47 protein-coding genes and 2 pseudogenes (1 of these 49 running past the window's edge) are annotated in these 57,671 nt (G+C 71.0%); 24 read left to right on the top strand and 25 right to left on the bottom strand.

All coding sequences use genetic code 11. From position 1 onward, the window contains the following. On the bottom strand, positions 1 to 54 hold the beginning of the coding sequence (locus G472_RS39075) for a hypothetical protein (RefSeq protein WP_156927220.1). 99 nt of this gene lie to the left of the window's left edge; the window shows 54 of its 153 coding nt (coding positions 1–54); the start codon lies at positions 52 to 54; its stop codon lies off the left edge, out of view. A 608-nt stretch (positions 55 to 662) separates the two neighbouring features. Further along, positions 663 to 990 (bottom strand): annotated as a pseudogene (locus G472_RS38330) (IS110 family transposase); the annotation flags it as partial. 448 nt (positions 991 to 1,438) lie between these two features. Here G472_RS38330 and dusA point away from each other — a divergent pair. Both dusA and G472_RS0122440 read left to right on the top strand, forming a co-directional pair. Further along, positions 1,439 to 2,389 (top strand): tRNA dihydrouridine(20/20a) synthase DusA, encoded by a 951-nt coding sequence (gene dusA / locus G472_RS0122445; RefSeq protein WP_084536848.1) that lies wholly within the window; start codon positions 1,439 to 1,441, stop codon positions 2,387 to 2,389. A 98-nt stretch (positions 2,390 to 2,487) separates the two neighbouring features. Beyond that, complete coding sequence (locus G472_RS0122440; RefSeq protein WP_029010164.1) at positions 2,488 to 4,779, top strand: nitric-oxide reductase large subunit; 2,292 nt, start codon at positions 2,488 to 2,490, stop codon at positions 4,777 to 4,779. Between the two features lie 66 nt (positions 4,780 to 4,845). Here G472_RS0122440 and G472_RS0122435 read toward each other — a convergent pair whose 3' ends face one another. The 6 genes from G472_RS0122435 to dctP form a co-directional block, all read right to left on the bottom strand. After that, positions 4,846 to 5,892, bottom strand: coding sequence for a serine hydrolase domain-containing protein (locus G472_RS0122435; RefSeq protein WP_029010163.1), 1,047 nt, complete (start codon positions 5,890 to 5,892; stop codon positions 4,846 to 4,848). Between the two features lie 6 nt (positions 5,893 to 5,898). Continuing rightward, entirely contained in the window at positions 5,899 to 7,731 is a 1,833-nt protein-coding gene (locus G472_RS39865; protein WP_051341151.1) for an ABC transporter ATP-binding protein, read from the bottom strand. 147 nt (positions 7,732 to 7,878) lie between these two features. After that, positions 7,879 to 9,153, bottom strand: a complete 1,275-nt coding sequence (locus tag G472_RS0122425; RefSeq protein ID WP_029010162.1) for a hydroxymethylglutaryl-CoA reductase, degradative — start codon at positions 9,151 to 9,153, stop codon at positions 7,879 to 7,881. Between the two features lie 30 nt (positions 9,154 to 9,183). Beyond that, on the bottom strand, positions 9,184 to 10,497 hold the full coding sequence (locus tag G472_RS0122420; RefSeq protein WP_029010161.1) for a TRAP transporter large permease: 1,314 nt from the start codon (positions 10,495 to 10,497) through the stop codon (positions 9,184 to 9,186). Next, positions 10,494 to 11,033: a TRAP transporter small permease subunit gene (locus G472_RS0122415; protein WP_029010160.1), complete on the bottom strand. Its 540-nt coding sequence runs from the start codon at positions 11,031 to 11,033 to the stop codon at positions 10,494 to 10,496. The genes G472_RS0122420 and G472_RS0122415 overlap by 4 nt, the downstream gene beginning before the upstream one ends. Before the next feature lie 75 nt (positions 11,034 to 11,108). Next, complete coding sequence (gene dctP / locus G472_RS0122410) at positions 11,109 to 12,155, bottom strand: TRAP transporter substrate-binding protein DctP (RefSeq protein ID WP_029010159.1); 1,047 nt, start codon at positions 12,153 to 12,155, stop codon at positions 11,109 to 11,111. 194 nt (positions 12,156 to 12,349) lie between these two features. On the opposite strand from dctP, the gene G472_RS35015 reads away from it, so the two are divergent. From G472_RS35015 to G472_RS35010, 4 genes are all read left to right on the top strand, one after another. Beyond that, positions 12,350 to 13,777: an aminotransferase-like domain-containing protein gene (locus G472_RS35015; RefSeq protein ID WP_051341150.1), complete on the top strand. Its 1,428-nt coding sequence runs from the start codon at positions 12,350 to 12,352 to the stop codon at positions 13,775 to 13,777. Beyond that, entirely contained in the window at positions 13,774 to 13,986 is a 213-nt protein-coding gene (locus tag G472_RS0122400) for a SlyX family protein (protein ID WP_029010158.1), read from the top strand. Before G472_RS35015 ends, G472_RS0122400 begins: the two co-directional genes overlap by 4 nt. A 256-nt stretch (positions 13,987 to 14,242) precedes the next feature. After that, positions 14,243 to 16,384, top strand: coding sequence for an elongation factor G (fusA, locus tag G472_RS0122395; protein ID WP_029010157.1), 2,142 nt, complete (start codon positions 14,243 to 14,245; stop codon positions 16,382 to 16,384). A gap of 265 nt (positions 16,385 to 16,649) precedes the next feature. Further along, positions 16,650 to 18,302: a PQQ-dependent sugar dehydrogenase gene (locus G472_RS35010; RefSeq protein ID WP_051341149.1), complete on the top strand. Its 1,653-nt coding sequence runs from the start codon at positions 16,650 to 16,652 to the stop codon at positions 18,300 to 18,302. A gap of 84 nt (positions 18,303 to 18,386) precedes the next feature. On the opposite strand, the gene G472_RS0122385 is transcribed toward G472_RS35010, so the two are convergent. The 4 genes from G472_RS0122385 to G472_RS35005 all read right to left on the bottom strand — a co-directional run bounded on the left by G472_RS0122385 (position 18,387) and on the right by G472_RS35005 (position 21,811). Beyond that, complete coding sequence (locus G472_RS0122385) at positions 18,387 to 19,199, bottom strand: DUF2189 domain-containing protein (RefSeq protein WP_029010156.1); 813 nt, start codon at positions 19,197 to 19,199, stop codon at positions 18,387 to 18,389. Between the two features lie 104 nt (positions 19,200 to 19,303). After that, positions 19,304 to 19,498 carry a DUF2783 domain-containing protein gene (locus tag G472_RS0122380; RefSeq protein ID WP_029010155.1) on the bottom strand — a complete coding sequence of 65 codons (195 nt, stop codon included), beginning with the start codon at positions 19,496 to 19,498 and terminating at the stop codon, positions 19,304 to 19,306. 32 nt (positions 19,499 to 19,530) lie between these two features. Continuing rightward, entirely contained in the window at positions 19,531 to 21,192 is a 1,662-nt protein-coding gene (locus G472_RS0122375; protein WP_029010154.1) for an FAD-dependent oxidoreductase, read from the bottom strand. Positions 21,193 to 21,310: 118 nt separating this feature from the next. After that, entirely contained in the window at positions 21,311 to 21,811 is a 501-nt protein-coding gene (locus G472_RS35005; protein ID WP_035693439.1) for a MarR family winged helix-turn-helix transcriptional regulator, read from the bottom strand. A 335-nt stretch (positions 21,812 to 22,146) separates the two neighbouring features. On the opposite strand from G472_RS35005, the gene G472_RS0122365 reads away from it, so the two are divergent. After that, a complete protein-coding gene (locus G472_RS0122365) occupies positions 22,147 to 23,835 on the top strand; it encodes a methyl-accepting chemotaxis protein (protein WP_029010153.1) in 1,689 nt (562 codons plus the stop codon). Between the two features lie 21 nt (positions 23,836 to 23,856). Here G472_RS0122365 and G472_RS0122360 read toward each other — a convergent pair whose 3' ends face one another. Then, a complete protein-coding gene (locus G472_RS0122360) occupies positions 23,857 to 25,593 on the bottom strand; it encodes an ABC transporter ATP-binding protein (protein WP_029010152.1) in 1,737 nt (578 codons plus the stop codon). Positions 25,594 to 25,682: 89 nt separating this feature from the next. After that, positions 25,683 to 26,198, bottom strand: coding sequence for an RNA polymerase sigma factor (locus G472_RS0122355; RefSeq protein WP_029010151.1), 516 nt, complete (start codon positions 26,196 to 26,198; stop codon positions 25,683 to 25,685). 211 nt (positions 26,199 to 26,409) lie between these two features. On the opposite strand from G472_RS0122355, the gene G472_RS0122350 reads away from it, so the two are divergent. The 12 genes from G472_RS0122350 (at position 26,410) to G472_RS0122295 (ending at position 40,709) form a co-directional block, all read left to right on the top strand. Next, a complete protein-coding gene (locus G472_RS0122350; protein WP_029010150.1) occupies positions 26,410 to 27,423 on the top strand; it encodes a FecR family protein in 1,014 nt (337 codons plus the stop codon). A gap of 190 nt (positions 27,424 to 27,613) precedes the next feature. Beyond that, positions 27,614 to 29,851 carry a TonB-dependent receptor gene (locus G472_RS0122345; protein WP_245593558.1) on the top strand — a complete coding sequence of 746 codons (2,238 nt, stop codon included), beginning with the start codon at positions 27,614 to 27,616 and terminating at the stop codon, positions 29,849 to 29,851. 65 nt (positions 29,852 to 29,916) lie between these two features. Continuing rightward, positions 29,917 to 30,198 carry a DUF2218 domain-containing protein gene (locus G472_RS0122340; RefSeq protein ID WP_029010148.1) on the top strand — a complete coding sequence of 94 codons (282 nt, stop codon included), beginning with the start codon at positions 29,917 to 29,919 and terminating at the stop codon, positions 30,196 to 30,198. A gap of 48 nt (positions 30,199 to 30,246) precedes the next feature. Next, a complete protein-coding gene (locus G472_RS0122335; protein ID WP_029010147.1) occupies positions 30,247 to 32,016 on the top strand; it encodes an IucA/IucC family protein in 1,770 nt (589 codons plus the stop codon). Beyond that, complete coding sequence (locus G472_RS0122330; protein ID WP_029010146.1) at positions 32,000 to 33,718, top strand: IucA/IucC family protein; 1,719 nt, start codon at positions 32,000 to 32,002, stop codon at positions 33,716 to 33,718. The genes G472_RS0122335 and G472_RS0122330 overlap by 17 nt, the downstream gene beginning before the upstream one ends. Continuing rightward, entirely contained in the window at positions 33,613 to 34,989 is a 1,377-nt protein-coding gene (locus G472_RS0122325) for an AMP-binding protein (protein ID WP_425387999.1), read from the top strand. Before G472_RS0122330 ends, G472_RS0122325 begins: the two co-directional genes overlap by 106 nt. Continuing rightward, entirely contained in the window at positions 34,986 to 36,254 is a 1,269-nt protein-coding gene (locus tag G472_RS0122320) for a DUF6005 family protein (RefSeq protein ID WP_029010144.1), read from the top strand. Before G472_RS0122325 ends, G472_RS0122320 begins: the two co-directional genes overlap by 4 nt. Next, on the top strand, positions 36,254 to 37,129 hold the full coding sequence (locus tag G472_RS35000) for a sugar phosphate isomerase/epimerase family protein (protein WP_035693437.1): 876 nt from the start codon (positions 36,254 to 36,256) through the stop codon (positions 37,127 to 37,129). The genes G472_RS0122320 and G472_RS35000 overlap by 1 nt, the downstream gene beginning before the upstream one ends. Then, entirely contained in the window at positions 37,126 to 38,049 is a 924-nt protein-coding gene (locus G472_RS0122310; RefSeq protein WP_156927219.1) for a siderophore ABC transporter substrate-binding protein, read from the top strand. The genes G472_RS35000 and G472_RS0122310 overlap by 4 nt, the downstream gene beginning before the upstream one ends. Then, a complete protein-coding gene (locus tag G472_RS0122305) occupies positions 38,046 to 39,020 on the top strand; it encodes an ABC transporter permease (RefSeq protein ID WP_029010142.1) in 975 nt (324 codons plus the stop codon). The genes G472_RS0122310 and G472_RS0122305 overlap by 4 nt, the downstream gene beginning before the upstream one ends. Continuing rightward, on the top strand, positions 39,013 to 39,954 hold the full coding sequence (locus G472_RS0122300; protein WP_029010141.1) for an iron chelate uptake ABC transporter family permease subunit: 942 nt from the start codon (positions 39,013 to 39,015) through the stop codon (positions 39,952 to 39,954). Before G472_RS0122305 ends, G472_RS0122300 begins: the two co-directional genes overlap by 8 nt. Then, entirely contained in the window at positions 39,951 to 40,709 is a 759-nt protein-coding gene (locus G472_RS0122295; protein ID WP_029010140.1) for an iron ABC transporter ATP-binding protein, read from the top strand. The genes G472_RS0122300 and G472_RS0122295 overlap by 4 nt, the downstream gene beginning before the upstream one ends. 21 nt (positions 40,710 to 40,730) lie before the next feature. Here G472_RS0122295 and G472_RS0122290 read toward each other — a convergent pair whose 3' ends face one another. Continuing rightward, positions 40,731 to 41,510 carry an SDR family oxidoreductase gene (locus G472_RS0122290; protein ID WP_029010139.1) on the bottom strand — a complete coding sequence of 260 codons (780 nt, stop codon included), beginning with the start codon at positions 41,508 to 41,510 and terminating at the stop codon, positions 40,731 to 40,733. Next, positions 41,510 to 41,833, bottom strand: coding sequence for a nuclear transport factor 2 family protein (locus tag G472_RS0122285; RefSeq protein WP_156927218.1), 324 nt, complete (start codon positions 41,831 to 41,833; stop codon positions 41,510 to 41,512). The genes G472_RS0122290 and G472_RS0122285 overlap by 1 nt, the downstream gene beginning before the upstream one ends. Positions 41,834 to 41,941: 108 nt before the next feature. Here G472_RS0122285 and G472_RS0122280 point away from each other — a divergent pair, with 108 nt between their 5' ends. Further along, positions 41,942 to 42,853 carry a LysR family transcriptional regulator gene (locus G472_RS0122280; RefSeq protein ID WP_035693436.1) on the top strand — a complete coding sequence of 304 codons (912 nt, stop codon included), beginning with the start codon at positions 41,942 to 41,944 and terminating at the stop codon, positions 42,851 to 42,853. 58 nt (positions 42,854 to 42,911) lie between these two features. On the opposite strand, the gene G472_RS34995 is transcribed toward G472_RS0122280, so the two are convergent. Further along, a complete protein-coding gene (locus G472_RS34995) occupies positions 42,912 to 44,585 on the bottom strand; it encodes an EAL domain-containing protein (protein ID WP_051341148.1) in 1,674 nt (557 codons plus the stop codon). A gap of 374 nt (positions 44,586 to 44,959) precedes the next feature. Between G472_RS34995 and G472_RS37515 the strand changes: the two genes are divergently transcribed. From G472_RS37515 to G472_RS38320, 4 genes are all read left to right on the top strand, one after another. Continuing rightward, positions 44,960 to 47,056, top strand: coding sequence for a sensor histidine kinase (locus G472_RS37515; protein ID WP_051341147.1), 2,097 nt, complete (start codon positions 44,960 to 44,962; stop codon positions 47,054 to 47,056). 71 nt (positions 47,057 to 47,127) lie between these two features. Beyond that, positions 47,128 to 47,562, top strand: coding sequence for an aspartate 1-decarboxylase (panD, locus tag G472_RS0122265; protein ID WP_029010136.1), 435 nt, complete (start codon positions 47,128 to 47,130; stop codon positions 47,560 to 47,562). Then, positions 47,550 to 48,527 (top strand): zinc-dependent alcohol dehydrogenase family protein, encoded by a 978-nt coding sequence (locus G472_RS0122260; protein ID WP_029010135.1) that lies wholly within the window; start codon positions 47,550 to 47,552, stop codon positions 48,525 to 48,527. Before panD ends, G472_RS0122260 begins: the two co-directional genes overlap by 13 nt. After that, positions 48,527 to 49,195: an energy-coupling factor ABC transporter ATP-binding protein gene (locus G472_RS38320; RefSeq protein ID WP_084536847.1), complete on the top strand. Its 669-nt coding sequence runs from the start codon at positions 48,527 to 48,529 to the stop codon at positions 49,193 to 49,195. The genes G472_RS0122260 and G472_RS38320 overlap by 1 nt, the downstream gene beginning before the upstream one ends. Here the strand turns inward: G472_RS38320 and G472_RS34985 are convergent. From G472_RS34985 to G472_RS0122215, 8 genes and pseudogenes are all read right to left on the bottom strand, one after another. Continuing rightward, positions 49,135 to 50,100 (bottom strand): annotated as a pseudogene (locus G472_RS34985) (ribulose-bisphosphate carboxylase); the annotation flags it as partial. The gene G472_RS38320 and the pseudogene G472_RS34985 sit on opposite strands and share 61 nt — an antisense overlap. A gap of 198 nt (positions 50,101 to 50,298) precedes the next feature. Further along, a complete protein-coding gene (gene fba, locus G472_RS0122245) occupies positions 50,299 to 51,363 on the bottom strand; it encodes a class II fructose-bisphosphate aldolase (RefSeq protein ID WP_029010133.1) in 1,065 nt (354 codons plus the stop codon). A gap of 31 nt (positions 51,364 to 51,394) precedes the next feature. Further along, positions 51,395 to 53,410 (bottom strand): transketolase, encoded by a 2,016-nt coding sequence (gene tkt, locus G472_RS0122240; protein ID WP_051341146.1) that lies wholly within the window; start codon positions 53,408 to 53,410, stop codon positions 51,395 to 51,397. A 21-nt stretch (positions 53,411 to 53,431) separates the two neighbouring features. Then, positions 53,432 to 54,370 carry a phosphoribulokinase gene (locus tag G472_RS0122235; protein WP_029010131.1) on the bottom strand — a complete coding sequence of 313 codons (939 nt, stop codon included), beginning with the start codon at positions 54,368 to 54,370 and terminating at the stop codon, positions 53,432 to 53,434. 305 nt (positions 54,371 to 54,675) lie between these two features. Next, entirely contained in the window at positions 54,676 to 55,446 is a 771-nt protein-coding gene (gene lexA / locus G472_RS0122230; protein WP_029010130.1) for a transcriptional repressor LexA, read from the bottom strand. 138 nt (positions 55,447 to 55,584) lie between these two features. Next, on the bottom strand, positions 55,585 to 56,817 hold the full coding sequence (locus G472_RS0122225) for a molybdopterin molybdotransferase MoeA (protein ID WP_029010129.1): 1,233 nt from the start codon (positions 56,815 to 56,817) through the stop codon (positions 55,585 to 55,587). Continuing rightward, complete coding sequence (gene moaC, locus G472_RS0122220; protein WP_029010128.1) at positions 56,814 to 57,299, bottom strand: cyclic pyranopterin monophosphate synthase MoaC; 486 nt, start codon at positions 57,297 to 57,299, stop codon at positions 56,814 to 56,816. Before moaC ends, G472_RS0122225 begins: the two co-directional genes overlap by 4 nt. Next, positions 57,296 to 57,671, bottom strand: a 376-nt coding sequence (locus tag G472_RS0122215; RefSeq protein ID WP_029010127.1) for a GNAT family N-acetyltransferase, incomplete at its 5' end; no start/stop codon positions are given. The genes moaC and G472_RS0122215, both read right to left, overlap by 4 nt.

The following is a 57,671-nucleotide window of genomic DNA, read 5'->3' as shown; positions in this document are numbered from 1 at the left end:
GTGTGCCGCGCGGACCGTCTCCCGCGGCGAGGCGTGCTGAGGTGCGTTGGCCATAGATATTCCCTCCGGACATGGGGTGTGATTCGTTGCGGGTCGAAGGTTGGTGGCAGCAACCAACGGCTTCTCTGTCTGAGGTGATGTGGTGGACGGCCCTTTCACCAAGTGTCGGTGAAAAGCGTTAACCGTCGAAGAAACCATGTGTGGACGGCCCTTCCGGTGCAAGAGGGGGATCGGTTCTGACGGCTGGTCGGGTGCATCCATGTGTCCGGCCTGTTGTCGCGGCCCTTGGCCGCTGGCCTTGATGAATTCCGCGGATCGAATCCCAAATCACCTCAACGCGCTCCAGGGCGCTTGGACCCCATGGGTTTGATCGATCCCCGGCCTGACCGGTTCGTCATCACGTCTGACCACCCTTGCCCCTCTCCCCCGTCGACCGACTTGTCGGCTGACAGGGTCGATCCTGTCGGTTGATCCCCATCCTTTTTGTTCAGCCGCAATTTTCCTTACATCCGATGGTGGAACAAAGGCTTGGGATGGGAGACGCCGTCAAGCCCAAAGCCGCCGAAGGCGATGGCCCGAAGGGGCAGGCTTTACGGGGTCTTTCAGCCCAAGGCATCCTCGAAATCGGATGGCCGCGCCACGCGGGGAGAGCCGGCGAGCGGTTACATCGCCGGCGCCACGTAACTCTCCCCGCGCGTCAACACCGCCCAGGCGATGCGCGCCGTCTTGTTGGCCAAGGCGACGGCGGCCAGCTTGGCCCGGCTTGCGCTCCAACAGCTTCGTTGCCCAGTTGCGGCTGGCGTTGTCCTGACGGGCGAAGCGCAGGACCGCCGTCGCGCCGACAACCAGCAGGCGCCGGATGTAACCGTCGCCCTGCTTGCTGATGCCGACCTGGCGCTCCTCCTCAGTCAATGCCAACCTTACAGGACCGGCTCCTTGCGCCGCCCGATCGCGTCCGAACCTGATCAGTCGCTCCCGATCGAGGGAGGCTGTGTTACATTTACCGAGCTGTTTCTTCAGCATGTCCAGCGTCGCTGCTTTGGAGCGAAGGGGTGCCTTGCCGACCGCACACATATCCTCGATGTGGAGATCGATCAGCTCGCCGAACGTCTTCAGGCGTGCAATGCGCGATTCAGTGGGAGCTTCTCCGCGGTCGATCTGGCGCTCCGCATCCACCGCCCAGATCCGCGCATCGTCGCGCCGCAGGAAGGTCTCGCTCACGTAGCGCCCTTTGCGTCGGATCTGGACCCGCCAAGACCCGGAAGGAAGCTTCGTGAAGGTGGCCATTTTCGTGTGCGCTCCGTGTGCGCTCAGCCATCGAACCAGGGCGAAAAACGTCGTAAAGGAGCGTGCTTCCGTGTGCACTCCCCACCCTCCAACTGCCTGAGACTACAGGAAAACCGTGAATTATCAATGGCCTAGCATAGCCGTTGCGCCGATGATGGACTGGACGGACCGGCACTGCCGGACCTTCCATCGTCTGCTCAGCCGGGGCACGCTGCTCTACACCGAGATGGTCACCTCCGCGGCCGTGCTGCACGGGCCGCGCGACCGATTGCTCGGCTTCGGCGCCCATGAGCACCCGGTCGCCCTGCAACTGGGCGGGTCGGACCCGGCGGAGCTGGCGACGGCGGCCCGCATCGCGGCGGAATGGGGCTACGACGAGATCAACCTCAACGTCGGCTGCCCCAGCGACCGGGTGCAGGCCGGCCGCTTCGGCGCCTGCCTGATGGCGGAACCGGAGCTGGTGGCGCGCTGCGTCGGCGCCATGCGCGACGCCGTGGCCGTCCCCGTCACCGTCAAGTCGCGCATCGCCATCGACGCGATGGAGGAATGGCCGACCCTGGAGCGCTTCGTGCGCACCGTGTCGGCGGCCGGCGTCGGACACTTCATCGTGCACGCCCGCAAAGCCTGGCTCAAGGGGTTGAGCCCGAAGGAGAACCGCGACGTGCCGCCGCTGCGCTACGACCTGGTGCACCGGCTGAAGCGTGAATACCCCCATCTGGCGATCGTCATCAACGGCGGCATCCGCACCCTGGACGCGGCGGCGGAGCATCTGGGGCCGGTGGACGGCGTGATGATCGGCCGCGCCGCGTACGAGACGCCTTACATCCTGGCCGACGCCGACCGCCGCTTCTTCGGCGGCCCGCCCGGCCCCGACCGCCACGCGGTGGTGGAGGCCATGCTGCCCTACGCGGAGGCGCAGGTGACCGCCGGCACGCCGCTGGCCTGCATCACCCGCCACATGCTGGGCCTGTTCCAGGGCCTGCCCGGTGCCCGCGCCTGGCGCCGCCACCTCAGCGAGAACGCCCACCGACCGGGGGCCGGGCCGGACCTGCTGCGCCAGGCCGCCGCGCTGGTCCCGCGGGAGGTGGTGCCGGCCGTCTGACCGCCGCCGATCGCCCGCGTGTTTGCGCCGGCGCAAAAAGCGGGATCCGCAATCGTGCTTTTCTCCCCGGCAACCGAAGTTCAGGGGAGAAACCCACCGTGTTCAGCACCAGGAAACTGTGGCTGGCCCTCGGCCTCGTGATGATGGCGTCGTTCGCCGTCCTCGGGCTGATGGGCCGCCAGATGCACCGCGAAGCGCCGCCGCTGCCCGACCGGGTGGTGAGCGAGGACGGCGGCGTCCTCTACACCCTTCAGGACATCCAGCAGGGCCGTCTGGCCTGGCAATCCATGGGCGGCATGCAGGTCGGCTCCATCTGGGGGCACGGCGCCTACGTGGCGCCGGACTGGTCGGCCGACTGGCTGCACCGCGAGGCGGTGGCGCTTCTCGACCTGTGGGCGCAGCGGCGCTACGCCCGGCCGTACGCGGCGCTGGGCACCGAGGAACAGGCGGCCCTGCGCGAGCGCCTGACGCGGGAGCTGCGCACCAACACCCACGATCCGGCAACCAACACCATCACCGTGTCGGCCGACCGGGCCACCGCCATCCGCGCCGTCGCCGCCCATTACGAGGCGCTGCTGGGCAATGATCCGGCGCTCGCCGCCCTGCGCGAGCAGTACGCCATCGCCAACAACGCCGTGCCCGACCCCGGGCGGCGCGCCGGCATCGCCTCCTTCTTCTTCTGGACCGCCTGGGCCGCCGGCACGGAACGGCCGGGCGACACCGTCACCTACACCTCCAACTGGCCGCACGAGCCGCTGATCGGCAACGTGCCGTCCGGCCCCAACATCATGTGGTCGGTCGCCAGCGTCGTGCTGCTCGTTGCCGGCATCGGCGCCCTGGTCTGGTACCACGCCGCCAACCGACACGAGGACCACGTGGTCCCGCCCACCGCCGACCCGCTGCGGTCCCTGAAGCCGACCCCCTCCATGCGGGCGACCGCCAAGTATTTCTGGACGGTGATCGGCCTGTTCCTGCTGCAGATCACGCTGGGCGCCGTCACCGCCCACTACGCGGTGGAAGGGCAGGACTTCTACGGCATCCCGCTGGCCGACATCCTGCCCTACGCGGTGACGCGCACCTGGCACACGCAGCTTGCCGTCTTCTGGATCGCCACGGCGTGGCTGGCCACCGGCCTGTACATCGCGCCGGCCATCTCCGGCCATGAGCCGCGGTTCCAGACGCTGGGCGTCAACGTGCTGTGGGGCGCCCTGGTGTTCGTCGTGCTGGGCTCGCTGACCGGCGAGTGGCTGGGCGTTCAGCAGGTGCTGGACCTGGACACCAACTGGTGGTTCGGCCATCAGGGCTGGGAGTACGTGGACCTCGGCCGCTTCTGGCAGATCCTGCTGTTCGTCGGGCTGATGCTGTGGCTGGTGCTGGTCGGCCGCGCCCTGTGGCCGGCGCTGACCCGCGGCGACGAGAGCAAGCCCGTGCTGCTGGTGATGTTCCTGTCCACCATCGCCATCGGCCTGTTCTACGCCGCCGGCTTCATGTGGGGCAAGCACACGCACATCACCATGGTCGAGTACTGGCGTTGGTGGGTGGTCCACCTGTGGGTGGAAGGTTTCTTCGAGGTCTTCGCCACCGCCGTCATCAGCCTGCTGTTCGTCCGCCTGGGCCTGGTGCGCCCGATGACCGCCAACGTCGCCGTGCTGGCCAGCACCGTGGTCTTCCTGTTCGGCGGCGTGCTGGGCACCGCCCACCACTGGTACTTCTCCGGCACGCCGGTCTCGGTGATCGCCATCGGCGCCGTCTTCTCGGCGCTGGAGGTGGTGCCCCTGGCCCTGGTCGGCGCCGAGGCGTTCGAGACCTACCGCCACACCCGGGCGGCGCCCTGGGTGTCCACCTACCGGTGGCCGATCCTGTTCTTCGTGTCGGTGTCGTTCTGGAACCTGCTGGGGGCCGGCGTCTTCGGCTTCCTCATCAACCCGCCGCTGTCGCTCTACTACGTGCAGGGACTCAATCTGACGGCCAACCACGCCCACACCGCCCTGTTCGGGGTGTACGGGATGCTGGGCATCGGGCTGATGCTGTTCTGCCTGCGCGGGCTGGTGCCGGCGCACCTGTGGAACGACGGGCTGCTGAAGAAGAGCTTCTGGCTGCTCAACGGCGGGCTGGCGATGATGGCCTTCCTGTCCCTGTTCCCGGCCGGCGTCTACCAGGCGTGGGCCAGCGTGACCGAAGGGCTGTGGTACGCCCGGTCGCCGGAGATCATCCGCTCGCCGCTGATGGAGACGCTGGTGTGGATGCGCGTGCCCGGCGACATCGTCTTCAGCATCGGTGCGGCGATCCTCGCCATTTTCGCCTGGCGCCTGGTGCGCGGCATGCGGCGCGCAGCGGCGGTTCCCGTCGCGGCTCCGCCCGTCCCCGCCCCGGCGGTGCCGGCCGAATAGGACCCGGACACCGGAACGCGTCAGGGGGCGCCGGCCGCAGGGCCGGCGCCCTTTTGCGCGTTCCGCTCAGGCGGCTTCGGCCGCGGGGATGATGGCGTCGCGCAGCAGGGCGTTCAGGGCGCCGACGTGGCCGTCCGTGCGCGCCGGACGGCCGGTGTCGGAGGTGACGACGACCGTCAGGGCCAGCGACGGCACCACGTACAGCATCTGCCCGCCGTATCCCCGTGCGTACGCCACCCGGTGGCCGTGCGCCTCGGCCAGGAACCAGCCATAGCCGTACGTGTCGCCCGAATAGGGGGAGCGCGTGCGCGGCACCAGGGACTCGGCGATCCAGGCCGCACTCAGCACCGGCACCCCCTCCCACAGGCCGCCGGCGCGCCACAGCTCCCCGAAACGGAAGAGGGCCAGCGGCGACAGCACCATGTCGTTGCCCCCGAGGTAGAAGCCGCGGGGGTCGCGGATCCACCCCGGGACCGCGATGCCCAGCGGTCCGCCCAGCCACGCGCGGGCCAGATCGGCCAGACTGCGCCCGGAGACGCCGGCCAGCACCGCGCCCAGCACATGATAGCTGCCGGTGGAGTAGATCATCCGCTCGCCCGGTTCCGCCACGAAGGGCCGGGTGAGCGCGTACGCCACCCAGTCCGAGCTGGACACCCAGCGGCCGTAACCGGGGCCGGAGGTCGATTCCAGGCCGGCCCGCATGGTCAGCAGGTCGGCCACGGTGATCCGGCCCACCCGCGGGTCGGCGTCCGCCGGGATCAGGCCGGGGGCGGTGTCGGCCAGGGTGGCCCCGGCGCCGGGCAGCAGGCCGCGGTCGATGGCGGCGCCGGTGAGCGAGGCGACGATCGTCTTGGACACGGACTTGACGTTGACGGCCCGCTCCGGCGGCGGGCCGCGGAAGGCCCGCGCCACCGCCACCCGGCCGTGGCGCCCGACGACCAGGGCGCGGAGCTGGTCGAGCCCGCGCGCCCGCTCCAGCGCCCGGTCGAGCCGTGCGGGGTCGAACCCGGCGCCGGCGGCGCGGCCGGGTGGTGCCAGGGCGGCCAGCGGTGCCGCGGCGGCGGCGGCCAGCACGGCGCGGCGGGGCAGGGGGGTGGGCGCGAGGCGTGCCATGCCCGCTTACTCCGCCGCGCGGGCGCCGGCCTGGAGGCCCCACAGGCGGGCATACAGGCCGGCCTTCTCGATCAGCGTGGCGTGGGGGCCGTCCTCGACGATGCGGCCGCCGTCCATGACGACGATGCGCTCGAACCGCGCCAGGGTCGACAGGCGGTGGGCGATGGCGATGACGGTGCGGCCGCGGAACAGGCGGTCCAGGCTGTCCTGGACCAGGCGCTCGGTCTCCGAATCCAGGGCGCTGGTCGCCTCGTCCAGGATGACGATCGGGGCGTCGCGCAGGACGGCGCGGGCGATGGCGACGCGCTGGCGCTGGCCGCCCGACAGCACCACGCCCCGCTCGCCGGCCAGGGTGTCGTAGCCCTGCGGGTAGGCGGTGATGAAGTCGTGGGCGTGGGCGGCGCGGGCGGCGGCGATCACCTCGTCGTCGCCGGCCTCCGGCCGGGCCAGGCGGATGTTGTCCATCAGCGACATGTTGAAGATCGCCGGTTCCTGCGGGATCACCGCGAAGGCGCGGCGGTAGCTGCGCACCTCCAGCCCGGCGACGTCGCGCCCGTCCACCAGCAGGCGGCCGGAATCGGGCGGGTAGAGCGCCAGCAGCAGCTTCAGCAGCGTCGACTTGCCGGCCCCCGACGGACCCACCAGCCCGACGGACTGGCCGGCCGGAATGGTCAGCGACAGGTCCGTCACCACGGGGTCGCCGCCCGCCTTGTAGGCGAAGCTGAGCCCGTCCAGGGTGATGGCGCCGCGGGCCGGGGTGAAGCGGTCCCCGGCGGCTTCCGATTCCGCCTCGGCGGCGTCGCGGGCCCTGGCCAGCAGATCGGTCAGGCGACGGAAGCCGGCGTACGCCTCGATGATGTGGTTCAGCTCGTACGCCAGCCACTCGAAACGCATCCAGGCGCCGACCGTGAACATCAGCACGACCGTGAAGGCTTCCAGCGGCATCGCCCCGGCGGTGGCGCTCTCCAGGGCCACCAGGAAGATGACGATCATCCACAGCCCGGCCGTCAGGTTCAGCCCGGCCCAGCGCAGCGCCTGATAGCGGAACAGCCGGCGCCCGGCGTCGTGCCCGTCCAGTTCCACCGCCCGGGCGCGCTGCAGGATCGGCCGCTCCAGGGTGAAGATCTTGATCGTGGTGACCGAGGAGAGGAAATCGTAGACGTTGGCGAACAGCACCTCCACCGCGGCGTACACCCGGTCGAAGCGCCGGCGCAGAGGCGGCAGGGTGAGCAGCGCCACCGCCACGTAGCTGCCGCCGAACAGCAGGTACAGGAGATAGAAGACCGGCGGCACGTCCAGGGTGGCCACCGCCACGCCGAGGGAGATGAACAGGCCCACCTGCGCCAGCAGCGACCAGAACAGGGAGTCGAGCAGCGTCTTGAAGGACTCCCGCCCCTTGTTGATCTTCTGCCCCTTGGCGCCGCTGGCCACGTCCTCGTGCCAGGCGGTGTCCATGGAGATGACGCGGTCCAGCGCGTAGAGGCCGAGGCTGCGCACCGCCAGGTCGACGGTGGCGAGCTGCGGGAACAGCACGGCGATGCCGCCGAGATAGAGGATGAACACCACCAGATAGGGGGCGGCCGTCGTCACCGCCTCGCCGAATCCCATGCCGCCGGTGGCCACCACGGCGATGAAATAGGAGAAGAACAGCGGAATCGCCGCCGCCACCGAATGGCGCAGCAGCATGACGGTGCCCACCGCCGCCAGGGTGCCGCGGTACGGGCCGGTGGCGAACCACATCCACGCCATGAACCCGTCGCCGCGCGGCGCCCGCGCCGGGTCGAGGCGGGCCAGACGCCGGTCGTGGACACGGCCGGCGGGGGTGGGGGAGACGTCCATGATGCAAAGCCCTCGTCGCGCGCGGATGCCAGGACTTTAGGCCATCCGGCGCGAACGGGAAGGGGGCCCGTGCGCCGGACGGTCATGCGCCGGACGGCCATGCGCCCGGGCGTCGCGGCCCTCCCCGCGGGCGGCAACGGACCCCCGTCAGCCCCGCAGGCGCTTCAGCTCCGCCTCGGCCACGTCCACCCGCACGGTGCCGCGCTCCACCAGGATGCGGGCGACGGCGTCGACCTCCGCGCCGGCGGCGCCGGCCATCATGGCGATGTTGCGGGCGTGCAGGGCCATGTGTCCCTTCTGGATGCCGGTGGTGGCCAGCGCCTTCAGGGCCGAGAAGTTCTGCGCCAGCCCGACCGCGGCGATGATGCGGGCCAGCCGGTCGGCGGTGGTGGCGCCGAGGATCTTCAGGTTGGCGCGGGCGGTGGGGTGCAGCTTGGTGGCGCCGCCGATCAGGCCGACCGCCATGGGCACCTCGATGGAGCCGGCAAGGTCGCCGTCCGCCGTCACCTCCCAGCGGGTCAGGCTGGAATAGCGGCCGTCGCGGGCGGCGTAGGCGTGGGCGCCCGCCTCCACGGCGCGGGTGTCGTTGCCGGTGGCCAGCACCACGGCGGAGATGCCGTTCATGATGCCCTTGTTGTGGGTGGCCGCGCGGTAGGGGTCGGCGGCGGCGAAGTGGTAGGCGCTGACGATGCCGTCGCGCACCTCCGGCCCGCCGATGGCGTCGCAGGTCCAGGTGGCGCGCGCGCGCGCCAGGCGGCGGTCGGCGTAGTTGGAGAGGATGCGCAGGTACACCCGGCCGCCGGTCCAGGCCGCCGCGTGGGGGGCCAGCGCCTCGGCCATGCTGTTGACGGCGTTGGCGCCCATGGCGTCGCGGGTGTCGACGATCAGGTGCGTCACCACCATCGCCCCGCCGGGGGCGTCGACGATGCGCACCTCCACGTCGCGGAAGCCGCCGCCCAGGCGTACCAGCACGGGGTCGCAGGCGTCGCAGATCGCCTTGATCTCGTCCCGCCGCTCCAGGATGCGCAGGCGGGCGTGGTGCGGGTCGCTCACGCCGACGAGCTGGACCTGGGCGATCATCGCCGCATCGGACATGGAGGTGGTGAAGCCGCCGCTGTCGTAGCACTGGCGCGCCGCGTTGCAGACAGCGGCCACCACCGACGACTCCTCGGTCGCCATGGGGATCAGCACATCCGCCCCGTCGACGCGCATGTTGGTGGCGATGCCCACGGGGATGCTCATGGTGGCGATCACGTTCTCGATCAGGTGATCGGCCAGGTGCGGGTCCAGGTTGCCCATGTCGGCGAGGTGCGCGACGGTGTCCCCGTCCAGCCCGGCGAAATCGGCGACGAAGTCCAGGCGCTCGCGCGGGGTCTTCTTGTGGAAACCGGAGACGCGGGACGTCTTTGCCTCAGTGGTCACGGTGGAAGCTCCGATCGGGGAGGTGGCGGGTCAGCCGCCGACCATCAGTTTGGGAAGCCAGGTCACCAGGCCGGGGAAGGCGGCGCAGATCAGCAGACCCGCGACCTGGAGCGCGAAGAAGGGCATGATGCCGCGGTAGACCACGTCCATGCCGAGGTGCGGCGGCAGCGGGCCTTTGATGTAGAAGAGCGTGTAACCGAAGGGCGGGCTGATGTAGCCCATCTGGATCGTCAGGGCGAACAGCACGCCGAACCACACCTCGTCGAAGCCCAGGAAGCGCACGATGGGCAGGAACACCGGCACGGTCAGCAGGATGATGCCGATCTCGTCCAGCACGGTGCCGAGGAAGATCAGCACCGCCATCATCACCGCCAGGATCAGGTAGGGGTGGACGTCGAGGCCGCGGATGAACCCCATCAGCGTGTCCGCCCCGCCCAGCCCGGTGAAGATCGCCACGTACGCCTTGGCACCGATGGTGATCCACAGGATCATGGCCGACGCCTTCAGCGTTTCGGTCGCCGCGCGGGACAGCGCCTCCACCGTCAGCCGGCGCCGCAGGGCGGCCGACAGCATGGCCCCGGCGACGCCGACCGCCGCCGCCTCGGTCGGCGTGGCGACGCCGAAGAAGATGGAGCCGAGGATCATGACGATCAGCAGGAACGGCAGGGCCAGGGAGCGCAGGCTGGCCAGCTTGGCGCTCAGCGCCACCCGCTCCCCGGTGCCGGCCGGGACCATATCGGGGCGCAGCACGGACACCGCGGCGATGTAGCCGACGTACAGGGCGGCCAGCAGCAGGCCGGGGACGATGCCGGCGATCAGCATCTGGCCGATCGACACCTGCGCCGTCACGGCGTAGACGATGGTCAGCACCGACGGCGGGATCAGGATGCCCAGCGTGCCAGACGCGCAGATGGTGCCGGTGGCCAGCCGCGGGTCGTAGCCGCGGCGCAGCATTTCCGGCAGGGCCAGCACGCCCATGGCGGTGACCGCCGCCCCGACCACGCCGGTCATCGCCGCCATGACGACGCAGATGACCACGGTGCCGATGGCCAGCCCGCCGCGCACCCGGCCGAACCACAGCTCCATGGCGCGGTACAGCTCCTCGATGACGCCGGAGCGCTGGAGGATCGCGGCCATCAGGATGTACAGGGGGATGCCCAGCAGCGCCTCCGACCGCATGGTGTCGAAGATCTGCAGCACCAGGATGACGACCGCGTCGGCGTTCCACAGGGTGACCGTGAACAGCAGCGACAGGCCGCCGAGAACGAAGGCGATGGGCAGCCCGGTCAGCATGAACAGGGTCAGGCCGCCGAACATGGCCAGCAGGATGGCGGTGGAACTCATGCCGCACCCTCGCCGGCCGGGGGTTCATGGGTGATCGCCGTCGGATCGCGGTAGAGGACGCGCAGGAACTCCGCGGCGCTTTGCAGCGCCAGCAGCAGCACGGCGGCGGGGACGGCGAACTTGACCGGCCAGATCGGCGGGTTCCAGGCGGAGAAGGAGGTTTCCCGGAACTCCCACGACTGCACCGCCAGCGGCCAGGAGTAGACCAGCAGGATGGCGCAGAACAGGATGATGACAGGGTGGTTCACCAGCTCCAGCGCGCGGTCCCAGCGCGCCGGCAGGGCGCGCCGCACCAGGTCCAGGTTGACGTGGCCGCGCAGGTGCAGCAGGTACGGCCCGCCCAGCAGGAAGTAGGGGCCGAACAGCAGCGTCGCCAGCTCCATCCCCCAGGTGGTGGGGGCGTTGAAGGCGTAGCGGCTGACCACCTCGTAGAGCATGACGGGGACGACGACGAACATCAGCACGGCGGCGACGTAGAACAGCAGCCGGTTGAGCGCGGTGATTCCCTGCACGCAACGGCGTAGGGCTGGTGGCATGGATGGGGTTCCGGATCGTCGCAACGGGTCCGCTCCCGCCCGGTGCCGGGCGGGAGCGGGGGAGGGCGGCAGGGGTCAGCCCAGCAGCCCCAGGCGCTTCATGAAGGCGGTCTGGCCGTCGAGGATCTTCGTGGCCAGCGCGTCGTTCTTCGTGGCCGCCCGCCACGCCTCCTGCGCCCGGGTGCGGCCCTGCCTCACGTCCGCCTCGTCCAGGGAGGTCACCTCCACGCCCTTGGCGCGGAAGGACTCGATGGCCTTGCCGTCGGCCACCAGGATGTGCTGGCGCAGCGCCGCCGAGGTCTCGCGCGCCGCCGCCGACAGCGCCGCCTTGAAGTCGGCCGGCAGCTTCTCGTACGCCGCGCGGTTGGCGACGTAGCTGGTGGCGGTGGTCGGCTGGTGCGGGCCGGGGTGGACGATGTAGCGCGCCACCTCGGCCAGGCCGGCCTCGAAGTTGGCGGTGAGGTCGCCGCGGTCGGCGAAGTCGATCAGCCCCTTGTCCAGGGCCGAATAGACCTCGGCCGTCGGCAGCGGCGTGACCGACACGCCGAGCGCTCCCATGACGGTGGAGGCCAGCCCGACGAAGCGGCCCTTCTTGCCCGCCATGTCGGCGATGGTGCGGATGGGGAACTTGGAGTGGATGGGCTCCGGCCCGTAGACGGTGGGGGCGATGTAGTGCAGGCCGGCCGGGGCGTACGCCTGGCGGGCCAGCTCCAGCCCGTCCAGCTCGTAGAACCACGCCTCGTACTGGTCCGCTTCGGGGAAGCCGAAGGGGACGGTGCTGGTGAAGGCCAGCGAGGGGATCTTGCCCGCCTCGTAGCCGTCGAAGGTCTTCATCATCTGGAAGGCGCCGCCGCGCACCGCGTCGAACGCCTGGTTGGCGGGTACGAGCTGGCCGGCGGAGAACAGCTCGATCCGGAAGCGGCCCCCGGTGAGTTCGCCGACGCGCGCCACGAACCGTTCCTCGAACTTCTGCGGCGTGGTGCCGCCGTCCCACAGGGACTGCATGCGCCAGCTCACACCGTCCTGCGCAAGGGCGGGGGCGGCGAGCGCCGTTCCGGTCGCCGCGGCGGCCGCGCCGATCCCCGCGGCTTTCAATACCCGGCGGCGGTTCATAGACGTCATGGCGGTCTCCCTCCTGTCGTTTGGTTGCGCCGACATGATCCTCCGCCGGCGAGCGATTGACGGCACGATCATCCGTGTTACAAAGGGACAGTGCAAGGGACAGTTGGCCGGAATATCCGCAATACTGTCCCACCATCCGCGCCGGTACGGTTCGCCGGAACGGCGTGCGGCGGGATCGCCCGGGGGAGGTTCCCATGACGCGCGTGGACGGCATCGTCGCCAGGATCGTCGAGTTGATCGAGGGCGGCCTCCTGAAGCCGGGGGAACGGCTGCTGTCGGTGCGCGCCGGGGCGCAGGAGTACGGGGTGTCCAAGAACACCATGGCGGAAGCCTACGACCGGCTGGTGGCGCTGGGCCATCTGGAGGCCCGGCCGGGCTCCGGCTACTACGCCGCCGGGGTGCGGCGCCCGTCGGTGGAGCGGCACGCCCCCCATGTGGCGGAGGCGGTGGACCTGGTGTCGCTGCTGCGTGAGCAGCTCGTCCAGAGCTACGCGGTGCGGGTGGGCGACGGGCGGCCGCCGCCATCGTGGATGGAGCGGCTGGAGATCGGCGGCCGCAGCCGGGCCCGGATGCCGGTGCGCGCCATTGAGGGGGAGCACGGCTATGGCAACCCGCGCGGCTACCTGCCCCTGCGCGAGCGCATCGCCCTGGCCCTGGCGGAGCGGTCCATCAAGGCGTCGCCCGACCAGATCCTGCTGACCCACGGCGCCAACCACGCCCTGGACCTGGTGGCCCGCCGCATGCTGGAGCCGGGCGACACCGTGCTGGTGGACAGCCCCGGCTATTACCCCCTGTTCGGCAAGCTGACCCTGGCCAAGGTGGAGATCGTCGGCGTGCGCCGGCTGCCCGACGGGCCGGACCTGGACGACCTGTCGGCCAAGGCGGCGGCGCTGAAGCCCAAGATCTTCTTCACCCAGTCGCTGGCGCACAACCCCACCGGCGGCTCCATCACCCCGGCGGTGGCCCACCGCCTGCTGCAATGCGCGGCGCGCGACGGCTTCCACATCGTCGAGGACGACCCCTTCGCCGACATCCTGCCGGCGACGGCGCCGCGGCTGGCGGCGCTGGACCAGCTCGACCGGGTGATCTACGTGGGCACCTTCTCCAAGACCTTGTCGGCCAGCGTGCGGGTGGGGTATGTGGCGTGCCGTGACCCGCTGATCGGCATGCTGTGCGACCTGAAGATGCTGACCGTCGTCAGCACCTCCGACTATCTGGAGCGGATCGTCTACGGTGTGATCGCCAGCGGCCAGTACCTGCGCTACCTGCGCCGCCTGAAGGGGCGCATCGCCTCGGCGACCGAGGCGGCGCTGGCCAGCCTGGAGGGGCTGGGCATCCGCCCCTTCGCACCGCCGGCGGGCGGCCTCTATCTGTGGGGGCTGCTGCCGGAGGACACCGACGAGATGGACCTGACGCGCCGCGCGGCGGCGGCCGGCATCTTCCTGGCGCCCGGCGCGGTCTTCGCGGCGGGGCGGGCGGCCCGGGCGCCGGCCATGCGGATCAATGTGGCCTACGCCGCCGATCCGCGGTTCGTCGCGTTCATGAAGGATTATCTGGCCGCGCGCCCGGGCCGCGCGGCGCCGGGACCACAGCCGGGACCACAAGGGGACGGGGAGCGATGACCGACGCCGAAAGCCGCCTGATCGACCTGGAAAGCCGGCTCGCCCACCACGAGCGCATGGCCGAGGAGCTGTCGGCCGTGCTGTACGCGCAGGGGCGCACCATCGAGGCGCTGACCGCCCGGGTGCGCCGCCTGACCGAGCGGCTGGCCGCCGTGGAGGCCGGCGGCCCGCGGTCGCCCGCCGACGACCGCCCGCCCCCTCATTATTAGCGGCCCGCCGCCCGATGCCGGCGACGCATCGCCGGTATGGGCGGGATTCGCGGCCGGGATGCCACGTCGCGCTGGACAGCGGACGCGGATGCGATTATCACGCTGCCCAGTCCGCCCGGCGCGTGCGCGTGAGCGGATGCGGAAAACTGTTGTTTGACATTTTCCGTCACCCCTTGTATGGCGCGCGTCCAAGGAGCATTTTGGCGTCGCCGCCAACCGACACGCACGCGATCCGGTCCGCACCACGGAGTTCTTTATGCCGCGCACTACGCCCCTGAGCGACATTCGCAACATCGGCATCATCGCCCACGTCGATGCCGGCAAGACGACCACTACCGAGCGTGTCCTGTACTACACGGGCCGCAAGCACACGATCATCGACGTCCACGAGACCAAGGACCTGAAGTCGTCGACGACGACCGACTACCTTGAGCAGGAGCAGAAGCGCGGCATCACCATCCAGTCGGCGGCGGTGTCCTGCTTCTGGAAGGACAAGAAGATCAACCTGATCGACACCCCGGGCCACGTCGACTTCACCATCGAGGTGAACCGGTCGCTCCGCGTGCTCGACGGTGCGGTGGTGGTGTTCGACGGCGTGGCCGGCGTGGAGCCGCAGACCGAGACGAACTGGCGCCTGGCGGACAACTACAACGTCCCGCGCATGTGCTACGTCAACAAGATGGACCGTTCCGGCGCCAACTTCCGCCGCTGCGTCCAGATGATGAAGGATCGCCTGGGCACCAACCCGGTGGTCCTGCAGGTGCCGATCGGCTCCGAGGACGACTTCCGCGGCATGGTCGACCTCGTGGAGATGAAGGCCTACGTCTGGTTCTCCGACGAGAAGGACGCGAAGTGGGAGATCTGGGAGGTCACCGACGACCTCGCGGACAAGCTGAACTTCACCAACCAGAACGACCGCGACATGCTGGCCGAGGTGCCGGCCCTGCGCGCGGCGCTGATCGACTCCGCCCTCGTCGAGGACGACGCGGCCATGGAGGCGTATCTGGAGTCCGGTGAGGAGCCGTCGGCCGACGTCCTGCGCAAGTGCCTGCACAAGGGCACCATCCGCGGCACCCTGGTGCCGGTCCTGTGCGGGTCCTCGTACAAGAACAAGGGCGTGCAGCAGCTCCTGGACGCCGTGGTGTGGTACCTGCCGTCGCCGGTCGAGGTCGAGGCGATCAAGACCGTCGACCCCGACGGCAACCCCAACGGCGAGCGCAAGACCTCCGACGACGAGCCGTTCTCCGGCCTGGCGTTCAAGGTGATCAACGACCGCTTCGGCTCGCTGACCTTCGTGCGCGTCTACTCCGGCGTCGTCACCAAGGGCAGCTCGGTGCTGAACACCACCCGCGGCAAGCGCGAGCGCATCGGCCGCATGGTGGAGATGTTCGCCAAGGACACCAACGACCTGGAAGAGGCGCGCGCCGGCGACATCGTCGCCTTCGTCTCCCTGCAGGAGACGGACACCGGCGACACCCTGTGCGACGCGTCCGCGCCGGTGGTGCTGGAGCGCATGCGCTTCCCCGACCCCGTCATCAGCGTGTCGGTGGAGCCCAAGAACCGCGCCGACCAGGACAAGTTCTCCGCGTCGCTGGGCAAGATGGTCCGCGCCGATCCGTCGCTCGTGCTCGAGACCGACAAGGACACCGGCCAGACCATCCTGCGCGGCATGGGCGAGCTGCACCTGGAAGTCACCATGGACCGCCTGCGCACCGAGTTCGGCGTGGAAGGCATCATGGGCCGGCCGCAGGTGGCCTACCGCGAGGCGATCACCCGCGCGGTCGAGCACACCTACACCCACAAGAAGCAGACCGGCGGTTCGGGCCAGTTCGCCGAGGTGAAGATCCGCTTCGAGCCGCTGCAGCGCGGTGAGGGCTACGCCTTCGTCGACAACATCGTCGGCGGCACCGTCCCGCGCGAGTACATCCCGTCGGTCGACAAGGGCCTGCGCGTCCAGAAGGAAGACGGCGTCATGGCCGGCTACCCGACGGTCGACTTCAAGGCGACCCTCATCGACGGCAAGTACCACGACGTCGACTCGAACGCCCTGACGTTCGAAATCGCCGCCAAGGCGTGCTTCCGCGAGGCCATGCGCCTGGCCGGCCCGGTCCTGCTGGAGCCGGTGATGAAGGTCGAGGTGGTGATCCCCGAGGACTACCTGGGCGACGTCATCGGCGACATCAACCGCCGCCGCGGCACCATCCTGGGCCAGCTCGAGCGTGGCGCCAACCTCGCCGTCGAGGCCCATGTGCCGATGTCGGAGATGTTCGGCTACATCGGCGAGCTGCGCGGCATGACCTCGGGCCGCGGCTCCTACTCGATGGAGTTCTCGCACTACGACCCGGTGCCGAAGAACGTCGCCGACGAGATCGTGGCCAAGAGCGGCAAGGCCGCCTGACCCACGACCGGCGGCCGGGTCGCCTGATCGGCGGTCCGCGCGACGCAACGGTATGGATGCCGGCTCCCTTCGGGGGGCCGGCATTTTTTTATGGCTCCGCTTCCGGTCATCCCCCCGATGCGCCGGCACCTCTCCGGAGGGCAGCGCAAGCGCGGCGGTGTGGTTACGCCCGCTGAACGCAGGAACTCCGACGCGTCCTGAACCCTTGGCGTGGTGACGCGCCCCCGCACCGGGGGCGCTGCCGACGAGAAGGACGGTGAGCGGAATGAACCAGCCAGGCGATCGCTTCTTCATCGACCCGAACGCTTTGCCGGGCGTCGTCAGCGGCTCCGTGCGCAACTTCCCGGAGCTGGTGGACCGGCCCGCCGGCGTTCTGCCGCAGGTTCCCGACGGCTTCCGGGTGGACGTCTTTGCCGAGGGGCTGGGGCGGGCGCGCCAGATCGAGGTGGCGCCCAACGGGGACGTGCTGGTGACCCGCGGCGGAGCCAACGACATCGTGCTGCTGCGCGACAGCAACGGCGACGGCGTCGCCGACCTGCGCTCCACCCTGGCGACCGGATTCGACCGACCCCACGCCATGGAGGTGCGGCCCGACGGGCTGTACGTGGTGGACGTCGGCCATGTCTGGCGGGTGCCCTACACGCCGGGCGACCTGACCGCCTCCGGGCCGGCGCAGGCTCTGACCCCGGCCGGCGCCCTGGGACCCGACAGCGGGCACGTCATGCGCTCGCTCGCCTTCAGCGCCGACGGGCGCAGCTTCTTCGTGGGCATCGGGTCGGAAAGCAACCTGGCGGTCGAGCCCCTGCCGCGCGCCACCATCCTGCAGTTCGACGCCGACGGCAGCGATCCCCGGGTCTACGCCAGCGGCGTGCGCAACCCCGCCGCGCTGGAGATCGAGCCCTCCACCGGCCGGCTGGTGGCCACGGTGGTCGAGCGCGACGCCATGGGCGACGAGCTGGTCCCCGACTTCCTGACCCGCATCGAGCCCGGCGGCTTCTATGGCTGGCCCTACGCCTACATCGGCCCCAACGACCAGCCGAACTTCCAGGACAACGAGGCGCTGCGGGCGCAGACCCTGGTGCCGGACGTGCTGTTCCAGTCCCACGCGACGCCCATCGGCTTCACCTTCTACACCGGCAACCAGTTCCCGGCGGAGTATGCGGGCGACGCCTTCGTGGCGCTGCGCGGCTCGTGGAACGCCGAGACCCCCCGCGGCTTCATGATCGCCCATGTGGACGTGCAGAACGGCGTGCCGCAGAACGGCTACGAAGCCTTCGCGACCGGGTTCGTGCTGAACGACGGCGATCCGGTCGAGGTGTACGGGCGGCCGACCGCCGTGGCCACCGGCGGCGACGGGTCGCTGCTGATCGGCGACGACACCGGCGGCACCATCTACGCCGTGCGCTGGGCACCGCAGGGCGACGCCGGGCCGAACCTGTTGATCGGCGGCGGCGGCGCCGACGTGCTGCTGGGGGCGGGCGGCGCCGACACGCTGATGGGCGGGATCGGCCCCGACCGCCTGTACGGCAACCAGGGGAACGACCTCATCTTCGGGGAGCGCGGCAACGACACCCTGTTCGGCGGCCAGGGTGCGGACACCCTGCACGGCGGGCAGGGCGACGACGTGCTCTATGGCGGCATGGGCAACGACTGGCTGTTCGGCGGCCGCGGCAACGACGAGCTGACCGGCGGCCCCGGCGCCGACATCTTCGCCGCGCGCCTCGGCATGGGGGCGGACACGGTCACCGACTTCAACGCCCGCGAAGGCGACCGCATCGAGATCCTGGCCGGCCAGACCTACGGGGTGGACGCCGCCGCCAACGGCGCAGCCGTCATCCGGTTGAGCAGCGGCGACTCCCTGACGCTCCTCGGGGTGGCGCCGTCGGCGGTGAACGACGGCTGGTTCGTGACGGCGTGATGCCGGGCTGACACTTTGCCCCCACCCTTCCAACCTTCGGTCGGGAGGGTGGGGCCGGGTTGCTCGGGGGTGGCGGCGGCGCCCTCAGGGCTCGCCGTCGCGCTTCACCAGGGCGCGGTAGGCGTGCCAGCTCGCGTGGCCGATCAGGGGCAGGGCGATGATCAGGCCGATGAAGGCGGTGAGCAGGCCGATGCCGGTTACCAGAACGATCAGCCCGCCCCACAGCGCCATGGTCCGCGGGTTCTTCGCCACGGCGATGGCCGAAACGAGTGACGCGGCAAAGATGTCGACCGGCCGGTCGAGCATCATCGGCAGGGCGGTCACGTTGACGATGAAGGCAAAGGCCGCGAAGGCGAAGCCCAGCGCCGTGACGAAGGCCGCGAACACCAGCCCGTCGACGGTCAGCAGCGCCGCCAGGATGCGGTCGACGTTGATCGCCTCGTGCGGGAAGAACAGGGCGAAGGCGACCACGTTCAGCCGGGTCCAGATCATGACGTACAGCATGAGGACCAGCCCGGCCGTCAGGATGTGGTAGGGGTTGGCCCGCCACGCCATGACCGCCGCCATGAAGCCCGGCCGGCGCCCCTCCTCCACGTCCCTGGAGATGCGGTAGAGGCCCAGCGCCAGCAGCGGCGCCACCAGAAGAAAGCCGCCGATCAGCGGCGCGATCAGGTAGGCCATGCCCAACAGCGACAGGCCGGCGGTCAGGGCGAAGCCGCTCGCTACGAACAGCGCCCCGTAGGCCGGGCTGAGCCAGCCCGCCGCCCGCATGTCCGCCCAGCCCGCCCGCAGCCAGCCGATCACCTCGGCCGGCGCCACCTCGCGCACGCGATCAGCATAGGGAAAGCCGGCTCCCGCGCCCGCCGCAACCGTCGTCGCCTGCTCCACCCGTTCCATGGCCCGCCCGCACCATCAGTGTTACCGATAGTTTGAGACTATGGCAGCGGAACGGGCGGAGCGAAAGGCACACTAATTTTGTTGGTTTTGACGCCCTTACCGATTCATACCCCCTCGCGGGCGCGGCGCATGGCCTCCGCGAGGACCTCCATGTCGCCGATGTGGTTGGCGAGCAGGAGGACGAGGCGGGCGTTGACCATGGCGCTCTGTTCGGGCGTCAGGTCGCGGTGGGTGTCGATCAGCGCCTCGTAGAAATCGTCGGGGCGGCTGAGCCGGTTGTCGATGACGAGCCGGGACATGGGCTGGACCTTTCGGGTTTCGGCGGCGCCGGTCACAGGCCGGCGGCGCGGTTGAGGGCGGCGGTCAGGGCGGCAACGTCGAACGCTCGCAGGCGGGCGGCGATGTGCTGGTCCGGGCGCACCAGATAGACGGTGCCGGGCGTGGCGTCATACCGCTCGGCGAAGCGGCCGTTGACGTCCACCAGCGCGTTGGCGCCGGCGTCGCGGCGGCGGTCGGTCACCACATGCCAGGCGAAGGGCAGGGGCCCGGCCACCAGTGCCGTCATGGAGTCGGCCACGGCCGCCGGCACCGGGTCCGGGCCGGCGTAGTACAGGGCGACGAACCGGCCGCCCAGATGGTCCATCAGCCAGCCGGCGTCGTGGGCCGCGTCCTCCACCGGGGCGTCGGTGGCCGGCGCGCCGGGCACCATGGCGCCGGCGAAGGACCCGGTGTCGGGCGTGTTGAGGGGGCTGTCGGTGTAGGTGGTCGGCGTCGACAGGCGGCCGGAGTTGACCAGCGCGCGGGCGAAGGGGTGGTCCGCCGCCAGCCCCAGCACGGCGTCGCGGAAGGTGCGGCTCATGGCGCTCTTGGGCGTGATGAAGTCGGTGGAGCGGGTGGAGTTCAGCAGGTTCTCCTTCGCCGCCGCCACGCGCTCATCCGAATAGGTGTCGAGCAGGCTGTCGGGGGCCAGCCCGTCCAGCACCAGCTTCAGCTTCCACACGAGGTTGTCGGCGTCGGGCACGCCGGAGTTGGCGCCGCGCGCCCCGAACGGCGATACCTGGTGGGCGCTGTCACCGGCGAACAGGACGCGGCCGTGGCGGAAACGCTCCAGCCGGCGGCACTGGAAAGTGTAGACACTGACCCATTCCAGTTCGAACTCGGTGGTTTCGCCCAGCATCGCCTTCAGGCGGGGGATCACCTTCTCCGGCTTCTTCTCCTCCTCCGGGTCGGCGTTCCAGCCGAGCTGGAAGTCGATGCGCCAGACGTTGTCGGCCTGCATGTGCAGCAGGGTCGACTGGCGGGGGTGGAAGGGCGGGTCGAACCAGAACCAGCGCTCCGCCGGGAAATCGGCCTTCATCACCACGTCGGCGATGAGGAAGCGGTCCTGGAACACTTCGCCGATGAACTCCAGCCCCAGCATCTTGCGGATGGACGAGCGGGCGCCGTCGCAGGCGATCACCCAGTCCGCCTCCATGGCGTAGACGCCGTCGGGGGTCTCCACCTGCAGGACCACATGGTCGTCCTGCGGCTTCACCGACAGCACGCGGGACTTCCAGCGGATGTCGGCCGCACCGGTTCCGGTGGCGGCGGCGATCAGGTACTCCTCCAGATAATACTGCTGGAGATTGATGAAGGCCGGGATCTTGTGGTCCGGCTCGGGCAGCAGGTCGAAACGGTAGACCTCGCGGTCGCCGTGGAACACCTTGCCGATCTTCCACACCACGCCCTTGTCGATCATCGGCCGGGCCACGCCCAGGCGGTCCCACACCTCCAGCGCGCGCTTGGCGTAGCAGACGGCGCGGCTGCCGATGCTGACGGTGTCGTCCTCGTCAAGGACGACGACGGGCACCCCCTTCTGCGCCAGATCGAGCGCCGCGGTCAGCCCCACCGGGCCGGCGCCGACCACCACGACGGGATGGCGGCGCACCGTGCCGGTGCGCTGCTCCGGCGCGGGGACATAGGGAAACGTCGGATAGGAATAGGTCGACAGCATGGATGCGTTCCTCCGCCGGGGCCGCCGTGCCGGGCGGCTCGATTGTTGCCGGACAGTATCGTTTCAAACGAGACGTTTTCAAGTGAAATCATTGAGGCGGAAGAACCGGCGGCTCCGGTCAGTCGCCGTCGATCAGCGCCGCGATGCTGTCCCCCGGCAGGGCGGCCAGGGCCTCGGCCCGCTGCTCCAGCCGGGTCACCAGCCGGTCCAGCTCCGCCTGTTCCGCCGGGTCCAGGGCGGTGAGGAGCTGGGCCTCGAAGGCGCGGGCCAGCGGCACGATGCGGTCGTAGATGGCGCGACCCTTGGCCGTCAGGCTGACCCGGGCGGTGCGGCGGTCCTCCCGGCCGGTGTCCCGGATGATGAGGCCGGTGTCGAGCATGCGCGCCATGGCCCGGCTGACCTGGACACGGTCCATGGCTGTCAGCATCGCGATGGTGGTGGCGCTCGGCGTGTCGCCCGGCTCCAGCCCGCCGAGCACCGCGACGATACGCCACTCCGGAATGGTGATCTCGAAGCGGTCGGCGTAGGTCCTGGCCACGGTCTGGCTGACCGTGGTGGCGAGCACGTGCAGGCGGTAGGGCCAGTAGCGTTTCAGTTTGAACGGGTCGGTGTCCGCCATCGCATGCGCCTTTGTCGCGGGGTGGTCAGCTTAACGGAATTCCGCCCGCCGGAAAAAGCGGCCAAACGCCCCGGAATCCGGAGGAGCGGGGCGATGCGACACGCCGCAGGGTGCCCCGGTTCTCCCGAACGGCGGTCCGATGACACGAAGGGTGCAAAACGTATACGAATATTCCGTGATGCCGAACGATTCTGTCGGGGCTTCTGATCAATCTTTCCTTCGCTCTCGTCTGCCGTTGAGCTTGCGGCGGTTTTCATCATCTTTTAACGCATCGGAAACGACTTCATGAGCATACTATGGGATGCGCAATTGCTTGATGTTCCCGGGGGTGCACGATGCCATCCTTTTCTCTGTCCATCCGCGCCAAGCTGGGCGGACTCGTTCTGCTGGCCAGTCTCGCCTGCGCCGCGGTGGTCGCGACGGGGCTGTACCTGAGTTACGACCGCATGTACCGGGACCGGGTCGACAGCTTGCGCCACATGGTCGAGGCGGGGCACAGCATGGCGGCGGCCTTCGAGTCGGAGGCGGCCGCCGGCCGTATGAGCCGTGACGAGGCGCAGGCCCGCTTCAAGCAGGCGATGCTGGCCATCCGCTACAGCGGCGAGGAGTACCTGTTCGCCCACACCTTCGGCGCCGTCGGCTTCGCCCATCCCAGCGACAAGCTGATGGGCCGGGACGTGTCGGGCATCAAAGACAGCAACGGCGTTCCCATCATCCCGGCCCTGATCGACATCGTCCGCAGCCGGGGGGAGGGAACCTACGCCTACGACTGGCCGCGCACGCAGGGCGGCAGCGATACGGCCGTCAAGCTGGCCTATGTCAAAGGGTTCCAGCCCTGGGGGATCTTCATCGGCACCGGCGTCTTCATCGACGACATCCGCGCCGCCTTCCTGACCCAGTTGTGGACGCTGCTGGCCGTGGTGGCGGTCGTCGCCCTGCCCGGCATCGTGCTGCTGGGCGTGGTGAGCCGGAACATCAGCCTGACGGTGGCGAGCCTGTCCGCGAAGATGCGGGCCCTGGCCGCGGGCGACCTGTCCGTCACCTTCCCCGAGGCGGCGCGGGGCGACGAGCTGGGAGCCATGGGGCAAGCGGTCGAGGTGTTCAAGCGCGATGCCGAGAGCAAGGTGCTTCTGGAGGCCGAACGGGCCGAGGAGGCGCGCCGGGCGGAGGAGGACAAGCACAACGCGGTGATCGCCATGGCCGACGGGTTCGAGCGGACCGTCGGCGCGGTGATCCGCACCGTCGCTTCCGAAAGCGAGGGCATGGAACTGCGCGTGCAGGAGATGACCCGCGCCGCCGACCGCACCGGCCAGCTTGCCGGTACCGTCGCCGCCGCCACGGAACAGACCTCCGCCAACGTGCAGACCGTCGCCGCGGCCACCGAGGAACTGTCCGGCTCCATCGGCGAGATCAGCCGGCAGGTCGGCGAGTCGTCGCAGATCGCCCGAGAGGCGGTTGTGATCGCCGAGCGCGCCAACGGCAAGGTGGAGGGGCTGGCGACGGCGGTGGAGCGCATCGGTGCGGTCGTCGGACTGATCAACTCCATCGCCAGCCAGACCAATCTCCTGGCGCTGAACGCCACCATCGAGGCGGCGCGCGCCGGCGAGGCGGGCAAGGGCTTCGCGGTGGTGGCCAGCGAGGTCAAGCAGCTTGCCAACCAGACGGCCAAGGCCACCGACGACATTGCCGCCCAGGTCGCCAACATCCAATCGGTGACCGGCGAAGCGGTGCAGGAGATCCAGGAGATCACCCGCGTCATCGGCCGCGTCAACGAGGTATCGACGTCCATCGCCTCGGCGGTCGAGGAGCAAGGGGCGGCCACCCGTGAGATCAGCCGCAGCGTCCAGCAGGCCGCGCAGGGCACCCGCGAGGTGTCCACCAGCATCGGCGGCGTCAACGACGCCGCGGTGCAGAACGGCAAGGCCGCCTACGAAGCGCTGGAATCGGTCCGCCGCCTGGCTCTCCAGGCCGATTCCCTGACCAGGGAGGTGAACGGGTTCCTGGCCCGCGTGCGTGCGGGGTGATCCCCCGCCCGAGCGTCGGATTCAAGCACCGCGCCGCCGGGGCGGCGCCAGGTCCTGAGCCTCGTGCAGGCGGCGGTAGAGGCCGCCGGCGCGCAGCAGGGCATCGTGCGCCCCTTCGGCGGCGATCCCGCCGTCGCTGACGACGACGATGCGGTCGGCGTCGCGGATCGTCGCCAGCCGGTGGGCGATGATCAGCGAGGTGCGGCCGCGGGCGAGTTCCTGAAGGGATGCCTGGATGGCCCGCTCCGTCTCGGTGTCGAGCGCCGAGGTGGCCTCGTCCAGGATCAGGATGGGCGGGTTCTTCAGGAAGATGCGGGCGATGGCGACGCGCTGCTTCTGCCCGCCCGACAGCTTGACGCCGCGCTCCCCCACCACCGTGTCCAGGCCGTCGGGGCAGTCGGCGATCAGCCCGTCCAGGCGGGCGCGGCGGGCGGCGTCGCGGATCTCCTCCTCGGTGGCGTCGAGGCGGCCGTAGGCGATGTTCTCGCGCAGCGTCCCGGCGAACAGGAACACGTCCTGCTGGACGATGCCGATCTGCCGGCGCAGCGACGCCAGCGTCAGGTCGCGGATATCGTGGCCGTCGACGGTGATGCGCCCCCGCGTCACCTCGTAGAAGCGCGGCAACAGCGACAGCAGCGTCGTCTTGCCGGCGCCCGACGGGCCGACGAAGGCCACGGTCTCGCCCGGCCGGATCGTCAGGGACACGTCCTTCAGCACCGGGCGGCCGGGGTCGTAGCCGAAGGTGACGCCGTCGAAGGCGATGGCGCCGCGCAGCGGCGGCGCCGCGACGGCGTCCGGCCGGTCGACGATCTCCGGCTCCGTCGCCAGGAAGTCCCGGTAGCGGCGGAAGCCGGCGATGCCCTTGGGGTAGTTCTCGATGACCGCGGCGATGCGCTCCAGCGGCTGATAGAACACGTTGATCAACAGAAGGAAGCCGACGAAGCCGCCGATCGTCAGGTCGCCCTGATGGACGAACCAGGTGCCGGCCACCAGGATCACCACCTGGACCAGCCGCATGCCCAGGTAGTTCATGCCCAGGCTCATGGCCATGATGCGGTAGCCGTTGAGCTTGGCCTGCTTGTAGCGGCCGTTGTCGGCGGCGAACAGGTCGCGTTCGTGCGCCTCGTTGGCGAAGGCGCGCACCACGCGGGCACCGCCGATCACCTCCTCGATGCGGGCGTTGAAGGCGCCGACCCGCTCGAACTGGGCATGCCAGTTCATCGTCATGGCCCGCCCGTAGCGCAGCACCACCACCATCACCACCGGCACGATCAGCAGCGTCATCAGGGCCAGCGGCACATGCACCGCCAGCATCAGGGCGAGCGCGCCGAGGAAGGTCATGACGGCGATGAACACGTCCTCCGGCCCGTGGTGGGCCAGTTCACCGATCTCCTCCAGGTCCTTGGTCAGGCGGGCGACGAGATGGCCGGTCTTCTGCCGGTCGAAGAAGCGCAGGGGCAGCCGCTGCAGGTGGTCGAAGGCGCGGCGGCGCATCTCCGTCTCGATGTTGATGCCCAGCACATGGCCCCAGTAGGTGACCACCCCGATCAGCCCGGTGTTGATCAGATAGACCGCCAGCAGGCCGACGCTGGCCAGCAGGATCAGCCCCCAGTCGCCGCCGGGCAGCAGCCGGTCCACATAGGCGGTCACCGCGAAGGGGAAGCCCAGCGACAGCAGGCCCGACAGGATCGCCCCGCCGAAATCCACCAGGAACAGCCGCTTGTGCGGGCGGTAATAGCTAAAGAAGTCCTTCAACACGGCAGCGGCCTCGCGGTTGGCACCGGGCGGGGCCGGCGGCCCCCTACCTCAGACGTCCGGAGCGGGGCGTCGTCCCAAAAATGCCGCGATCATCCCCGCTCGCCGCGGGCCAGGGCATCGGCCATGTGGCCCATGGCCAGCTTCATGTCGTTGAACACCGTTCCCCGGGACACCCCCAGATGCTCGGCGATGCGCGGGTAGGACCAGCCCTCGACCCGGTTGAGCACCCACACCCGGCGGGCGCGTTCGGGCAGGGCGTCGATGGCCCCCCGGAACCGCTCCAGCCGCTCGCGGTGGAGGAGATGCTCTTCCGCCGAAGGGGTCTCGCTGGCAACCTGGATGGACTCCATCGCGTCGCCGGGGCTGACCTCGAACCGCTCCTGCGTGCGGCGCCGGCGGACGTGGTCCAGCGCCAGATTCTGCACGGTGCGGTGCAGGAACGCCCCGACGTTGTCGATCGGCCCCCGTTCGGCGGCGCGGTGGGCGCGCAGGTAACTCTCCTGGATCACATCCTCGGCGGCCTGGACGTCACGCACGATCTTCAGGGCGCGGCTGAGCAGCGAGCGTCGGTGATCCAGGTAGATGGCGTTCAGAATGGCGGACATATCCGAGCCTGTCGTCGCTGGGCGGCCCTCCCGCACCGGCGGCGCCGGCGGCCGGAGCCGCGCAGGGCTCGGGAGCGGTGAGTATGCGAGTGATTATCATTCTCGGATTTTGCCTGTCAAGACGCCGGACTTCCCTGCTCCCGACCGGATTTGTGTCGCCGGCGCCGTCGAACGTCTAAGATGACAGGGAGCGTGAAGACAAGAGCGGCGCATGAGCGGAGCGGACAACAACGAGGCGGACCGCGGCGGCGGGGAGGACGGATACCGCCACCCCGACGCCGTCACGGACGCGGCGCTCACCTGGTTCGTCGCGCTGCTGGACGGGACGCCGGACGCGCCCACGCTGGCCGCCTTCCGCGCGTGGCGGGACAGCGATCCGCGGCACGCCGCGGCGTTCGACCGGCTGGTGGCGATGAACGGTATGCCGGAACTCCGGGCCGCTACCCTGGCGGCGCGTCCGGACCCGGCACCGGCCCGGCCGCGCGCCCGGCCCGCTCCGGCGCCGCGCGCGCGGGTGTGGTGGGGCTCCCTGGCGGCGGCCGTCCTGCTGGTCACCATCGGACTGCACCTGCTGCCCGAACTGCTGCTGCGCTGGCGCGCTGACCACATGACCGTGGCGGGCGACCGGCGCGAGGTGACGCTGCCCGACGGGTCGCGGCTTCTGCTCAACACGGCGTCGGCGGTGGCGCTGGACTTCGCCGGCGGCCGGCGCGATGTCCGGCTGCTCCGGGGGGAAGCCTTCTTCGACGTGGTTCCCGATCCGGCGCGGCCGTTCCGCGTCACCGCCGGCCACAGCGTCGTGGAGGTGATCGGCACCGCCTTCGCCGTGCGCTCCGACGCGGCGCAGGACGCCATCGTGCTGGAGCGCGGGCGGGTGTCGGTCGCCCCGGCGGGGGGCGCCGGCGCCCCGGTGCTGCTGACCCCCGGCGAACGGGTGACCGCCTCGCCGCGCGGCCTGTCGGGGGTGGCCGCGGCCGAACCCGACGTCCTGCTGGCGTGGCGGGAGGGGCGCTACGTCTTCCGTGACCGGCCCCTGGCCGCGGTCGTCGACGATCTGCGCCACCACCACGCCGGCCTGATCCTGGTGCTGGACGACCGGGTGGAGCGGGCGCGCGTCAGCGGCAACTACAGGCTCGATGATCCCGTCGGCGCCCTGCGTTCCCTCGCCGGCATCGCCGGGGTGCGGATGCGGGTGCTCCCCGGTGGACTGATCCTTCTCGGATAAGCGTACTTTTTTTGTGAGGGGGTGCGCCCTCGAACGTCTGGCGAAAAGGGGATCGGGCTCAGCCGCCCGCGATGGTGTCCCCGGGGCCAGCACGAGAGAGGAGTTGCACCGAATGATCGGCCGGAAGGGTTTTGTACCGAAGGTTGCGGCGCGTTCGCGGACCGGCGCTGCCCGGCATGCGGTTCTGCTGTTGTTGGCATCGACCGCGCTGGGCTGTGCGGTGCTGCCCCCGGCCCCGGCCCTGGCCCAGCAGGCCCCCGCTGCCGCCGCCATGGCGTTCGACCTTCCGGCCGGGCCGCTGCCCGCGGCCCTCGACGCTTTCAGCCGCCGGACGGGCTGGCAGATCGGCTATGCCGGCGACCTCGCCGCCGGGCGCACGGCGCGGGCGGTCAGCGGCACCATGCCGCCCGACCGGGCGCTGGACCTGCTGCTGGGCGGCACGGGAATCTCCTACCGCATGACCGGCCCCGCCACCGCCACGCTGGTCGCCGCCCCCGCGGCGCCGGGTGCGGGCGGTGCCCTGCAGCTCGATCCCGTCACCGTCGCCGGGACGGCCGGTGCCGGTACCGGCGGTGGCGGGGTGGCCACCACCACGATCACGCAGGCCGATCTGGAGCGCAAGAACCCCACCGACATCGCCGGCGTGTTCGCGGGCGAGCCGGGCATCCGCGTCGGCAGCTCCGTGCCCATGTCGCAGAAGGTCTACGTCAACGGCGTGGAGGAGACCAACCTCGCCGTCACCATCGATGGCAGCCGGCAGAACAACAAGGTGTTCCATCACAACGGCACGACGCTGATCGACCCGGCCTTCCTGAAGACGGTGCGCGTCGATGCCGGCGTGGCGCCGGCCGACGCCGGCCCGGGAGCGCTGGCCGGCGCCATCGCGTACGAGACCAAGGACGCCCGCGACCTGCTGGACGGCGACGGGGTCGGGGCGTTCCTGAAGTCGACCTTCAACTCCAACGGCCCGACCCTGACAACCTCCGCCGCCGGCTACGGCCGCCATCAGGGGCTGGAGGCGCTGGGCTACGTCACCTTCGCCAAGGGCGACGAGTTCAAGGCCGGCAACGGCGACACGGTGGCGGGCACCGAGACCGACCTCATCAGCGGTCTCGGCAAGGTCGCCATGGAGACCGACAGCGGCAACCGCTTCCAGCTCAGCTACGAGCGGGTCTACGACGACGCCTCGCGGCCGTTCCGCGCCAACATCGGCTTCATCGCCGGCCGTCCCGCCTGGGAGCCGCGGGTGCGCGACTACACCATCGACCGCCGCAACCTGGTGTTCTCCTACACCCACACCCAACCGACCGACCTGTGGGATCCGCGGGTGGTGCTGGCCTATGGCCGCACCAATGTGGACACCTGGATCTTCACCCGTCCGGTGGCGCCGTCCACCGTGCCCGGCCGCTACCGGGGCGGCGGCGAGACCGAGACCCTCAACGGCAAGGTCGAGAACCGCTTCACCATCGGCCGCTTCGGCACCGTCACCGCGGGCGCCGACTTCTACCGCGACGAGGCCACCTACGACGACCCGACCTTCGCGGCGGGCGAGCGGGCGCGCAACATGGGCCTGTACGCCCAGGCGCGCCTGGACCCGGTGGATCGCCTGCACCTGTCCTTCGGCCTGCGCGGCGACCGCCAGACCTTCGAGGGCACCACGGGCCAGAAATGGACCAATTCCGGCGTCAGCTACAACGTGTCGGGCGCCTTCGACCTTTTGCCGGAGTTCCTGACCGCCAAGGCCGGCTATTCGCACACCTGGGCCGGCATCCCGCTGGCCGAGAACTTCATCATGAACGACGCCTGGCGTTACGGCGCCGACGGGCCGAAGCCGGTGACCTCGGACAACGTGACCGCCGGGCTGGAGGCGCGCTACCGGGGCTTCACCGCCGAAGGCCGGGTGTTCCGCACCAACCTGAACGACGCCCGCGCCGCCCGCTTTGCCGCCGCCGCCGCCTCGGAGACGCGGGAGGTGGAATCGAAGGGGTACGAGATCGGCGTCGGCTACGCCTGGGCCGACGGCTTCGTGCGCGCCAGGTACGCGGACATCGACGTGAAGATCGACGGCCGGCCCGCCGATTCCGACGTCGGAACCTATCTCGCCACGCCGGTCGGCCAGATCATCACCCTGGCAGCGGTGCACACCGTGCGCCCCTGGAACCTGACCTTCGGCGCCGACGTGGAGTTCGTGCTGGAGTACGACGACGTCCAGCCGGGCCTGCAGCCCCTGAAGGCCTACGAGGTGGTGAACCTGTTCGTGGAGTACCGTCTGCCGCAGTTCTCCAACCTGGCCCTGCGCGCCGACGTGCGCAACCTGTTCAACGAAACCTATGCGGAACGCGCGACGTACGGGCAGGAGTTCGGCACCGTCACGCCGCTCTACCAGCCCGGGCGGTCCTTCCTGCTGACCGCCTCGGCGACGTTCTGATACGGCGCCCCCGCCCCTTCCCCGGCCGGGGGAGGGGCAACCGCTCCGAAGCGAGGATCCGCCCCATGCCCGAATCCACCGCTCTGTTCGAGACGGAACACGGCCGGGACTACCTGACCCGGCTGTGCCGGCACTTCGCCCACAAGGTCGCGGTGACCCTGGAGGACGACCGCGGGGAGTGCCGGTTCTCCTGCGGCACCGCCGAACTGACGGCACTGCCGGAGGGGCTGCGCGTGCGCGCCGAAGGGCCGACGCCGGCCGATCTGGCCGACGTGCAGGCTACCATCGAGAGCCACCTTCTGCGCTTCGCCTTCCGCGAGGGCGAGCGGCGGCTCACCTGGAGTTGACGCACGCTCCCCGCTCCGCCCCCTCCGTGCCCTGTCAGGATCGGCCGCATGCCCACATCCCAGCAGATCGCCGAACACGCCACGTTCCAGAGCTTCGCCAACTGCTACCAGCGGGAGATCGACGCCGGCACCGCGGCGCGGCACCCGGCCGGAGCGGGCGATGCGGTGGAGTGCGTCGAATGGCGCCTGGCGTCCCAGCGCAGCGTGCTGCGCACCGAGGTGCTGGCCCGCTCCCGGTGCGGGCCCAGCCGCTTCGGCCGGATCTGGCAGCGCGCCGGCTCCGACATCGTCTGGCAGCCGGTGCCCCCCTTCAGCGCCCTGTGCGCGCTGGTGCGCGAAAGCTATAGCCGCGCCGACGTCGCTGCGGCGGGCGATCTGCGGGGGCATGAGCTGGAACTGCTGCTGCGCGTCCTGCAAAGCTGCCAGTCCGTCTGCCGCTATCTGGACGTCCACCGTGCCGCGGCGGCGGACGACGACACCTTCATCGCCGCCGAACAGTCCCTGGTCTTCGGCCATTGGCTGCACCCCGCGCCCAAGAGCCTTCAGGGCATGAGCCACTGGCAGCAGCCCTGCTACGCCCCCGAACTGCACGGCCGTTTCCGTCTGCGCTGGTTCGCCGCGGCGTCCGGGCGGGTCAGCCACCGCTCCGCCGCCAGCACCACCGCCCCGGAGATGATCGCCGCCATCCTCGGCGACGAGGTGCGGCGGCTGCCGTGCCGCGACGGCGAGCGGCTGATCCCCATGCACCCGTTGCAGGCCGAGGCGCTGCTTCTCGATCCGCGCGTGCAGGCGTGGCAGGAGGAGGGGGTGCTGCGCCCCCTCGGCCCGGCGGGGCCGGAGTTCACCGCCACGTCCTCGGTGCGCACGGTCTACAGCCCCGACAGCCCGTGGATGCTGAAGTTCTCGCTGCCGGTGCGCATCACCAACTCCGTCCGCCTCAACCGGCGTCACGAACTGGAGGCCGGCGTGCTGATGGCGAGGCTGATCGCCGGCATCGCCCCGACCCTGCCGGCGCGGCTGCGCTTCGTGCTCGACCCCGCCTACATCACGCTGGACGCTCCGGACGGCGGCGAAAGCGGGTTCGAGGTCATCCTGCGCGAGAACCCCTTCCGCGGCGGCGGCGGGCGCGGCGTGGTGACCGTCGCGGCGCTGACCGCCGACCCCCTGCCGGACCGCCCGTCGCGCCTGGAGCGGCTGGTGCGCCGCGTCGCCGTCGAGCACGGCTGCGGCGTCGCCGGGGCCGCCCGGCGGTGGTTCGCCGCCTATCTCGACTGCGCGCTGGAGTCGCTGCTGCGCCTCTACGACGACCACGGAATCGCGCTGGAGGCACACCAGCAGAACGGCCTTCTGGACATTGCCGGCGGGCTTCCCCGGTGCTTCCACTACCGTGACAACCAGGGTTTCTACCTCTCTGCCGCCTACCGCGACGGCCTGCGCCGGCACGTCGCCGAGGCGGACAACGACCACTCGCTCTATTTCGACGAGGACGAGATCAACCGGCGCTTCGCCTATTACGCCATCGTCAACCAGGTGTTCTCGGTGATCGCGCGGCTGGGCAAGGACGGGCTGGCCGACGAGGGCGTGCTGCTGGCCGATCTGCGCCGCCGGCTGGAGGGGCTGGCGGCGACGCTGACCCGGGCGGGCCGGTCCTTTGCCCGGTACGTTCTCGACAGCCCGACCATCGGCGCCAAGTTCAACCTGACCACCCGTCTGCTCGGCATCGACGAGCTGGAGAGCCCCGACGCCGGCTCCCTCTACGCCCGCCTGCCCAACCCGCTGGCCCGACCGTCCGGGGGGTGCCATGCCCTTCCCTGCTGACCGGGACGGCCGGCCCGACGAGCGGGTTGTGCGCCAGTTGGCCGCCGCCCTGCTGTTTGAGGGCATTGTCGCGGCGCGCTCCGTTCCCTGCGGCGGCGGCCGGCGCTTCGACTGGGACTGCGGCGGAACCGCCTTCCGCTGCCGCGCCGCCGTCGGGCCGTTCGGCCGCCTGCGCGTTGCGGCGGGATCGGTGCAGATGCGCGCCCCCGGCGGCGTCTGGCGGGCGGCCGACCACCGCGCCCTGCTGGCCGGCCTGCCGACGCCGGCGGCCCACCGCGAAGCCCTGCTGGCCGAGCTTGACCGCACCGTGGCGCTGTGCCGCTGGAACGACGCCCATCTGGTGCGCGGGCCGCGCCGGGGACTGGCCTACCCGGCTCTGGACGCGGCGCTGGAGGAGGGGCATCCCTACCACCCCTGTTTCAAGGCGCGCCTGGGCTTCGACGACGCCGATCACGCCGCGTTCGGGCCGGAGGCGGGGCGCACCTTCCGCCTGGTCTGGCTTGCGGTGGCGCCGTCGTTGCTCCACCGGGCACTGCCCGACGACGAGGAACCGTTCTGGCGGGCCGAGCTGGGCGACGCCGCGTGGGGCCTGCTGGACCGGGCGCGCGGCGGGTTCGGCCTGGTGCCCCTGCACCCCTGGCAGTGGCGCACGCTGCGCGACGGTGTGCTGGCGCCCTGGCTGGCCGACGGCCGCGCCCGCTTCCTGGGGGAGGCCGGCGACCGCTACCGGGCCAGCCAGTCGGTGCGCACCCTGATGAACGCCGACGATCCCCGCCGGGCCGACGTGAAGCTGGCGCTGAACATCGTCAACACCGCGTCGCGGCGCAGCCTGACGGCCCATTCCGTGTGCACGGGCCCGGCCATCTCCCGCTGGCTGACCGGGGTGGTCGGCGGCGACCCGCGGTTTGCCGGGGACTTTCCCCTGACCCTGCTGCCCGAATACGCCGGCGTGATCGCCGACCGCGACGGGCCGGCGGGCGGGCAGGTGGCGGCGATCTGGCGGCGCAGCGTCCCCTGCGTGCTGAACGAGGGGGAGGCGGCGGTCCCCTTCAACGCGCTGGCGGTGGTCGAGCCGGACGGCGAGCCCTTCATCGCCCCGTGGATCGCACGCTACGGGACGGACGCCTGGGTGGAGCGGCTGATCCGGGTCGCCGTGCTGCCGGTGTGGCACCTGCTGGTCCATCACGGCATCGCCGTGGAGGCGCACGGGCAGAACATGGTGCTGGTCCACCGCGACGGCTGGCCGGTCCGCCTGGTCCTGCGCGATTTCCACGACAGCGTGGAGTACGAGCCGGGGTTCGTGCGCGACGCCGCCGCGGTGCCGCCGTTCGCCGACATCAACCCGATCTACCGTGACGCCCCGCCGGACCTGTACTACCGCGCCGGCTCCGTCGACGCGCTGCGCGAACTGGTGATGGACACGCTGTTCATCTACAACATGACCGAGATCTCCCACCTGCTGGAGGTCCGCTGCGGCCTGCCCGAGCGGCACTTCTGGGAGGCGGTGGAGCGCTGCCTGGACGATTACGCGCGCCACCACGATCCCGACGGCCGGCACCGCCGGGTCGGGCACCGCGCCGCGACGGTGGCGACGGAATCCCTGCTCACCGAGAAACTCCTCAACGCCCGGACCGAGCTGCACCACACGGTGCCCAACGTCACGGGCGCCCCCGCGCCGCGCGCCGTCGCGCGGCGGGCCTGAGACACGCGAGGCAGACGATGATCCGCATCGACGATCGACACCACACGCGCCGGGAGGTCGAGGACCTGGCGGCGCGCTGCGCCGAACGGGCCCGGCCGGGCGTGCGCTACGCCGCCTGCTTTTCCGGGACGATCGACTGGCTGGCCGCTTTCTTCGCCATGCGCGCCGCCGGCGCCGCCGTCCTGCCGCTGCACCCCGGGACGCCGCGCCCGGCGGCCGAGCGCCTGGCCCGCGAGGCGGGCTGCCGCTATCTGCTGTTCAACGGGTACGAGCCGGAGGAGGTGCTGCCGGAGTCGGAAGCCGTCACCGACGACCCCGGCCGGCTGATCCAGTTGAGTTCGGGCACCACCGGAGCGCCCAAGCCCGTCGCCCGCACCTGGGCCGCCATCGGGCGGGAGATCGCCACCTACGTCACCCATTTCCGCGACCCGGAGGGGATGACGCCGGTGATCGCCTGCCCGGTGACCCATTCCTACGGCCTGATCTGCGGCCTGCTGGTCGGGCTGGAGCGGGGAGCGGAGCCGGTGGTTCTCAACACCGGCAACCCGAAGTACATCCTGAAGGCGCTGCGCGAGGTGGAGCGGCCGCTGCTCTACGCCTCGCCGGCCGTCCTGCACGCGCTGGCCCGCCTGCTGCCGGACGGGGAGCGCCTCCACGCGGCCATGACCTCCGGCACCCTGCTGCCCGACCCGTGGTTCGCCCGCATCCGCACCCGCACCCGCCATCTCTTCCAGCAATACGGCTGCTCCGAGGCGGGGTGCATCGCCGTGAACCCGGACATGGGTGCGGCTGCCGCCATGGGCTATCCGCTGCCCCACCACCGGGTGCGCGCGGGCGGCGGGTCGGAGGCGCCGGACGAGATCGTCGTCGACGGGGCGGAAGGGGAGGTGCGCACCCGCGACCTCGGCTATCTCAGGCCCGACGGCATGCTGATGTTCGTGTCGCGGCTGGACGACACCATCAACGTCTCCGGCCTCAACGTCTATCCGAAGGACGTGGAGGACGTGGTCATGGCCCTGCCGGAGGTGACCGACGCGGTGGCCTTCCGCCGGGCCGACCCCTTCGCCGGAGAGCGGGTGGCGCTGGTGTTCACCGCGTCGCGGACGGTGTCGCCGCTGACCGTCCGCGCCTGGTGCCGCGAGCATCTGGCCGCCCACCAGCAGCCCGCCGACGTGGTGCAGGCCGACAGCCTGCCGCGCATGGCCAACGGCAAGATCAGCCGCAGCCGGGTGGCCGAGCTGTTCGGCGCGGGCGGGGAGGGCGCGCGATGACCCGCGAGAGCATCATCGACGCCATCCGCTCCGTGCTGCGCGACCACCTGAAGACGCCGCACCTGGACGCCTTCGCCCCCGCCGCCCGGCTGAACGAGGATCTGTACCTGGACTCCATCCTGATGATGGAGCTGTTCCTGGAGCTGGAGCTGTCCCACGGCCTGTCGGTGCCCGACGACGTCATGGCGGCGCAGAGCCCGGCCACCGTGGCGGACCTGGCCGACCTGCTGGCCGGCACCGCCCCGGCCGCCGCCTCGGCTCCGGCCGGGGGCAGCGTGCACGGCGAGGACTATGTCGACATCAAGGTCCATTGCGTGGTGAGCTGCCTCAGCGACGCCCTGAAGCGGGCCGGCATCGACCATCGCCCGTTCTATTTCGGGGTGTGGGACGCGGACTTCGCGGTGAGCGCCGGGCGGTCGCTGCACTACCACACCCCGGCGATCAACCATGACGCCTTCCGTCACTGGTACCGCCGCCTGTACGGGGCGGAGGTGCGCGAATGGTACGACCGCGGGCGCAGCAAGGACGACAATCTGGCGGTGCTGCTGGACCTGGTGGAGACCCGCTCCGACACCCTGAGCATCATGGCCATGGTCGACCTGTTCCACCTGCCGGAGCGGGAGAACAAGTTCAATCAGAACCCCTTTCCCCACTATCTGATGCTGGAGCCCGGCCGCGACCGCGACAGCTTCCGGGTGCTCGATCCCGATTTCCGCTGGGAAGGGGAGATCGCCCGCGACAAGATCATCAACGCCTTCCGTCAGCCCACGGTGGCCGGCGGCTTCCTGTTCGACCGGCGCGACCTGCGCCGGCCCGGCGCGGCGGCCCTGAAAGGCTATTTCGATGCCTGTTTCAAGCCCGACGCGAACCCCCTGACCGCCGCCGTGCGCACCATCGTCACCGCCCACCTGGACGGACGCGACGGCCTCACGGTCGCCGGCCTGGGCGAGGCTCTGCGCGAACTGCCGGTCATCTCCATCCGCAAATACGCCTACGAGCACGGCTTCGCCTTCTTCTGGCGGGCGCTGCACCTGCCGGACGAGACGTTCCTCGCCCGCTGCGACGCCATCGAGGAGATCGTCCAGGGCTTCCGGGCGCTGCACTACGCCGTCCACCGTCTGTCCCAGACCGGCGACGGCGCCCTGGTGCCCGACATCGCGGCGCGGCTGGACCGGCTGGACCGGCAGGAGTTCGCGCTGAAGGCCGATCTCGCCACCGTCTTCCGCGCCTGGTGCGCGGCGGTGCTACCGGCGGAGGCGGCGTGATGGACCTCTTCCTGTGCTCCATCACCTTCCGCCACCACCTGCTGGGCGTGGACGAGCTGGCGGCCCGGGCGGCGGCCGACGGATTCCGGGGGATCGAGCTGTGGGGCGCCCACGCCCGGTCCCTGGCCGACCGGCCCGACCGCGACGCCGCGTGGCTGGCCGGTTTCGGGTTGCGGGTGCCCATGATCAGCGATTACCTGCCGCTGGACGGGGAGCCGGAGGCGCTGGTCCGCCGCACCATCGACCTGTGCCGGCTGGCGCAGCGCTGGGGCGCTCCGAAGATCCGCACCTTCGCCGGCGGTTCCGGCAGCGCCGATACCCCGGCGGAGCGCCGGACCTTCCTGGTGCAGCGCCTGCGCACGGTCTGCCGTCTGGCCGCCGAGCATGGCCTGTCGGTGCTGGTGGAGACCCACCCCGGCACGCTGGCCGACGGGCTGGCGGCGACGCGGGCGCTCATCGCCGCCGTCGAACACCCCGCCCTGAAGATCAACTTCGACGTCCTGCACCTGTGGGAGGCCGGCGACGATCCCGTCGCCGCGCGCCGCGCGCTGCGGCCCCACATCGCCCATTACCACCTGAAGAACGTGCGCTCGCGCGGCGATCTCGGCGTGTTCGAGCCCGCCAACGTCTACGCCGCCGCGGGCCGGCGCGACGGCATGGTGCCGCTGTTCGACGGTGCGGTGGACTACGGCGCCTTCCTTGCCGACCTGGCGGGTGAGGCCGACTCCGGGGCGGGGGCGTCGCTGGAGTGGTTCGGCGGCGATTGCTTCGCGGTGCTGCGCGGCGACCGGGAGCGGGTGGCGCAGGCCCTCCGGTCCCCGGTGCGGCGCGGCGGACATGGTCGGCGCACCGCCGCCGGAAGGGAGAGTGCATGAGGATGCTGTACCGTTTGGTTGCCGGCATGATCCTGTCGGTCCTGACCCTCCCGGTCGCGGCGGTCGCCTCCGCCGCCGCGACGGTCGACGTCGCCACCGCCCGCGGAACCGTCGCCGTCGCGGCGCCGCCGCGGACGGTGGCGGTGTTCGACATCGCCGCCGTCGACACCCTGGCCCGCCTGGGCGTCCGGCCGGAGGGGCTGCCGGTGAAGCTGTACGTGCCCGAGCTGGAGCCGCTGGCCGCCGGCGCCACCCCCGTCGGCCCGATCTACGAACCCGATCTGGAGGCGCTGAGCGCCCTGGCGCCCGACCTGATCATCATCGGCGGGCGCTCCTCCCACCGGCTGGACGCGGTGCGGCGGGTGGCCCCGGCCATCGACATGACGCTGGACGGCCGCGACCTGCTGGTGGCGGCGCGGGCGCGCATCGCCGCCTACGGCGCCCTGTTCGGCCGCGAGGCCGAGGCGCGGGCCGCCGCGGCGGAGCTGGAGGCCGGCGTGGAATCGGCCCGTGCCGCGGTGCGGGGCAAGGGCACGGCGCTGATCGTCATGACCAACGGGCCGAAGCTGACGGCCTACGGGCCGGAGTCCCGCTTCGGCTGGCTCCACGCCGAACTGGACCTGCCGCCCGCCGTGCCGGGGCTGGGTGCTGCCACCCATGGCGAGGTGGTGTCGTTCGAGTTCGTCCGCCGCGCCGATCCCGACTGGCTGATCGTCGTCGACCGCGCCGCCGCCATCGGCGAGCCATCGGGGGCCGCCGGCGCCACGCTGGACAACGAACTGGTGGCCGGCACCGCGGCGGGCCGGGCCGGGCGCATCCTGCACCTGCCGCCGGCCGACGCCTACATCGCCGCCGGCGGCGTGTCGGCGACCCTGCGGGTGCTGGCCCGCATCGAGGAGGCGTTCCGGGCCGCCCGATGACCGCCATCGCCTCCGCCATCGCCTCCGCCGTCGGGGGGCGCCGCGCCGCGCTGTGGGCGGCGGTCGTGTTCGTGCTGCTGTGCGCGGCCAGCCTGTCGGTCGGCGTCGCCGGCCTGTCGGACGGGGCGCCGCTGGAGCTGCTGCTGGTCAGCCGCCTGCCGCGCACCGCCGCCGCCATCCTGGTGGGGGCGGGGCTGGCCATTGCCGGGCTGGTCATGCAGATCCTCGCCCGCAACCGCTTCGTCGACGCCAGCATCGCCGGGACGGAGCAGAGCGCCGCCCTGGGCATCCTGCTGGCGACGGCGGTGTGGCCGGCCGCGTCGGTGGCCGGCAAGATGGCGGTGGCCGCCGCGGCGGCGCTGGCGGGGACGGCGCTGTTCCTGGTGCTGGTGCGCCGCCTGCCGCCGACCGAGCCGTTCCTGATGCCCCTGTTCGGCATCGTCTACGGCGGCGTCATCGCCGCGGGGGTGACCTTCGTGGCCTGGCAGATGGATCTGCTCCAGCTTCTGGAGACCTGGCTGAACGGCGACCTCTCCGGCATCCTGCGCGGCCGGTACGAGCTGCTGTGGGGCGTGGGCGTCATGGTGGTGCTGGTGTGGTGGCTGGCCGACGCGCTGACCATCGCGTCGCTGGGGCGCGACACCGGCACCGGGCTCGGCCTCGACTACGAACGGATGATGCAGGTCGGGCTGGTGATCGTCTCGGTGCTGGCGGCGCTGACGGTGGTGGTGGTGGGGATGGTCCCCTTCGTCGGGCTGATCGTGCCCAACATCGTCTCGCGCCTGCGCGGCGACAACCTGCGCGGCGCCCTGCCGTGGGTGGCGGCGGGCGGGGCCGGGCTGACGCTGGCCTGCGACGTGCTGGGGCGGCTGCTGCGCTACCCCTACGAGGTGCCGCTGGGCACCGTGCTGGGGGTGGTGGGGGCGGCCGCCTTCCTGTGGCTGGTGCGCGGCGGACGTGCCCGTGGCTGAGCGTCGCGTCTGGCTGGCCGCCGCCCTGGCCCTTCTCTGCGCCGCCGCCTTCCTGGGGCTGAACCTGCGGGGCAACATCGCCTTCGTGCTGGAACTGCGGGCGCTCAAGCTGCTGGCCCTGGTGCAGGTGGCGGTGGCGGTGGCGGTGGCCACCGTGCTGCTGCAGACCATCACCGGCAACCGCATCCTCACCCCGTCCATCATGGGGCTGGACGCCCTGTACCTGCTGGGCCAGACGGCGCTGGTCTTCCTGCTGGGCGGCATCGGCTTCGCCGCCGTCGACCCGCGGCTGAAGTTCGTGATCGCCCTGGCGGCGATGGTCGGGCTGGCGGCGGCGGTGTTCCTGCCGCTGGTGCGGGCGCGCCACTCGCTGACCGTGCTGCTGCTGACCGGCGCCCTGCTGGGCATCCTGTTCCGCAGCCTGTCGTCGCTGCTGGCCCGGCTGATCGATCCCAACGACTTCGCGGTGCTCCAGGGTGTGAGCTACGCCAACTTCAACGCGCCGCAGGGGGAGCTGCTGGCCATCGGTGCCGTGCTGACCGCCGTGGCGGCGGCGGTCGCGTGGCGGCAGCGCCATGTCCTGGACGTCATGGCGCTGGGGCCGGCGGGGGCGATCAGCCTGGGTGTCGACTGGCGGTGGAGCGTGGCCGGCGTGCTGCTGCTGGTGGTGCTGCTGGTGGCGGTGTCGACGGCGCTGGTGGGGCCGGTGGCCTTCCTGGGCCTGCTGGTGGTGGCGCTGGCCGAGCGGCTGACCGGCACCCGGCGCCACGCCGTGCTGCTGCCGGCGGCGGCCTGCATCGCCGTGACCGTGCTGGCGGGCGGGCAGGCGGTGTTGCAGCACGGGCTGGGCGGGGCCTCCACCCTGGGCGTCGTGGTGGAGTTCCTGGGCGGCCTGGTCTTCCTTCTTCTTCTGGCGACCGGGAACAGGCGATGATCGCAATCGACGGCGTATCCCTCACCCTGCAGGGCACCCCCATCCTGCACGACGTCAGCGCCACCCTGCCGAAGGGGGAGCTGATCGCCCTGATCGGGCCGAACGGGGCGGGCAAGTCCAGCCTGCTGTCCCTGGTCGCCCGGCTGATCCCGTTGCAGAGCGGGCGCATCACCGTGGACGGGCTGCCGGTCGACCGCACGCCCGGCCGGCGCCTCGCCCGGACGCTGACCATCATGCGCCAGGACACCGGCCTCGCCGCCCGGCTGACGGTGCGCGAGCTGGTGGGGTTCGGCCGCTTTCCCCACAGCCGCGGCCGCCTGACCGACGAGGACCGCCGCCACATCGCCGCCGCGCTGGCGGAGTTCGACCTGACCGAACTGGCCGGGCGCACCCTGGACGCCCTGTCCGGCGGCCAGCGCCAGCGCGCCTTCGTGGCCATGGCCTTCTGCCAGGGCACCGACTACCTGCTGCTGGACGAGCCGCTCAACAACCTCGACATGATGTACGGGCGCCAGATGATGCGCATCCTGCGCCACCTGGTGGACCGGCAGGGGCGCACCGTGGTCATCGTCCTGCACGACATCAACTACGCCGCCGCCTACGCCGACCGCATCGTCGCCATGAAGGACGGCCGCATCATCGCCTCCGGCCCGCCGGACGCGGTGCTGACCACCGACGGGCTGGAGGCGATGTACGGCTACCGCATGCCCGTCCACCGCATCGGCGACCGGCTGTTCATCCCGCACCACGACTGACGGCGGGCGCGTTCGCCGGACCTATACCGTCGGGACCGTGCCGCCGTCGATGACGTGCTCCGATCCCGTGATGGTCGCCGCACGATCCGACGCCAGGAAGGCGATCAGGTTCGCGACTTCGGCCGGTTTGGACGGGCGGCCGATCGGAATCCCGCCGAGCGAGTCCATGATCATCGTCCTGCCGCCCTCGTAATCCGTTCCGGCCTGCAGGGCGAGCCGTTCGGCCAGGCGGACGGATGCTTCCGTCTCGATCCATCCCGGCGAGACGCGCACGACGCGCACGCCTGCCGGCGAGACTTCCTTCGAGAGGCTCTTGCTGTAGGTGGAGAGTGCGGCCTTCGCGGCGGCATAGGCGGTCGTGGCGTCGGGGAGGGGAAGTCTGCTCTGGATCGACGCGACGTGGATGACCACGCCGCTTCCTTGCGCGATCATTCCCGGCACGAGTTCCCGGTCGAGCCGGACCGCCGGAAACAGGTTGAGATCGAGTTCCTTCCGCCACTCGGACTCGTTCAGCGCGGCGAACCCCCCCGCGGGTGCGGAGGAGCCGCCGAGCATGTGAACGATGATATCGACACCGCCCACGCGGTCACGCACCGCCTGCGCCACCGTCGCGCAGCCTTCCGGGGTGGTGAGGTCGGCGGTGACGAACAGGTCGTCCGGCATGGCCTCGGGTTTCGATCGTGCCGTCGTCAGCACCCGGGCGCCGAGATGTCGGAAGAGGTCGACGGTCGCCGCTCCCGCCCCTTTTGTGCCCGATGTGATGAGCGCCCGTTTTTTTTCGAGGCTGATGAAATCCGGCATCATCGAATCTCCAGTCCGGAAATCTTGTTCTCTTTCAGATAAAAGATGAAGGTGAGCGTCGCGGGGCTTCCGGGAAACCGTCCCGAGACTTTGGTCGACACCAGGATGCCGCCGTTGTTTGCGGTCATGCCCATCGGCTCGGCGGTGTAGCCGTAGGCGTCCCTGGCCGACAGCCACCACCGGCGGATGGCGTCGATTCCGGAATGGGTCGCGCCCTCGTCCCGAACGACGGCGTCATTGGCCAGCGCCGTAACGAGGATGTCGGCGTCAGAGCGCCGTTCGGCCTCGAAATACGCCTCAATGGGTGTGGGGAGTTGCAACATGTCGATTCTTCCTGAGGGGCAGCGGTGGTTCCCGGGCCGAAATCTGGGCTCGATCATTGTCCGGATAAGTGGGATAAACCGGCACGTGACATTCCGGAAAACAGGACAATGGATCGCACCGGCCTGAACGATCTGGAAGCCGTGATGGCGATTGCGCGCAGGGGCTCGTTCCGCGCAGCGGCCGTCGACCTCGGCATGTCCACCACGGCCCTCAGCCACGCCATCGGAAAGCTGGAGACGGGTCTGGGCGTACGGCTGTTCAATCGCACCACGCGCAGCGTCTCGCTGACCGATGCGGGCCGGCACTTCGTCGATCGGGTTGGTCCGGCGCTCCGGGAAATCCGTGACGCCGTGGACGTCGTCCGTTCGCAGCAGGAGGTGCCCTCGGGCACGTTGCGGATCAACGCCGCGCCGGTGGCGGCGCAGGAGATCATGTCACCCCTGGTGCTGGAATTTCTGCGCCGCCATCCGGAGATGACCGTCGATCTGGTGACGGAGGGTCGGTTGATCGATATCGTTGCGGAAGGCTTCGATCTCGGCGTGCGGGTCGCCGACCTGGTCCCGAGCGATATGATCGCGGTCTCCCTCGGCCGCCCGCAACGGTATGCGGTCGTCGCCTCGCCCGATTACTTTGCGCAGCACGGGCGACCGGTCGTCCCCGCAGACCTCGTCCATCACGCGTGCATTCGCGTACGCCTGCCCAACGGTGCGATGTATCGCTGGCAATTCGAGCGGCGGGGGGAGATCGTTCAGGTCGACGTACGCGGCCGCGTCACGCTCGATGAAGCCGGTCTTGCACGCATGGCCGTGCTGGAGGGGGCCGGTGTCGGGTTCTTCATGGAGCGGAGCGTTCTGGCCGACATCAAGGACGGCAGACTCCTGCGCGTGCTTGAGGACTGGACACCGCCGTTCCCCGGCCTGTGCCTCTACTATCCGGGACGGCGCAATCCATCGGCCGGACTCCGGGCCTTCCTGGCGCTTGCCCGCGATTTCGCCGCCCGGAACGGCCGGGCACCGTAGGGAGTGCCGGTCGGTTGCCGACGGGCGCCTTCCCACCGGCTTCCATGTTTGGCTCCCCCTATTCCCAGTGCTCCGCCTCGCCGCGGCGGCGGTTGGCGGGGGGGGTGCGGCGGGTGCGGCCGGGCATGTCGGGGGTAGGGCGGCCGTAGAGGAAGCCCTGGACCAGGCGCACCCCCTGGGCCCGGACGAACGCCGCCTGCTCCTCCGTCTCGATCTGTTCGGCGATGACCTCGACGCCGAGGTGGCCGGAGATCTCGACGATGGATTGCAGGATCGCCCGCTCCCGCCCGCCCCGGATCGCCGCCTGGACCAGCGGCCCGTCCAGCTTCACGAAGTCCACCTTCAGCGCGTTCAGCGACATGAAGGAGGTGGTGCCGGCCCCCACGTCGTCGAGGCAGATCCGCATGCCCATGTCGCGCATCCGCCCGATCGCCCGGTTGAGCGCGTCGAAGTCCTTCACCATGCTGGTTTCGGTGATCTCCACCAGCAGCTTGCGGCGCGGCGGGCCGAACGGCTCGACGATGCGCTCCAGCTGCTCCATCAGCAGCGGGCTGTTCAGGGTGGCGGCGGAGATGTTGACGGCCACGTCGGGCATGACGACCGACGCCGCCGCCCCCTCCGCCAGCGTTTCCAGCACGGTCTGGAACACCAGCAGGTCCAGGTCGCCGATCATTCCCACGCTCTCGGCGAAGCCGATGAACTCGGCCGGCGATTCCGCGTGGCCGAAGCGGACCAGCGCCTCCACGTGGTGCAGGCGCCGTCCGGTGATGGTGACGATGGGCTGGTAGACCATGCGGAAGTCGCGGGTCTCCAGGGTGCGGCGGAACGCGCTCACCCGCTCCACCGAGGTGTGGAGCAGGTCCAGGATGCCGTCGTCGATGGTGGCGATGGTGAAATCGCCGCGGCCCCTGGCGAAGATCTGCAACGTGTAGGCCAGTGCGCGCGCCACGTCGGCGGTGGGCAGGGCGGCGTGGCTGCGCAGGGAGATCTGGTGCAGCATCAGCGTGTCGCGCAGGCAGTCCGCCCCGCGCTCGGCCAGCAGCCGATCGATGTCGCTGCGGATCTCGCCGGCCGACAGGCTGTCGTCGTGCAGCACGGCGTAGCGGTCCTCGTCCAGCCGGGCGGCGCCGTCGCCGTCGGTGGAGATGGACAGCAGGTACGCCTCCAGCGCCTGCACCAGGTCCTTGTGCTCGCCGGGGTTGGTGATCAGGAAATCCCCCAGCCCGTCGAGCAGCATCAGCGACAGGCTCTGCGGCCGGTCGAGCGCGGCGCACGCCCCGATCTTCGCCTCGATGCCGTGCACGAAGGCGTTGAGGCCGGGCAGCCGGCCGTCCCGCAGCCGGTTGAGCACGCTGGCCCCCGCCACCACCGACAGGAAGTTGGTGTCGGGATAGAGCGGCAGCCGGCAGCCGCCGATCTGGGCCGGAAAGGTCTCGCCCCCGGCGGTCCGCAGCACCACGCAGCACGGGTCGAGCTTGCCGCGCTCGGCCAGGCGGCGCAGCAGGCGGCGCAGGTACGCCTGCTCCTCCGCCGGGGCGAACTCCAGAAGATTGCGGCCCACCAGGTCGTCGACGCTGCCCGCCACCAGCCCGCAGCGCGCTCCGGTCGCATAGGCGATGGCGCCGGTGCCGTCGGTCTGGATCAGCAGGTGTCCCCCGGCGAAGGCGAAGCCGATGAAGCGGTCGCGCTGCAGCGAGGCGCTGGCTGCGGGCGGGTGGATCGCTGGCTTCATGAGTTTCCCCGGTGAATGGATCCGGTGCGGGCGAACGCTTCGTTCATGACAGTAATGGTGTGCTCGGGCGGATGAAAAGTCATGATTCCCGGAAGTGGCAACGTGCGCGGCGGGATCTGATGATAAAGCAACATGCGGACCTAAGAATTTATTAAGCCGGGGGATGCGACGGAGTGGCGCGGGTGATAACGCCGGGAGCGGCAGAGCTTGCCATCACTCGAATTAACTACGACAATTTCTTATATGGTTAATATTTCGACCGGTGGCCATGCGGGGCAGGCGGTGGTGCGGCGGCCGGCCACTGCAAAAAGGACGCTGGATCGCCATCGCCGGGAGTGCTTTATCTGGACGGGCGTTCCCGAGGGAGTCCCGGCTTGGCTCGCAAAGCCCTGACCTACATCGCCGCCACCCTGCTGTCACTGGCTGCGGGAGCCGCCCTCGTCACCATGGACGGTCTCGACCGTCGGGCCCGCCAGCAGGCGGCGCAGACCGAGGTGCTGTACCAGCTCGGCATCGTGCGGTCGCGCCTGGAGGGGCTGCTGCACGCCGCCATGCTGACGACGCGCGGCATCGCCGCTCCCTTGCAGATGCGCGGGGACATCGAGCCGACGGCGTTCGACCACTTCGCCCGGCAAATCATCGACCCGCAGAGTCATGTGCGGAACCTGGCCCTGACCCGTGACACCCTGATCACGCGGGCATACCCCGATAAATCGGTGATCGGCTCGGACATACGCAACTACCCCGAGCAGTACGCCGCGAACCGCCGTGCCGCGGAGCTGCGCGGGCCCGTGGTGACGGGCCCCACGGCGCTGATCCAGGGCGGGCGCGGCATCATCAGCCGTCTGCCGGTGTTCGCGCCGGACGAGGACGGTCAGCCCGGCCGCCACATCGCGACCGTGTCCGTCGCCATCGACCTGGACCGCCTGATCGAGCGGTCCGGCGTGCCGGAGGCGGTGCAATCGCTTGACCTGGCCATCCGCATCCGGGGAGACGGCGGCATCCCCGGCGGGGCGGTGTTCGGCGCCCCCTCGCTGTTCGACACCGACGCCGTCCTGGTGGACGCCGTGTTCCCCGGCGGCGTCTGGCAGCTCGCCGCCCGTCCGCGCAGCGGCTGGGAGGCCGCATCGGGCGACCGGACCGTGCCGCGGCTGCTGGGCGGCAGCGTCCTCGCCCTGCTCTGCGGCACGCTGTTCGGCCTGGCCTATTATGCCAATTGGCTGGACCGCACCCGGCAGGCGGCGCACGACAGCGAGCGGCGCTACCGCACGCTGGTGGACACGGCGCCGGTGGCGATCTTCATCCACCAGGACGGCCGCATCGTCTTCGCCAACGGCGAGGCCCTGCGTCTGGCCGACGCCGCGACACCGGACGCTCTCATCGGCCGCCGCATCCTCGATCTCGTCCATCCCGACTGGCAGCCCGTGGCGCGGCGCAGCGTGGCCGAGCTGTCGGCCGAGCGGACGACGGCGGAGGAACGGGTGATGACGCTGGCCGGCCGCCACGCCGTGGTCGAGGTGACGGCCGCCCCGTTCGTGTTCGGCGGCCGACCGGCGGTGCTGGTGGCCGCCCACGACGTCACCCGGCGCCGCGAGGCGGAAGCCCGGGTCCGGGAAATGAACCGCGGTCTGGAGCGCACCGTGTCGGAACGCACGCGCGCCCTGGAGGAGGCGCTGGACGCCCTGCGCCGGGCCAAGGAGCAGGCGGAGGCCGCCAACCGGGCGAAGTCCCTGTTCCTCGCCCACATGAGCCACGAGCTGCGCACGCCGCTGAACGCCATCATCGGCTTTTCCGAAGCCATGCGCCTGGGGGCGTTCGGCGACCGCACGATCCGCGAATGCGACGCCTATCTGGCCGACATCAGCCGCTCCGGCCGCCACCTCTGCGCGCTGATCGACGACATCCTCGATCTGGCCAAGGTGGAGGCGGACGAACTGGTCCTGCAGGATCAGTTGATGGCGCCCGGCGACGTGGTGGAGCAGGGCATCCTCCTGGTCCGCCAGCGCGCCGACGACGCCGGGATCATCCTGGACAACACCCTGCCGTCCGACCTGCCCCTGCTGACGGCCGACCCGCGGCGGGTGCTGCAGGTGCTGCTGAACCTGCTGACCAACGCCGTCAAGTTCACGCCCGAAGGCGGGCGTGTCACCGTGGCGGGCCGCGTCGAGGCGGACGGCGCCATGGTGCTGGAGGTCGCCGACACCGGCATCGGCATCGCACCGGAGGACATCGAGCTGGTCCTGAAGCCCTTCGGCCAGGTGACCAGCGCCCTGCAGCGCAACCACGACGGCACCGGCCTCGGCCTGCCGCTGGCCCGCCGCTTCATGGAGGCGCACGGCGGGTCCCTGGTGCTGGACAGCGCCCCGGGGATCGGCACCCGCGCCATCTGCCGCTTCCCGCCGGAGCGGGTGCGCCGCCCGGCCGCACCGGCGGCGGACGGATTCCCGGCAGCCGTCGCAGAAACCGATTGAGCTTGCGGCGCAAATCTGGCGTATAGCGCCGAACCGGCCGTCACGGCCGCCGGGACGGGAAGGAAACGCGCATGATCAAGGTCATCCGGGCAAAGCTCCACGGCATCCGCGTGACCGATGCCCACCTCGACTACCAGGGTTCGATCACGCTGGACCCCGAGCATTGCGAGGCCGTGGGCATCCTGCCGCTGGAATTCGTGGAGATCTGGAACAAGAACTCCGGCGCGCGGATCAGCACCTATGTGATTTTCGGCGAGCGCGGCTCGCGCTGCTGCGTGCTGAACGGTGCTGCGGCGCGCACCTGCCAGCCCGGCGACACCGTCATCATCGCCGCCTCGCTGTACTGTCAGCCCACCGAGATCGCCGCGCTCAAGCCGCGCTTCGTCACCTTCGACGCCGACAACCGCATCGCCGGCCGGTTCGTCTACGACGTCACCGCGCCGGGCGACGGCCGCCACGACTTCCGCATCGCGCCGCTGCCGGAGATGGAGGAATGCGCGCCCTGATCTGCCGGCGCTTCGGCGACCCGGCCGAGGTCGTGCGGCCCGGGGACGCGCCGGAGCCGGCGTGCGGCCCCGGCGAGCTGCTGGTGCGGGTCACCGCGCGCGCCGTCAACCCGTCGGACCTGCTGACGGTCAGCGGCACCTACGCCGCCGCGACGCCGCTGCCCTTCGTTCCGGGGTTCGAGGGGGTGGGCACGGTCGTCGCCGCGGGGGCGGGGGTCGACGGCGCGCTGCTCGGCCGGCGGGTGCTGGCCCTGCGCGGCGGCGGCACCTGGCAGGAACGGGTGGCGGTCCCGGCGCAGTGGGCGGTGGCGGTTCCCGACGCCATCCCCGACGCGGCGGCGGCCCAGCTCTACATCAACCCCCTGTCGGTGCGGCGCATGCTGACCGAGGAGCTGCGCCTGCCGCCGGGCGCGGTGGTGGTGGTCAACGCCGCCGGTTCGGCCTGCGGCCGCCTGGCCGCGCAGACCTGCCGGGAAGCGGGCCTGCGCATGCTGGCCCTGTGCCGCTCGGGCGCCCATACGCAGGATCTGCTGGCGCTGGGCGCCGCGGCGGTGGTCGACACGTCGCGCGAGGATCCGGCGGCGGCGCTGGCGCGGCTGACCGGCGGCGGGGCGGCGGCGGCGCTGGACGCGGTGGGCGGTGCGCCGGGGGCGGCCCTGGTGGACCTGCTGGCGCCGGGGGCGGTGCTGCTGGCCTACGGGCTGTTGTCCGGCAGCCTGCTGTCGCCGGGGCCGGCGGCGGCGCGGGCCCGCGGGGTGACGGTGCGCCGCTTCTGGCTGAAGCCGTGGGTGGACGGCTGCACGCCGGCGCAGTGGCGGGCGGCCTTCGCCGCGGTGATCGACCGGGTGGCCGACGGCCGGCTGGTGCTGCCGGCGGCGCTGCCCTTCGACCTCGCCGATGCCGCCGCGGCGATGCGCGCCGCCGCCGCTCCGGGGCGGCGGGGCAAGGTGGTGCTGGTCGGGTGATGAGGAACGCACGGGTGAAGATCGAGTTGCAGGGTGTGCGCCATGGCTATGGCGAGCGGCCGGTCCTGGACGGCATCGACCTGACGCTGACCCAGCGCCGCATCGGCGTGGTCGGGGCCAACGGGTCGGGCAAGAGCACGCTGGCGCGCCTGCTGAACGGGCTGGTGCTGCCCGACGAGGGGCGCGTGCTGGTGGACGGGCTGGACACCCGCGGCGACGGCCGGGCGGTGCGCCGGCGCGTCGGCTTCGTCTTCCAGAACCCCGACGTGCAGATCGTCTTCCCCACGGTGGAGGAGGACATCGCCTTCGGGCTGAAGCCCATGAAGCTGGGGGCGGCGGAGACGGCGCGGCGGGTCGACGGGGTGCTGGCCCGCTATGGCCTGGCGGGCCACCGCCATCAGGCGGCGCACACCCTGAGCGGCGGCGAGAAGCAGCTTCTCGCCATCGCCGCGGTGCTGGTGATGGAGCCGGCCTGCGTGGTGTTCGACGAACCGACGACGCTGCTGGACCTGCGCAACCGGCGGCGGGTGGCGGAGGTGATCGGCGGACTGGCGCAGACCGCCGTGGTGGTCACCCACGACCTGGACCTGCTGGCCGGGTTCGAGCGGGTGCTGGTGCTGGCCGACGGCCGGATCGTCGCCGACTTGGACAGGACGAAGGCGGTGTAGCCGCGCCTGGCCTGCGGCGAGGTGACGGCGCCGTGGCCGGCGCGATGGTAATGCAGGAACTGGCGCGGGAACATGCGCCGGCAGGTGGTCACGGCCGTGGGGCCGCCCACATAGCCGTCGACCAGAAAGGCGACGTGGTCGGCGTTCTCGCCGAACGTCTTCAGGATGAACTCGCCGCGGGCGATCATCTCGAACGGGTCATCGGCGGTGATGTTGGCGGAGAACAGCTTGGGTTCGCCGGTCTCGTCCTGCGCGCGCTTCATGGCGTCGGCGACCAGGGGGATGACCTCGCGCATCGGGGCGAACACCTGGTTGCCCTGGGGCTCGTCGTTCTTGATGAAGTCGCCGCCCAGCCAGAAGGCATGGCAGGCGTCGGCGAAGGGCTTGGGGCGCAGGCCCAGTTTGGGCTTGATGATGGTGCCGACCACCAGCCCGCCGTCGACCACCGGGCGGCCGAGCACGCGCCACATCTCGGCGATGTTCACGGCCGGGCCGTCGAACAGGCGCAGCAGCGCCGGCGGCACGTGGAAATCGTGCATCTTGGCGTATTCGACGTCGCCCATGCCCTGGTTGTTGCCGATCGTGAGCGTCAGGAACGACACGATCATCGCCCGCCCGTCGGTGATGTTGCGGTCGAACAGATCGTTGGGGTAGGCGATCTTCATCAGGCCGCTGGCCTCATCGGCCTCGTACACCAGGGCGTCGACACCGCGGGTGAAGGCGTCGGTGGTGCAGACCTCGACGTTCGTGCCGGTCGAGGACTCGGCCGCGAAATGGGCGGCGGTTTCCACGAACCCGTAGCCGGCCTTGGGCTTCATGATGTAGGCGCACAGCACGTGGCGGCCGCCGGCAATCAGGTCCGCCTCGCGGAGGTCAAGGTTCACGTAACGGGATGACTGATCCATGGTGCGCTTCCTGCTTGATCGGGGGCTTGCTGCCCGTTGCCGGCGCCGGGTCGGTCGAAGAAAGGCCCCCCTCTCCCGTTGCCGGGAGAGGGGGGAAGGCGAAGGCACCCCCCACCCACGGAGAGGCACCCCACGGACGCCTTGGCCGCGCCGGTCCGGAGCGCCGGGGCCGGACCTGCGCGATCCCTTGCCGGTGCGTCAGCGGACCTGAGGGTCCAGCGCACCGGATTTGTAACGCCGCGCCATCTCTTCCAGGGGGATGGCCTTGATGGACGACGCCTTGCCGGCGGTGCGGAACTGTTCGTAGCGTTCCTCGCACAGCGTCTGCATGGCGGTCATGGCCGGCTTCAGGAAGGCGCGCGGGTCGAACTCGGCCCGCTTCTCCCACGCGACCTTGCGGAACTGGCCGGTCATCGCCATACGGCAGTCGGTGTCGATGTTGACCTTGCGCACACCGTAGCGGATGCCTTCGACGATCTCCTCCACCGGCACGCCGAAGGTTTGCGGCATCTCGCCCCCGTGGGCGTTGATGAGGTCCTGTAGGTCCTGCGGCACGGAGGACGAGCCGTGCATCACCAGGTGCGTGTCGGGCAGCCGTTCGTGGATACGGCGGACCACATCCATGGCCAGGATGTCGCCGGTCGGCTTGCGCGAGAACTTGTAGGCGCCGTGGGAGGTGCCCATGGCGATGGCCAGCGCGTCGACGCGCGTCAGGCGCACGAACTCCGCCGCCTGGTCGGGATCGGTCAGCAGGGCCTCGCGGTCCAGCTTGCCCTCGAAGCCGTGGCCGTCCTCCGCCTCGCCGTGCCCGGTTTCCAGCGAGCCGAGGCAGCCCAGCTCGCCCTCCACCGACACGCCGACCATGTGGGCCATCTCGGTGACGCGGGCGGTGACCATGACGTTGTGGTCGTAGGTGGCCGGGGTCTTGGCGTCGGGCATCAGCGAACCGTCCATCATCACCGACGTGAAGCCGTTGGTGACGGCGCTGAGGCAGGTGTCGACGTCGTTGCCGTGGTCCTGGTGCAGGCAGACCGGAATCTCCGGGTACATCTCGACGGCACCTTCTACCAGCTTGCGCAGGATGCGGTCGCCGGCGTAGCTGCGCGCGCCGCGGCTGGCCTGCAGGATGACGGGGCTGTCCGTCTTCCGGGCCGCGTTCATGATCGCCAGCACCTGTTCCATGTTGTTGATGTTGAAGGCCGGCACGCCGTAGCCGTATTCGGCGGCGTGGTCGAGAAGCTGGCGCAGCGAAATCAGGGCCATCGAAGCGTTCTCCCGTTTGCGTTCTTTCCGGTTACAGGCGGGCACGCACCGCGTCCGCCACCGCCTCGGCCGTGATGCCGAAATGCCGGTAGAGCTGATCGGCCGGGGCCGAGGCGCCGAAGCCGGTCATGCCGATGACGGCACCGTCCTCACCCACCCAGCGCTCCCACCCGAAGGTGCCCAGCGCCTCCACGGCGACCCGGATGGTGCCGGGGCATAGGACGGCGCGGCGGTAGGCGGCGTCCCGGCGGGCGAACAGCTCCCAGCTCGGCATCGAGACCACAGCGGTGGGAACACCGTCCGCCTGTAGGACGTCGCGCGCCTTCAGTGCGATTTCCACCTCCGACCCCGTGGCGATCAGGGTGGCGCGCCGCTCGCCGTCCGCCTCCGCCAGCACGTAGGCGCCCCGGGCGCTCCGGTTCTCGTCGGTGTGCACCGTGCGCAGCGTCGGCAGGTTCTGGCGCGACAGGGCCAGCACGCTGGGACCATCGGCGTTTTCCAGGGCCAGTTGCCAGCACTCCGCCGTCTCCACGACGTCCGCCGGGCGGAAGACCAGCAGGTTCGGCGTGGCGCGCAGCATGGCCAGATGCTCCACCGGCTGGTGGGTAGGGCCGTCCTCGCCCAGGCCGATGCTGTCGTGGGTCAGCACGTAGACCACACGCCGGTTCATCAGCGCCGACATGCGCATGCCGTTGCGCATGTAGTCGCTGAACACCAGGAAGGTGCCGCCGTAGGGGATGAAGCCGCCGTGCAGCGACAGGCCGTTCATGACGGCGGCCATGGCGAACTCGCGGATGCCGTAGTGGATGTAGCGGCCGGAGAAGTCCAGGGCCGTCACCGACGGCGTGCAGCGCGTGTGGGTGAGGTTGGAATGGGTGAGGTCGGCCGAACCGCCGATCAGTTCGGGAATGGTGGCCGTCAGCACCTCCAGCACGTCCTGCGACGCCTTGCGTGTGGCGACCTTGGGTGCCGTGGCGCTGGCCTTGGCCTTGAACCCCAGCAGGGCCGCCTGCCAGCCCGCAGGAAGGGTGCCGGCGGTGGTGCGCTCGAAGCTCTCCCGCACTGTGGCGTCGAGGCGGGCCATCCGCTCCTGCCAGGCGACGCGCTGCATGGCGCCCCGGCGCCCGGCGGCGCGCCAGGCGTCGAGCACCGGCTGCGGCACCTCGAAGGGGGCGTGCGGCCAGTTCAGCGCCCGGCGGGTCGCCGCCGTCTCTTCCGGCCCCAGCGGCGCGCCGTGCACTTTCTCGGTCCCCGCCTTGGTGGGCGCGCCGAAGCCGATGACCGTGCGGCAGGCGATCAGGGTCGGCCGATCGGCGGTGCGGGCGGCGGCGATGGCGGTGGCGATCGCCTCGGGATCATGGCCGTCCACCCGCGCGGTGGCCCAGCCCGCTGCCGTGAAGCGCGCGATCTGGTCGTCGGAGGTGGCGATGGCGGTGGTGCCGTCGATGGTGATGCGGTTGTCGTCCCACAGCACGATCAGCCGCGACAGCCGCAGGTGGCCGGCCAGGGTGATGGCCTCCTGGCTCAAGCCTTCCATCAGGCAGCCGTCGCCGGCGATCACGTAGGTGTGGTGGTCGACCACCGCGTCGCCATAGCGGGCCTGCATCATCCGCTCCGCCAGCGCCATGCCGACGGCGTTCGCCAGCCCCTGGCCGAGCGGCCCCGTGGTGGTCTCCACCCCTTCGGTGTGGCCGACCTCCGGGTGGCCGGGCGTGCGGCTCCCGAACTGGCGGAAGGCGCGGATCTGGGCGATGTCCATGTCCGCATAGCCGGTGAGGTGCGTCAGCGCGTACAGCAGCATGGAGCCGTGGCCGGCCGACAGGACGAAGCGGTCGCGGTCGGGCCAGGCGGGATCGGCGGCATCGAACTTCAGAAAGCGGGTGAACAGCACCGTCGCCACGTCCGCCATGCCCATGGGCAGGCCGGGATGCCCGGACTTCGCCGTCTCGATGGCGTCGATCGCCAGGAAGCGGACGGCGTTGGCCAGGTCGGCGTGGGTCGGCGCGGCCGCGGCCGGGGCGGGGCGGTCGGGCAGGACGGTATCCATCACGTTGCTATTCCTTCCCAATCAGAGTGCGTGGACGCCCATGGCGGCCTTGACCATGTGGTAGGCGACGAGAAGCTGGGAGATCGCCAGCGGCGCACTGGTTGCGGTGCGGTTCCCGGTGTCGGTGAATTCGCCGATGCTGCAGCGCAGATGCCGGACTTCCGGCAGAAGGCGCCACAGCAGGTCCTCCAGACGGCGGGCTCGCTCCGACGCGATTCCGCCGGCGATCTCCAGCACGTCCACGGGCTTGCCGTCGCCGTCGCGGCACAATTCCAGGTGGATGCCGCCGTTCTGGACGGATTCCATGATGGGCGTCAGGTCCGGGTGCGGCAGCGTCGGGCGCAGGACGTGGCGCACGTTGAGGCCGACGCCCGATTCCTGCGGTGCCTCCTCGGGCGGGTGGAACCCGATGACCATGTCCGCGAAGGTGCGCTGGGGGTGGATGTAGGTCGGGCTGTCGATCCGCCGGCGCTCCAGGGAGGCCAGGACCTCGTCGCGGGTGTAGCCGCGCCGTCCGATGTCGCGCGCCATCTTCCAGCGCACCCGCAACTCTTCGTCGGGCTCCAGGTACACCTTCACGTCGTAGCAGTCGCGCATGGCGCGGGTGGTGTAGCCGAGCAATCCTTCGACGATAATGTAGGGCTTGGGCGCCAGATACTCGGGCCGCACCAGATCGCCGGTGTCGTGGTCGTAGACGGGCTTCAGGATCGGCTGGCCCTGGCGCAGCAGCTTCAGGTGCTGTTCCAGGATGTCGATGTGGTTGGCGCGGGGGTCCAGGGCGGACACGCCCAGTTCGGCCCGCTCGCGCCGGGAATGACGGTGGTAGTCGTCGCTGCACAGGATCGCGACCCGGTCCTCTCCCAGAACTTTGACGATGCCGGACGCCAGGGTCGTCTTGCCGGACGCGCTGTCGCCGACGATCCCGAGGATTACGATGTCCTTGACGCGGTTGGCGGGCATGGAAGCATCCATTGGACGACGGAGCCGGCGGTGGAAAGATCCCCCCTTCCCCGAAGGGAAGGGGGAGAGGCTTGGGGGGACAGCATCCTCACAGATCCTGTGGTCAAACCTTATGGGGGACGGACGATCCGCGGAACGCCCGGTGGGGCAGGGCGGGGAACTCTCCCGGGTGGGTCGGAACCTAGCCGGGCGGGCGGGGCGCACGAAAAAGGGCGCTCCCGCCGGTTGCGGAAGCGCCCTCTCTTCAGGCCGCGATGCGCCGTGTTCCCGTCCGTCGCGGCCCCGGATCGGCGGGCCGCCTTCGGTCAGTAGCGGCGGATCAGCCCGACCAGCCGGCCCTGCACCCGGACGCGGTCGGCGCCGAAGATGCGGGTTTCATAGGCGGTGTTGGCCGGCTCCAGCGCGATGGTGTGGCCCTTGCGGCGCAGGCGTTTCAGCGTGGCCTCGTGGTTGTCCACCAGGGCCACCACGATGGTCCCGTTGTCGGCGCTGTCGCAGCGCTGGATCACCACCGTGTCGCCGTCGAGGATGCCGGCCTCGACCATCGAGTCGCCGGAGACCTCCAGCGCGTAATGCTCGCCCGGCGACAGCATGGCGGCGGGGATGTCGATCATGGTGGAGGTGTCGCGCAACGCCTCGATCGGCGTGCCGGCGGCGATGCGGCCGTAGAGCGGCAGTTGCACCGATTCCGCGGCCGCCACCACCTCGCGACCCGGCATGGCGCCCGAGAAGTCGCCGCGGATGACGTTGGGCTGGAAGCGCGGGGCGGGCGCGCGGGCCGGCGCCGGTGCCGGAGAGGGCGCGGCAGCGGGAGCGGCGGTCGGGACCGGCTCCGGTCGGGTGCGGCGGGGCGGCTCCATGCCGTCGGGCAGGCGCAGCACCTCCAGCGCGCGGGCGCGGTGGGGCAGGCGGCGGATGAAGCCGCGCTCCTCCAGCCCGGTGATCAGGCGGTGGATTCCGGACTTGGACTTCAGGCCCAGCGCGTCCTTCATCTCGTCGAAGGAGGGGGACACGCCGCCCTGGCCAAGCCTGTCATGGATGAAGAGCAGAAGCTCCTGCTGCTTGCGCGTGAGCATGAATGCCTCCCCGGCCCCGACCGAACGGATCTGGAACAAAAGAAAAACGGATTGACATGTTCTAGTTTGGTTCCGGCGACACGTCAAGTCTGCAAGCGTGAGCTTGAGCAGAAAAATAACCGGAGGGGATTATTGAAATCAGAGTTTGAGGCAGCCGCCGGCGAGCGGTATGATCTCCACCGGCGTCCCCGGTTCGGCCGCCGCCGCGTCCGGCGGACGCACGATCAGCGCGTCGGCCGCCGCGATGGCGGAGGTGAGGGCCACGTCCTGCCGCGGCAGAGGCGTCACCACCAGCTCGCCCGCGGCATCGACGCTCAGGGCGGCGCGCGGGAAGTCGGCCCGCCCGCCACCGGCGGGCAGCCGCCCGTCCAGGCGGGCGAAGCGCCGTGGTCCGGGCTCGTGCGGCAGTCCCTGCAAGACGCGCAGCATGGGCCGCAGGAACAGGACGGCCGCCACCAGGGCCGACACCGGGTTGCCGGGCAGGGCGAGCAGGCGGCTGCCGCCGGCGGCGGCGAACAGCAGGCGGCGCGCCGGCCGCATGGCCACGCCGTCCACCAGGGGGGTGCGCGCGCCGGGCAGGCTGCGCACGAAATCGCGGTCGCCCTCTGCGGTACCGCCGGCGGTGACCAGCAGGTCGGTCCCCGCCGCTGCCGCGGCGCGTTCGGCCAGATCGGCGGCGCTGTCGGGTGCCACGCCCAGGTTGAGCGCGACGCCGCCCTGGCTTTCCACCAGCGCGCACAGGCCGAAGGCGTTGGAGCTGACGATCCGGCCGGGGGCCGGCGGTTCGCCGGGAAGGCGGATCTCGTCGCCGGTGGCGAGCACGGCGACGCGGGGACGGCGGTGGACGCTCAGCCAGGGCACGTCGGCGCCGGCGGCCAGCGCCACGTCGCGGCTGGTCAGACGCCGGCCGGCCGGCAGCACCGCGTCGCCGGCGCCGAAATCGTGGCCGGAGGGCCGGACGAAGCGGCCGGGACCGACGGCGCGGCCGATCCGCACGGTGGCGCCGTCGTCACGACAATCCTCCTGCATCACCACGGCGTCGGCGCCGGGCGGGATGGGCGCGCCGGTGAAGATGCGCACGGCCTCGCCGGGGCCGACCGTGCCGGCAAAGCCGTGGCCGGCCGCCGCCTCACCGATGCGGCGCAGGGTGACGGGGGCATCGGGCCCGGCGCCGGCGACGTCGGCGGCCCGCACCGCCCAGCCGTCCATCATGGACGCAGCGAAGGGCGGCTGGGTCTGCCGCGCCACCACCGGCGCGGCCAGCACCCGGCCCAGCCCGGCGGCCAGCGGCACCGTCTCCGCCGGCAGCGGCGGGCACGCCGCCAGCATGCGGGCGAGCGCCTCCGGAACGCTGCACTCCGGCCCGGTCACGGGCGGGCGGCCCCCCACTCGCCGCTCTTGCCGCCCGCCTTGTGGACGAGGCGGACGTCGGTGATGGTCATGCCGCGGTCCACCGCCTTGCACATGTCGTAGACGGTCAGGGCGGCGACGGTCACGGCGGTCAGCGCCTCCATTTCCACGCCGGTGCGCCCCTTGAGCTTGCACGTGGCGGTGACGTCGACGGCGTTGCGGTCGGGATCGACCGTCAGGTCCACGGTGACCGCGGTGAGGGCCAGGGGATGGCACAGCGGGATCAGGTCCGGCGTGCGCTTGGCCCCCATGATGCCGGCCAGCCGCGCCACCGACAGCACGTCGCCCTTCTTCACGCCGCCTTCGACGATCAGCGTCAGCGTTTCGGGCCGCATCAGCACGCTGGCGCGGGCGGTGGCCGTGCGCTCCGTCTCCGCCTTGTCGGAGACATCGACCATCACGGCGCGCCCCTCGCCGTCGAAATGGGTGAATCCTCCGCTCATCGTGCGGTCTCCGCCGGTTGGCAGGGTTTCTCCAGGAACACGCTGGACGGGGACGCCGGGTACCCGCCGAAGGGGCCGCGCTCCCGGAACCCGGCGGCGCGGTAGAGCGCCAGGGCTTCCGGCTGCTCGGTCCCGGTCTCCAGGCACACCGACGCCAGGCCCTCGGCGGCGGCCTGCGCCTCCAGCCGGGCCAGCAGCCGCCGGCCGATGCCGGCGCCGCGCGCGTTGGGGTGCACGTACATGCGCTTCACCTCGCCGTAGCCGGCGGCGTCGTCGACGCGCAGCGCGCCGCACCCCACCGCCGTCCCGTCCCGCCGCGCCACGAAGAAGCGGACGTCGGGCGCCGCCAGCGTGGCCGGGTCGAGCAGGTGG

This window comes from Azospirillum halopraeferens DSM 3675 (assembly GCF_000429625.1).
Taxonomy (GTDB): domain Bacteria; phylum Pseudomonadota; class Alphaproteobacteria; order Azospirillales; family Azospirillaceae; genus Azospirillum; species Azospirillum halopraeferens.
This window is presented reverse-complemented; position numbering and strand designations above follow the sequence as displayed.

What these genes read in the sequence shown, in the direction of transcription:
- G472_RS0122285 (WP_156927218.1), bottom strand. Translation starts at nt 41,833, where the DNA reads ATGTTGCAACTCCCCACACCCATTGAGGCGTATTTCGAGGCCGAACGG.
- G472_RS0122355 (WP_029010151.1), bottom strand. Translation starts at nt 26,198, where the DNA reads ATGTCCGCCATTCTGAACGCCATCTACCTGGATCACCGACGCTCGCTG.
- G472_RS38320 (WP_084536847.1), top strand. Translation starts at nt 48,527, where the DNA reads ATGAGGAACGCACGGGTGAAGATCGAGTTGCAGGGTGTGCGCCATGGC.
- G472_RS0122260 (WP_029010135.1), top strand. Translation starts at nt 47,550, where the DNA reads ATGCGCGCCCTGATCTGCCGGCGCTTCGGCGACCCGGCCGAGGTCGTG.
- dctP (WP_029010159.1), bottom strand. Translation starts at nt 12,155, where the DNA reads ATGACGTCTATGAACCGCCGCCGGGTATTGAAAGCCGCGGGGATCGGC.
- G472_RS0122340 (WP_029010148.1), top strand. Translation starts at nt 29,917, where the DNA reads ATGCCCGAATCCACCGCTCTGTTCGAGACGGAACACGGCCGGGACTAC.
- G472_RS0122330 (WP_029010146.1), top strand. Translation starts at nt 32,000, where the DNA reads ATGCCCTTCCCTGCTGACCGGGACGGCCGGCCCGACGAGCGGGTTGTG.
- G472_RS0122420 (WP_029010161.1), bottom strand. Translation starts at nt 10,497, where the DNA reads ATGAGTTCCACCGCCATCCTGCTGGCCATGTTCGGCGGCCTGACCCTG.
- G472_RS0122295 (WP_029010140.1), top strand. Translation starts at nt 39,951, where the DNA reads ATGATCGCAATCGACGGCGTATCCCTCACCCTGCAGGGCACCCCCATC.
- G472_RS0122305 (WP_029010142.1), top strand. Translation starts at nt 38,046, where the DNA reads ATGACCGCCATCGCCTCCGCCATCGCCTCCGCCGTCGGGGGGCGCCGC.
- panD (WP_029010136.1), top strand. Translation starts at nt 47,128, where the DNA reads ATGATCAAGGTCATCCGGGCAAAGCTCCACGGCATCCGCGTGACCGAT.
- G472_RS0122290 (WP_029010139.1), bottom strand. Translation starts at nt 41,510, where the DNA reads ATGCCGGATTTCATCAGCCTCGAAAAAAAACGGGCGCTCATCACATCG.
- G472_RS0122335 (WP_029010147.1), top strand. Translation starts at nt 30,247, where the DNA reads ATGCCCACATCCCAGCAGATCGCCGAACACGCCACGTTCCAGAGCTTC.
- lexA (WP_029010130.1), bottom strand. Translation starts at nt 55,446, where the DNA reads ATGCTCACGCGCAAGCAGCAGGAGCTTCTGCTCTTCATCCATGACAGG.
- G472_RS0122235 (WP_029010131.1), bottom strand. Translation starts at nt 54,370, where the DNA reads ATGCCCGCCAACCGCGTCAAGGACATCGTAATCCTCGGGATCGTCGGC.
- G472_RS0122435 (WP_029010163.1), bottom strand. Translation starts at nt 5,892, where the DNA reads ATGGCACGCCTCGCGCCCACCCCCCTGCCCCGCCGCGCCGTGCTGGCC.
- moaC (WP_029010128.1), bottom strand. Translation starts at nt 57,299, where the DNA reads ATGAGCGGAGGATTCACCCATTTCGACGGCGAGGGGCGCGCCGTGATG.
- G472_RS0122375 (WP_029010154.1), bottom strand. Translation starts at nt 21,192, where the DNA reads ATGCTGTCGACCTATTCCTATCCGACGTTTCCCTATGTCCCCGCGCCG.
- G472_RS34995 (WP_051341148.1), bottom strand. Translation starts at nt 44,585, where the DNA reads ATGAAGCCAGCGATCCACCCGCCCGCAGCCAGCGCCTCGCTGCAGCGC.
- G472_RS35015 (WP_051341150.1), top strand. Translation starts at nt 12,350, where the DNA reads ATGACGCGCGTGGACGGCATCGTCGCCAGGATCGTCGAGTTGATCGAG.
- G472_RS0122380 (WP_029010155.1), bottom strand. Translation starts at nt 19,498, where the DNA reads ATGTCCCGGCTCGTCATCGACAACCGGCTCAGCCGCCCCGACGATTTC.
- fusA (WP_029010157.1), top strand. Translation starts at nt 14,243, where the DNA reads ATGCCGCGCACTACGCCCCTGAGCGACATTCGCAACATCGGCATCATC.
- G472_RS35010 (WP_051341149.1), top strand. Translation starts at nt 16,650, where the DNA reads ATGAACCAGCCAGGCGATCGCTTCTTCATCGACCCGAACGCTTTGCCG.
- G472_RS35005 (WP_035693439.1), bottom strand. Translation starts at nt 21,811, where the DNA reads ATGGCGGACACCGACCCGTTCAAACTGAAACGCTACTGGCCCTACCGC.
- G472_RS39865 (WP_051341151.1), bottom strand. Translation starts at nt 7,731, where the DNA reads ATGGACGTCTCCCCCACCCCCGCCGGCCGTGTCCACGACCGGCGTCTG.
- G472_RS35000 (WP_035693437.1), top strand. Translation starts at nt 36,254, where the DNA reads ATGGACCTCTTCCTGTGCTCCATCACCTTCCGCCACCACCTGCTGGGC.
- G472_RS0122280 (WP_035693436.1), top strand. Translation starts at nt 41,942, where the DNA reads ATGGATCGCACCGGCCTGAACGATCTGGAAGCCGTGATGGCGATTGCG.
- G472_RS0122385 (WP_029010156.1), bottom strand. Translation starts at nt 19,199, where the DNA reads ATGGAACGGGTGGAGCAGGCGACGACGGTTGCGGCGGGCGCGGGAGCC.
- G472_RS0122415 (WP_029010160.1), bottom strand. Translation starts at nt 11,033, where the DNA reads ATGCCACCAGCCCTACGCCGTTGCGTGCAGGGAATCACCGCGCTCAAC.
- G472_RS0122400 (WP_029010158.1), top strand. Translation starts at nt 13,774, where the DNA reads ATGACCGACGCCGAAAGCCGCCTGATCGACCTGGAAAGCCGGCTCGCC.
- fba (WP_029010133.1), bottom strand. Translation starts at nt 51,363, where the DNA reads ATGGCCCTGATTTCGCTGCGCCAGCTTCTCGACCACGCCGCCGAATAC.
- tkt (WP_051341146.1), bottom strand. Translation starts at nt 53,410, where the DNA reads ATGGATACCGTCCTGCCCGACCGCCCCGCCCCGGCCGCGGCCGCGCCG.
- G472_RS0122320 (WP_029010144.1), top strand. Translation starts at nt 34,986, where the DNA reads ATGACCCGCGAGAGCATCATCGACGCCATCCGCTCCGTGCTGCGCGAC.
- G472_RS0122365 (WP_029010153.1), top strand. Translation starts at nt 22,147, where the DNA reads ATGCCATCCTTTTCTCTGTCCATCCGCGCCAAGCTGGGCGGACTCGTT.
- G472_RS0122310 (WP_156927219.1), top strand. Translation starts at nt 37,126, where the DNA reads ATGAGGATGCTGTACCGTTTGGTTGCCGGCATGATCCTGTCGGTCCTG.
- dusA (WP_084536848.1), top strand. Translation starts at nt 1,439, where the DNA reads ATGATGGACTGGACGGACCGGCACTGCCGGACCTTCCATCGTCTGCTC.
- G472_RS0122350 (WP_029010150.1), top strand. Translation starts at nt 26,410, where the DNA reads ATGAGCGGAGCGGACAACAACGAGGCGGACCGCGGCGGCGGGGAGGAC.